Genomic DNA, 56,309 nt, shown 5'->3' with positions numbered 1-56,309 from the left:
CTCATCGGGACGGCCTGGTACCTGCGCCGGCGCAACAAGCCGTACCGGCTCTGACCCGGTACGGACGGCGGCCCGCTCCCCCGAAGCGCTCCGGGCGGGCGGGCTGCCGTCATGTCGTGTCCCGGGCGGCCGGGCAGGTCAGGTGGGTTCGCCGTCCGGGAGTTCGGCGACGTCCGTCAGGGCGCGCCTGAGCCACTGGGTCCAGAAGGTCTCCAGGTCGATGCCGGCCCGCAGCACGAGATGCCGCAGCCGGTCCTCGGTGCCGCCCCGGCCGGGCGGGAAGTCGCGCTTCTCGATCTCCTCGTACTCCGCCAGCTGCCGCTCGTGCAGCTCCAGATGGCGTCGCAGATCGGCCTCCAGGCCGGCCGTGCCGACCACGGCCGCCGCCCTGAGCCGCAGCAGCAGCGCGTCGCGGTGCGGCTTGGGGCCCTGGGAGGCGGAGGTCCAGCGGGCCAGTTCGGCGCGGCCCGCCGGCAGGACCTCGTAGCTCTTCTTCTGCCCGCGGGCCGGCTGCTCGGACGGCAGGGCCCTGATGAGGCCGTCGGCCTCCAGTTTCCCGAGCTCGCGATAGATCTGCTGGTGCGTCGCCGACCAGAAGTAGCCGATCGACCGGTCGAAGCGGCGGGTCAGCTCCAGGCCCGACGACGGCTTCTCGAGCAGGGCGGTCAGGATCGCGTGCGGGAGTGACATGGCCTCATCCTAGGGACGCGTATCCGCACTACAGGGCGGCTGCCAGCTCCGTGCCCTGCTTGATGGCGCGCTTGGCGTCCAGCTCGGCGGCCACGTCGGCACCGCCGATGAGGTGCGTGCTGCGCCCGGCGGCGAGCAGTTCCTCGTACAGGCCGCGGCGCGGCTCCTGGCCGGTGCACAGCACGATCGTGTCGACCTCCAGGACCGTGCTCTCCTCGCCGACGGTGATGTGCAGTCCGGCGTCGTCGATCCGGTCGTAGCGCACGCCCGGGACCATGGTGACGCCGCGGTGCTTGAGCTCGGTGCGGTGGATCCAGCCGGTGGTCTTGCCGAGGCCGGCGCCGACCTTGGAGGTCTTGCGCTGGAGCAGGTGGACGGTGCGCGGCGGGGCGGGCCGCTCGGGCGCCGCGAGGCCGCCGGGGCCGCGGTAGTCCATGTCGACGCCCCACTGCCGGAAGTATGTCGCCGGGTCCTCGTGGGCCTTGTCGCCGCCGTCGGTGAGGAACTCGGCGACGTCGAAGCCGATGCCGCCCGCGCCGAGGATCGCGACCCGGTCGCCGACCGGGGCCCCGTCGCGCAGGACGTCGAGGTAGCCGACGACGCTCGGGTGGTCGAGGCCGGGGATCTCCGGGGTACGCGGGGTGACGCCGGTGGCGACGACGACCTCGTCGAAGCCGTCGAGGTCCGCGACCGTGACCAGGGTGTTCAGGCGGACGTCGACGCCGTGCCAGTCGAGCTGGGTGCGGAAGTAGCGGAGCGTCTCGTCGAACTCCTGCTTGCCCGGGACCTTGCGGGCGACGTTGAGCTGGCCGCCGATCTCGCTCGCCGCGTCGAACAGCGTCACCTCGTGCCCGCGCTCGGCGGCGGAGACCGCGCAGGCCAGACCCGCCGGGCCGGCGCCGACGACCGCGACGCGCTTGCGCAGCCGGGTCGGGGAGAGCACCAGCTCGGTCTCGTGGCAGGCGCGCGGGTTGACCAGGCAGGACGTGATCAGGCCGCTGAAGGTGTGGTCGAGGCAGGCCTGGTTGCAGCCGATGCAGGTGTTGATCGCCTCGGGGCGGCCGGCGGCGGCCTTGGTGACGAAGTCGGGGTCGGCGAGCATCGGGCGGGCCATCGACACCATGTCGGCGGCGCCCTCGGCGAGCAGTTCCTCGGCGAGTTCGGGGGTGTTGATGCGGTTGGTGGTGACGAGCGGGACGGACACCTCGCCCATGAGCCGCTTGGTCACCCAGGTGTACGCGCCGCGCGGCACGGAGGTCGCGATGGTGGGGATCCGGGCCTCGTGCCAGCCGATGCCGGTGTTGATGATCGTCGCCCCGGCGGCCTCGACGGCCTTGGCGAGGGTGATGACCTCGTCCAGCGTCGAGCCGCCCGGGACGAGGTCGAGCATCGACAGCCGGTAGATGACGATGAAGTCCTCGCCGACGGCCTCGCGCACCCGGCGCACGATCTCCAGCGGGAACCGCGTGCGGTTCTCGTACGAGCCGCCCCAGCGGTCGGCGCGCTGGTTGGTCTGCCGCGCGATGAACTCGTTGATGAGGTAGCCCTCGGAGCCCATGATCTCGACGCCGTCGTAGCCGGCCTGCCGGGCGAGGCGGGCGGCGCGGGCGTAGTCGTCGATGGTCCGCTCGATGTCGGCGTCGGTGAGCTCACGGGGCGGGAAGGGGCTGATCGGTGCCTGGAGAGGGCTCGGGGCGACGAGGTCCTGGTGGTAGGCGTACCGGCCGAAGTGCAGGATCTGCATCGCGATCCGCCCGCCCTCGCGGTGCACGGCGTCCGTGATGACCCGGTGCTGCTCGGCCTCCTCCTCGGTGGTGAGCTTGGCGCCGCCCTCGTAGGGCCGTCCCTCGTCGTTGGGGGCGATGCCGCCGGTGACGATCAGGCCCACTCCCCCGCGGGCGCGGGCGGCGTAGAAGGCGGCCATGCGCGCGAAGCCGCCCTCGGCCTCCTCCAGGCCGACGTGCATGGAGCCCATGAGGACCCGGTTGGGCAGTGTCGTGAAGCCCAGGTCGAGGGGGGTCAGCAGGTGCGGGTAACGGCTCATCGGGCCCTCCGTGCGCGGTGTCGTGCCTGTAGTTGTAGAGGACTACCGACCGTTTATGCAACTAGTTGCACAAGGTGATGGAGGGCACAGTAGGGCCATGAACAGGGGCCCACGCCGACCGCCGCGCTGGTGGAGATCGCCGGGCCGGCCCGGCCCCTGGTGGACGCTGGACGCCTGCGCGGACACCGCACCGTACGGCGACGAGACGGCGTGATCCTTCCCACCGGCCGCCGGGGACGTCGTCGGCGGCCGGCTCCGGGGGGTAGGGGCGCCGCCGACTCCAACCTCGCCGCCGCGCTGCTCCGCACCCTCGCGGCCGAGCTGCACGGCCGGGCGGGCGAGCTGCGCGGCGGGCTCGCGGTGCTGCTCGACGCCGACGAGCACACCGTTGACTTCGGGGGCGCAGGCCGCACCTCACCGGCCCGGACGCGGCCCGCCCGGCCGCTTCGGCCTGCCCCACCAGGGGCTGCACGGCGTGGACGAACTGGTGCACCTGGCGGACCTGCCCGTGGTGCACGCCGTCTACCGGCAGGCGGTCCTCGGCCTGCTCACGGGGTGAGGAGTCAGGGGGCGGTCAGCGGCTCTGCAGACGCACGTGCAGTTCCTTCTCCTGGTCGCCGGAGACCGTGGCGAGATCGTGCACGTCGAACAGCGAGTCGAGGGTCGTGCGGAACCGTTCGATCGCCCAGTAGCCGCCGTGCAGGTCGGCGTCCACGGAGGACGACAGGTGAACCGGCCGCGAGCCCTCGTGCTCGTCGGCGACGTCGAAGGTGCCGAGCCACACGGTCGGGCGGGTCTCGTGCAGTTCCTCGGGTACGTCGTCGGCACACCGGTCGGACTCGAAGCAGGAGCACAGTGCGTCGAACACGATCCGGGCGTCGTGCTTGCTGCACCCGCTGATCTCCACCGAGACGGAGTGGGGGTGCGGTCGCTCGTGGTTCATCGCCATCGTGATCGCTCCTCTCGAGGCCACCGGCTGCCGTATCCGCCCCTACCCCAGCAAAGCACCACCTTCCGGCGAGCACTACCGGCGGTGCCGTTCCCGGTGACGGTTTTGCGGGGCGGTCCGCGCCGTGTTGGGAGATGGTGGAAGGTGACGAAGGGGCCTTCGGGACGCGGCTCCGCGCGGTAGAACATGGGGTGTCGGCACACGACGGCGTGCCGCGAGGACGGCGAAGGCGGGGCGTGGGATGAGTGCAGCCGGGTCTCCCGAATCCGCAGGCGACGGTCCGGTGCGCGGATCCGCGCGCCCGAGCGGGCTGCTGGACGTGCTGCGTGTGGCCTCGGTGGTCCTGGACGCCGAGGGCCGCATCGTGCTGTGGAGCCCGCAGGCCGAGGAGCTGTTCGGGTACGACGCCCAGGAGGCGCTCGGGCAGTACGCCGCCCGGATCATGGTCCACGAGGAGCACGTCGACCTCGTGGTCAAGTTGTTCGCCGACGTCATGGGCACCGGTCAGAGCTGGGCGGGAGCCTTCCCGATCCGCCGCAAGGACGGCGGCACCCGGCTCGTGGAGTTCCGCAACATGCGGCTGCTGGACGACCGGGGCGACGTCTACGCGCTGGGGTTGTGCGCCGACCAGAGGACCGTGCGCCGGCTGGAGCGCGAGGTGGCGCTTTCGACGCGGATGATCGCGCAGTCCCCGATCGGGCTGGCCGTGCTGGACACCGAGCTGCGGTACGTCTCGGTCAACAAGGCGCTGGAGGAGATCAACGGCGTACCGGCAGAGGAGCACCTGGGCCGCACCCCCCGAGAGGTGGTGCCCCGGATGGACGTGGAGGCCCTGGAGACCGCGACGCGCCGGGTGCTGGAGACGGGAACGCCGGTCGTGGACCAGTCCACGACCGGCCGCACCCCGGCCGATCCGTACCAGGACCACGCCTGGTCGATCTCGCTGTACCGGCTGGAGAACGCCTTCGGGACCGTGCTGGGCGTGGCCGTCTCGATCGTCGACGTCACCGAGCAGTACCGGGCCGGCATCGAGGCCGAGGCGGCGCGCCGGCGCCTGGCCCTGATCGCCGACGCCTCGGGGCGGATCGGCACCACGCTGGACCTGGACCGCACGGCCCGCGAGCTGGCCGACGTGGCCGTGCCGGAACTCGCCGACATCGCGGCCGTCGATCTGCTGGACGCGGTGGTGCAGGGGCGGCGCACCAGCCTGGGCCCCGCCCAGTCGGCCGTGATCCGCGCGCTGGCGGTCCAGGGATACGACTCCGCGGAGGCACTGGAGGCGGCCGACTCCCCCGGGCAGGTCGCCCGCTACGCGCCCGACCGGCTCGTCACCCGGTGCGTGCGCACGGCGAGCCCGGTGATGCTGCCGGAGGTCAAGGACGAGGACCTGGTGCACATCGCCCGTTCCCCGGAGGCGGCCGAGCTGCTGCGCCGGGCCGGGGTGCACTCGTACCTGGCGGTTCCGCTGATCGCGCGCGGCGAGGTGCTGGGAGCGCTGGACCTCAAGCGCACCCGCAATCCGCTGCCGTTCAGCGAGGACGATCTGCTGCTGGCCCGTGAGCTGGCCGCCCGGGCCGCGGTGCAGATCGACAACGCCCGCTGGTACCAGGGCGCCCGCGAGACCGCCCTCACCCTGCAGCGCAGCCTGCTCCCCAGCCATCCGCCGGTGACGGGCGGCCTGGAGGTCGCCTCCCGCTACCAGCCGGCCGGGACCACCAGCGAGGTCGGCGGCGACTGGTTCGACGTGATCCCGCTGGACGGCGGCCGGACGGCGCTCGTCGTGGGCGATGTGATGGGCAGTGGCATCCCCGCGGCGGCGGCTATGGGGCGGCTGCGCACCGCGACCCACACCCTCGCCTCCCTGGGCCTCGACCCGGACGTGCTCCTGGAACACCTCGACAAGATCACCGCGGGACTCGAACAGGCCATCGCCACCTGTGTCTACGCCGTCCACGAGCCGCATCTTCGGCAGTGCCGGATCGCCAACGCCGGGCATCTGCCGCCGGTGCGGGTCCGGGCCGGGCGGCCGCCGGAGCTGCTCGACCTGCCGACCGGGGTGCCGCTCGGGGTGGGCGGTGTCGCCTTCTCCACGACCACCGTCGAACTCGAGCCCGGCGACCGGCTGGTGTTCTACACCGACGGTCTCGTCGAGACCCGGCGCGACCCGATCGACGAACGGCTCGACACACTGCTGTCCCTGCTCGACGGACCCGGCCTGCCGCTGGAGGACGTCTGCGACCTGCTGCTGCGCACGCTGCACGAGCCGGACAACTTCGACGACGTGGCCCTGCTCATCGCGCGGGTGACCGCACCGGACTGAGCGGCCCTACGGCCGGACACCGATCACCACATGGGCGTACAGCTCCTCCGACACGGCCAGGTGGGTCGTGAGGCCGCTGCGCTCGAAGGCCTCGACGGCGGCCGGTGCCTGGTGCCGGCTCGTCTCCACCAGGACGCAGCCGCCGGGGGCGAGCCAGCGGGGCGCGTCCGCGGCGACCCGGCGCAGGACGTCGAGGCCGTCGGTGCCGCCGTCGAGGGCGACCAACGGCTCGTGGTCCCGGGCCTCCAGAGGCAGCAGCCCGATCTCGTCGCTCGGCACGTACGGCACGTTGGCCGCGAGGATGCCGACGCGGCCCCGCAGCGCGCGGGGCAGCGCCTCGAACAGATCGCCCTCGTGGACATGGCCGCCGGCGGCGGCGATGTTGCCGCGGGCGCATCGCACGGCAGCCGGGTCGATGTCGGCGGCGTGCAGTTCGACGCGGCCGAGAGCGGCGGCCAGCGCCGCTCCCACGGCGCCCGAGCCGCAGCACAGGTCCACGACGACGGTGGCACCGCACGCCCGTTGCAAGGCCTGGTCCACCAGGAACTCGGTGCGCCGGCGCGGTACGAAGACGCCCGGGGCCACGGCGATGCGCAGGCCCCGGAACTCGGCCCAGCCGAGGACGAGTTCGAGCGGCAGGCCCGCGACGCGGCGCTCGACCATGGTGGCGGCCTCGGCCGGGGTGCGCGCGGCGGCGAGGATCAGATCGGCCTCGTCCTCGGCGAAGACACAGCCCGCGGCGCGCAGGGTGACGACGACGCCGTCACGGGAGGACGGTGCGGAAGGGGGGACGGCGGACACGGACGGCATGGAAGCCCAGAGCCTTTCGGGAGCCGAAGGGCGCTCCGGCGATCGCCTACGACCGGCGATCCGCGCGACGTCGAGAGGAGAGCACCCGAGCTGACACAGCGGTAATGGGTCTCACCTCCTCGGCTTCCGGCGGCCGGGTCCTGACCGGCCGGACGGCAACCCTACCCGACGGGCCCGCGGCCCTGTGCGGCCCTCGTGAGGGCACCCGGTCGGGTGGTTGGATTGTGCAACCATGGAGGGAGCCGAGCAGCACCGTGGTGAGGGAGGGCCCGTGCACACCGCAGACGCCGTGGAGACCATCCAGCGGGAGATGACGGTCTTCGCCCGCCGGGCCAGGGCCGCGGCGGGCCGGATGCACCCCGAGCTGTCTCTGGTGTCGTACACGCTGCTCGGGCATCTGGAGGAGAGCGGCGGGTGCCGGGCCACCGACCTGGCCGTCCATTACGCCCTCGACAAATCCACCGTCAGCCGCCAAGTGGCGGGGCTGGAGCGCGCCGGGCTCGTCGAGCGCCGCCCCGATCCCGCTGATCAGCGGGTCCAGGTGCTGCACCTGACCGGGGCCGGGCGGCACATCCTGGCCCAGGTCACCGAGAGCCGCCGGTCGGCCTTCCGGGAGCGTCTGGCCGACTGGCCGGCGGAGGACCTGAGCCGGTTCGCGGACTACCTCGTGCGGTACAACGCCTCGCCCGGGCCGGGCCGGCAGGACTAGTGCCGCGGCAGGCAACGTTCGCCCCGTCGCGGCACCGGGACCCCCTGCACGTACGGTTGAAGGCGGAAACACTGAGCACACCGGGTCCGGCGGGCGCCGCCGGACCGCCCCGGAGGCACCACCGCATGCACATCACCCGCGGCTTCACCGGACGCCCACGCGTCGCCGACCCCGGCCTGCCGCCCGGCCAGTACGACGCCGGCGACGACTGGCCCGTCCTGTCGGCCGAGGTCACTCCCGAGCTGGCGGCCGCCGACTGGACCTTCCGCGTCGACGGGCTGGTGGCGGAGCCCCGCACCTGGGACTGGGAGGCGGCGCACCGGCTGCCGCCGTCGGCGTACGAGGGTGCCATCCACTGCGTGACCAGCTGGTCGAAGTTCGGGGTGCGCTTCGGGGGCGTGTCCCTGGACGCGTTCCTGGAGGTGGTCCGGCCCCATGAGTCGGCCACCCATGCCGTCGCCTACTCGCACACCGGCTACACCTCGAACCTCCCGCTCGCCGACCTGACCGGCGGGCGCGCCTGGATCGCCTGGGAGTACGACGGCCGGCCGCTCGCCCCCGAGCACGGCGGCCCGGCACGGCTGCTGGTGCCGCACCTGTACTTCTGGAAGAGCGCCAAATGGATCGCGGGCCTGCGGATCCTCGACCACGACGAGCCGGGCTTCTGGGAGCGCAACGGCTACCACGAGCGGGGCAACCCCTGGGAGGAGCAGAGGTACTCTGGTGACTGAGACCTTCGTGCCGCCCACGCGGTTCGCCGTACCCGGGCGCATCGCCGTGAACGAGCAGGCCGCGTCCGAGTGGCAGAACGCCACCATCACCGAGATCCGCCGCGAGACCCCGCGCGTGTCCACTTTCCGGCTCGCCGTGCCCGCCTGGCCGGGGCACCTGCCCGGCCAGCACCTGATGGTGCGGCTGACCGCCGAGGACGGCTACGCCGCCCAGCGGCACTACTCGATCGCGTCCGCGCCGGACGACTCCGGGCAGGTCGAACTGACCCTGGATCACGTCGAGGGCGGCGAGGTCTCGGGCTGGTTCCACACCGTCGCCCGGCCCGGCGACCGGGTCGAGGTGCGAGGGCCGGTGAGCGGCTTCTTCGCCTGGCCCGGCGACCGGCCCGCACTGCTGGTCGGCGCGGGCTCCGGCGTCGTGCCGCTGATGTCGATGATCCGGCACCACCGGGCACGGAACCTGACCGTGCCGCTGCGGCTGGTGGTGTCCGCGCGCAGTCCCGAGGATCTGGTCTACGCCCGGGAGTTGGGTGCGGAGACCACCACCGTTTTCACCCGGAGCGCGCCGGAGGGTGTGGCGGTAGGACGTATGGCGGCAGCACATGTGGCGCCGCTCCTGGCCGAGCAGCCTTCCGGCGGGTGGGAGGCCTATGTGTGCGGCTCCAACTCCTTCGCCGAACACGCCTCGCGCCTGCTGGTGACGGCAGGTCAGCCGGTGGACCGGATCCGCATCGAGCGCTTCGGCTGACCCGGGTGTTTCGCCCCGCTCGCGCCGGGCACCCAGCCGAAGGGTCGCGGCGGGCCGCTCCTGCGCTGCGAAGCGCCGTCGAGCGATCGATGGATGTCAGAGGGGGTATCCCCTCCGTGAGGGCACGCGTACGCGTGACGTGATGCGCAGGAGCGGCGGCGCACCGCTCGGCCGGTCCGGCCCTCCCTGTGGTGACGGCGAGGAGGTGGGCATGCGCACCCCGATGCACGTCTGGCGCCGGCGGCGCAGTCCGCTGCGGCGCCGGTCGGATGTCGTCGAGGCGTGGACGGTGCTGGTGGTCACCGTCCTCGTCCTCGTGGGCGCGCCCCTGGCCGGGGCGGCCGCCGCGTGGTGGGCCCATGGTGAGGCGCGGTCGCTGTCGGTGGAGCAGCGGGCCGAGCGGCACCGGGTCCGGGCCGAGGTGGTCGGCGGGAACGACTCGCTGCCGTCGGTGCGGGCCGGCGGGCAGCACGCGTACCGGGCCACCGTGCGCTGGACGGAGCCGGGCGGAGCCACGCGCACCGCGTCGGCGCGGGTCCCCGCGGACAGCCGGCGCGGCGAGAAGGTCGACGTCTGGTTCGACCGCCAGGGGCGCAGTGTGCTGCCGCCGGTGGACGAGACGGCGGTCTGGCAGCACACCCTGACCATCGGCGCCTGCGCCACCGGCGGTGCGGTGGCCGTGGTGCTCTTCGGTCACGTCCTCGTGCGCCGGGTGGCACTGCGCCGCCGGATGGCCGAGTGGGACCGGGCCTGGGCCCGTATCGAGCCGGAGTGGACGCATCGCAACGCGTGACGGCGCGGGGCCCCGGGATGTCGGAACAAACGCCTGGCCAGTCCTCCGGCCCCGCACGTAGTGTGATCATCCGCACTGCCCCTGTAGCTGCTTCTCACCCAAGGCGGTCCTGCATGGCCCTGTTCGACCTTCCGCTCGACGAGCTCCGCGAGTACCGCAGCGCGGCCACCGAGCCCGAGGACTTCGACGCCTTCTGGTCCAAGACCCTCGAGGAGGCTCGCCTGCACGACCTGGACGCCCGCTTCGAACCGGTCGACACGGGCCTGTCCACCGTCCAGGTCTTCGATGTGACCTTCGCCGGTTTCGGTGGTCACCCGGTCAAGGGGTGGCTGACGATCCCGGCCGGCGCGGACGGCCCGCTGCCGCTGGTGGTGGAGTTCATCGGCTACGGCGGCGGGCGCGGGCTCCCGCACGAGCACCTGTTGTGGGCGTCCTCGGGCCGGGCGCACTTCGTGATGGACACCCGCGGGCAGGGCAGCGGCTGGGGCGGGGGCGGCGGCACGGCCGACCCGGTGGGCGGCGCGCCCGCGTACCCCGGTTTCATGACGCGCGGCATCGACGCCCCGGAGAACTACTACTACCGCCGGGTCTACACGGACGCGGTGCGTGCCGTGGAGGCGGCCCGCTCCCACCCCCTCACGGACCCGGCGCGCACGGTGGCCGTGGGTTCCAGCCAGGGCGGCGGCATCACGATCGCGGTCGGCGGACTGGTCCCGGACCTGGCGGGCATCGCGCCGGACGTGCCGTTCCTGTGCGACTTCCCGCGCGCGGCGACGATCACGGACCGGCACCCGTACCGGGAGATCGGCCTCTACCTCAAGACCCACCGTGGCCGCACCGAGGACGCCCTGCGCACGGTGGCCTACTTCGACGGCGTCCACTTCGCCGCCCGCGGCCGGGCCCCGGCGCTCTTCTCGGCCGCCCTGGAGGACCAGACCTGCCCGCCCTCGACCGTCTTCGCGGCCTTCAACGCCTGGAGCCACGAGGACAAGACGATCGAGGTCTACGACTTCAACGACCACGAGGGCGGCGGCCCCTTCCAGCAGGCGGCCAAGCTGCGCTGGCTGCGCTCCTACATCTGATCCGGCCGTTCACCTCCGCCGGGCTTCCGCTCGGTCCGACCAGTCGGTACGTTCATCGCGCCCGGGCCGCGACCGGCGGTCCGGGCCCGATGCGGTCGGCGGAGGGGTTCATGTCCGAGATCGGGACACAGGTGCACGGTCACTGCGACGCGGCGTTCACTTCGGTGCGCGGGGCGTTCGAGGAGAACTTCCGGGAGCGCGGGGAACTGGGCGCCGCGGTGGCCGTCACCGTCGGCGGCCGGACCGTGGTGGACCTGTGGGGCGGCTGGGCCGACGCGGCGCGCTCCCGGCCGTGGGAACGGGACACCCTGGTCAACGTGTGGTCCACCTCCAAGGGGCCGGTGGCACTGTGCGCGCACATCCTGGCCGATCGCGGACTGCTCGACCTGGACGCACCGGTGGCCCGGTACTGGCCCGAGTTCGCCGCCGCGGGCAAGGAGAAGGTCCTCGTCCGGCATCTGCTGTCGCACCGCGCCGGTCTGGCCGGTCTGCGGGAGCCGCACGCACTGGAACAGCTCTACGACTGGGAGCTCACCACGCAGCGGCTCGCGGCCACCGAGCCCTGGTGGGAACCGGGCACCCGGTCCGGTTATCACGCGCTGACCTACGGCCATCTGGTCGGCGAGGTCGTACGCCGGGTGTCGGGGCTGCGGCCGGGGGCCTTCCTGGCGCGGGAGGTGACCGGCCCGCTCGGCATCGACTTCCGCATCGGTCTGCCGGAGCGGGACTCGGGCCGGGCAGCCGAGCTGGTTCAGGCACCGACCACGGCGGACAGTGAACAGGCGGCGGTCTTCGCCCGGTTGGCGCCGGCGGCCATCGCCGCGCTGACCAACCCGGCGGTGTCCGCGGCCACGGCGAACACCCCGGGGTGGCGGGCCGCCGAGATACCCGCGGCGAACGGCCACGGCACCGCGCGTGCCGTCGCCGGTCTGTACGGCGTCTTCGCGGGCCGCGGCTCGATCGGGGACCACCGCGTGCTGTCTCCCGAGGCGGCCGAGCGGGTGCGCGAGGGGCAGGGCAGCTGCCGGGACCTGGTGCTCGGCGCCGGCTTCGAGCACGAGACGGAGGTCGGCCTCGGACTCTGGCTCAGCGGCCCGCACGGCTCGTACGGCCCCAACCCGCGCGCTTTCGGACACGACGGGGCCGGCGGCTCCTGCGGGCTCGCCGACCCGGAAGCGGGAGTGTCCCTGGGCTATGTGATGAACCGGATGGGGTCCCGTATCGCCGACGACCCGCGAAAGACGGCCCTGGTCGACGCCCTGTACGGCGCCCTGTGAGAGCGGGGCACGGCCGGGCGGTTTCGGCCGAACCGCCCGGCCGCCCTTCCCTGCTGGTTTAGACCAATGCTAGATCTGGTGGCGCACCGAGCCCGTACGGCTACCGAACGTCATCCACAGGAGGGGCGGCATGGCCCGCACCACCCCGCACGACCACCCGCCGGCCGAGGGCGAGCCCCTGTACCGGCGGATCGCGACCGCGCTGCTCGGCGAACTGCGCGACGGCACCGTCCCACCCGGTGAGCGCCTGCCGGGGGAACGGCATCTGGCCGGCCACTTCGGGGTCAGCCGGGAGACCGTGCGGCAGGCTCTGGAGCTGCTGCGCCGCGACGGGCTCGTCGCCACCGACCGGCGCGGCAGCCACGCCACCCTGCCGGGCCTGCCGGTCGAGACCCCCGCGTCGCTCGCCTTCCCGCTGGGAGCCCGCACGCAGACCCCGGGCAGCGTCGCCCGTGCCACGGTCACCTGGGAGGCGCCCCGGCCGGACCACGCCGAGGCCCTGGGGCTGGCCCCCGGCCGCCCCACCCTGATCCACCGCTACCGGTGCGCGACCGCCGACGGGCAGGGCCTGCGGACCGCCGTGACGTCGTTCTCCGCCGTGGCGCTGGCGGAGGTCGAGGAACTGGCCCGGTACCGGGACCGTGCCGACGGCACCACCACCGCACAGCTGCGGCGGGCCTACGACTGGATGCGCCAGGCCGGTCTGACCCTGCACCACCGCGATGCCATCACCCCGCTCGCGAGCACGCCGTCGGTCCGTGTCACCCGACAGGTGCACGACCAGTACGCGCGCCCGCTGGAGATCACCGACCTCGTGGTGGACGCCCGGCAGGACGCACTCGTCTACGAGTTCACCCTGCCGGGCCGGGCGGCCCCGCCCTAGGTCGTGCTGCCGCCGCTCATGCTGCGCACGGAGGCGAATCCGCAGGGCACGCCGACAGAGGGCTTCGACGGGATCCGCGCCGGGGGCACGGCGCGGACCGCTCGCAGTTCTACCTAGAGCTGAGCGAAAAGCTTCTACAACTTCGACCGCCCGGCGCGGCCGTGTCGGAGGGCATGCGCCGAGCAGGCGCCCCGCACGGCCTGGTCGGCTGACCCTCACTTCGGCATGGGGGCCTCGTCAGACAGCCGGGCCACGACGAGACGCACCCGGGGGCTGCCGTCGGGTCGCCGGCCGAACTCCGGCAGCGGGCGCAGCTCCACCCGGAAGCCGGCCCGCGCGAGTTCGCGCTGTACGTCCGCCAGGCGGAACGCGCGGTAGTACATGACGAACGGAGGCCGCCAAAGCGCGTTGCGCACCCGCATCACGGTGTCGAAGCCGAGCAGCGCCCAGTAGCCGGGCGAGCCCGGGCGGGGCGGGGCGACCAGCGGGAAGGCGAAACAGCCGCCCGGTCGCAGGACGGAACGGACCTGCGCGAACAGCCCGGGCAGTTCCCGGGGCAGGAAGTGCCCGAAGGCCCCGAAGCTCACCACCAGGTCGAAGGCCGGCGCGAAGGGCAGCGCGCGGGCGTCGGCCCGGACCCAGGAGACCTCCGGCCCCGTGGGCCCGACCCGCTCGCGTGCGACGTCGAGCATGCCCGCGCTGAAGTCGACGCCGGTGACCCTCTCCCGGCACACCCGTGCCAGCACACCGACGCCCGCTCCCGTACCGCAGCACAGGTCGAGTCCGGCGTCGAACGGCCCGGTCTGCCGCAGCGCCGAGCCCACGGCGTCGAGGATCGCGTCGGGTGTCCGGAAGGGCGTGCGGTCGAACTTGGGCGCGAGGAGGTCGTAGCCGCGCTCGACGGACGACAGGGCCTGGACGGCGAGTTCGCGCACAGTGGGGCCTTCGGGACTGAACATCGGCTCAGCCTAGGGGAGCACGCTGCTGCAGGACGGTGCGTACGCGCTCGCACCAGCGGATGTTCTCCTCCTCGCTGCGGCCGGCCAGGAGGCGCTCGCGCACGCGCCGGTAGCGGGCGAGCTTGCCGCGGGTCCACACCGTCCATGGCCTGGATCTTGATGAGGAGTTCGTCGCGGATGGCGGTGGGCCGCCGGGGCGGCGTGGCGGCGAACGTGCCCAGGTCCCGGCGGCCCGCTTCGGTCAGCGTGAACATGCGCTTGTCGGGCCGCCGTTCCTGGCGCACCACCCTGGCCTCGATCAGTCCGTCCTGCGCGAGACGCTCCAGTTCCCGGTAGAGCTGCTGCGGCGTCGACGCCCAGAAGTTGGCCAGCGACACGTCGAACACCTTGGACAGCTCGTACTCCGACGCCTCGCCCTCCAGGAGGGCCGCCAGAACGGCGTACTTGAGAGACATGTGGACACCGTATCAACGGGTGATTATTCTACTCCGCACCTACTCAACAAATTGACCAAGGCGGGTACGCCGGCAAGGCGATCACGGCGGCGATCCTGCGTGCCGTCTCCGGGGTCTTCCAGGATTTCCGCTACGTGCGCGAGATCAACGACGTGAACGGCCGCGACCACGCCCTGGTCTTCGCCGCGCGCGTGGGTGACCGGGAGATCAGCGGCTGCGACTTCATCCATGTCGACGAGGACGGCCTCATCGACGAATTCACGGTCATGGTGCGGCCGTTGTCGGCGGCCCAGGCGCTCGCGGCGGCCATGGGCGAGCAGTTCGAGCGCATCGCCGAGGAGGCACGGAGCCGCTCGGTCTGAGCGGCACGTCCCGCGTTCCGTTCCGGCGTTCTCCCGGCGCCCGCGGCCGGTTCGCGGTTTCATGTCCTCATGACGTCCGTCGAGCACGACCGGCTGATGAGGGCCAACCAGGCGAACTGGGACGCCCGCACCCCCGTCCATCTCGCCAGCCGCTTCTACGGTCTCGACCAGGACCTCGACCCCGAGCGCTGGTTCGCCCCGTTCGAGTGGGAGGACCTCGGCGAGCTCGCCGGGCGTGACGTGCTGCATCTCCAATGCCACCTCGGCACGGAGACGATCGCCTTCGCGCGGCGCGGCGCCCGGGCCGTCGGCCTCGACTTCTCCGAGGCGTCGGTGGCGGCCGCGCAGGACATCGCGGCGAAGGCCGGCACGGACGTGACGTACGTCCGTGCGAACGTGTACGACGCCGTCGCGGCCTTAGACGGGCGGCGGTTCGACGTCGTCTACACCGGCAAGGGCGCGCTGTGCTACCTCCCCGACCTGGACCGGTGGGCGGGCGTCATCGCCCGGCTCCTGCGTCCCGGCGGCCTGTTGTACGTCGTCGAGTTCCACCCCCTGCTCAACTCCCTCGGGCCGAAGCCCGCTCCGGGAGAGGGGCCCGAGCTGCTGCTGCGTCACGACTACCTGGGCGGCGGCGGCCCGGTGCACCGCGACGGGACCCACACCTACACGGACGGCCCGGCCGTCGAAGGCGCCACGGACAGTTACGAGTGGATGCACGGAATGGGCGAGGTCGTGAACGCGTTGACGCAGGCGGGACTCGCCGTGCGGCGGCTGCGGGAGGGCGACGAGCTTCCCTGGCCGCGCTGGCCGCAGATGGTCCGCACGGAGTCCGGCTGGTGGCGGCTGCCCGAGCCGCGGATCCCGTTGCTGTACGGGCTACTGGCCACGCGTTGAGGTAACTGCTTACCCTCCACCGCTGCCGGTGGTACAGTGCGAGCAGCACTCGTGCACGCCCCACTTTGCGGGCGCCGGTGCCGTTTCTTCACTCTCACCTTCCTTCCAGCGCCGCGACGTGTTCGTCGTATCCGAGGCGCTGTTCCCCCGCCGCCCGGAGGCGTGCCATCGGCCCTCCCTTCGCGGCTCTCTCCCCCTTCCCTCGGCACGTGCCACGCCTGCCGTCCGTGAAAGGACACACACCACCATGACCACCACACTCGACAACCCGCCCGTCCGGCAGCAGTCCCCGGCCCGGACCGTGTCCGGTGTCCTCGACATCGACACGAACGGGAAGGGGCACCTGCGCGCCGGGCACTGCCTGCCCTCGCCCGCCGACGCCGCGGTCTCCCCCGCGCTGATCCGCCGTCACGGCCTGCGCAAGGGTGACCTCGTCGAGGGCGTGACCGGAGACCGCAGCGCCCTCACCGATGTCGCACGCGTCGCCGGCCGTGCGCCCGGGGACCTGAGCGGCCGGCGCCACTTCCGGGACCTGACGCCGTTGCACCCGCACGAGCGGCTGCGGCTCGAACACCCGGGCGCCGGCCTCGCCGGCCGCGTCGTCGACCTGATCGCACCGGTCGGCAAGGGCCAGCGCGGGCTCATCGTGGCCCCGCCCAAGACGGGCAAGACCGTCCTCCTCCAGCAGCTCGCCGCCGCCGTCACCGGCAACCATCCCGAGTGCCGGCTGATGATGCTCCTGCTCGACGAGCGGCCCGAGGAGGTCACCGACATGCGGCGCTGCGTACAGGGCGAGGTGTATGCCTCGACCTTCGACCGCAGCGCCCGGCAGCACATCGCGCTCGCCGACCTGGTGATCGAGCGCGCCAAGCGGCTCGTGGAGGCCGGCGAGGACGTCGTCCTCCTGCTCGACTCGCTGACCCGGCTGTGCCGGGCGCACAACAACGCGGCCGCTTCCGGTGGCCGCATCCTCACCGGGGGCGTTGACGCGTCCGCGCTGACCGGGCCCAAGCGGTTCTTCGGCGCCGCCCGCTCGGCCGAGGAGGGCGGGTCCCTCACGATCCTCGCGACCGCCCTGGTGGAGACCGGTTCCCGGGCCGACGACTTCTACTTCGAGGAGTTGAAGAGCACCGGCAACATGGAATTCCGCCTGAGCCGGGATCCGGCCTCCCGCCGGGTGTTCCCGGCCGTCGACATCACGCTCTCGGGCACCCGCCGCGAGGAACTCCTGCTCAGTCGGCCGGAGTCGGCGGCCGTCCACGGTCTGCGGCGCGTCCTGCGGGACCGGGACGGGCTGGGCGGCCTGGACACCCTCCTGGAGCGCATGCGCCGGACACCGGACAACGCGACGTTCCTGCGGCTCATCCAGCCGACCCTGCCCTCGGGCTGACCCGGGGAGATCATCCATCCGGGTGCTAGCGCGCGGAATGCGGCCCCGCCGTCGCCGAGCGGAGCAGGTCCGTTCCTACGTTGATCGTATGATCATCGGATTCTCTTCCCGGGTGGCCGCGTCGGCCGGTGCGCTCTGTGTGGCGGGGCTCCTGGCGCTGACGCCCGCGGTGGCGGCCGTCCCCGGCGGCCCGGAGACCACGCCACCGGGCGGGCCGAGGGCCGCGGCCCCGCACCCCTCGCTGCTGTACCGTCCCGGCACCCAGGTCCGGCCGCGCGCCGGGGCGTCTCGTGTCCCGGCGGTCTCCGCGCTGTCCTGGCTGGTGGCCGACGCCCGTACCGGCGAGGTGCTCGCCGCCCACAACGCGCACCGCAAGCTGCCCCCGGCCAGCACCCTGAAGACCCTGTTCGCCCTCACCGTGCTGCCCGCGCTGCCGGCGGGCGTCCGGCACACGGTCAGCGAGCGGGAGCTGCGGGGCATCGGCGCCGGCAGCAGCCTGGTCGGGGTCACCGAAGGCCGCTCGTACCGGATCGCCGACCTGTGGCGCGGTGTCTTCCTCAACTCGGGCAACGACGCCGTGCACGTCCTGGCCGAGCTCAACGGCGGCTGGCGGCTCACGGCCGAGCGGATGCAGGCCAAGGCCCGCTCCCTCGGCGCTCTCGACACCCACGTGGTGTCGCCCGACGGCTACGACGCGCCCGGCCAGGTGTCGTCGGCGTACGACCTGGCCGTGTTCGGCCGGGTGGGGCTGCGCAACCCCGACTTCGCCCGGTACTGCGCCACCGTCGAGGCCACGTTCCCCGGCGACGGCACGTCGTCGTACCCGATCCTCAACACCAACCGGCTGCTGAGCGGTGCCCGGGGCGTGAAGCCGTATCGCGGGCTGATCGGCATCAAGAACGGCTACACCAGCAAGGCCGGCAGCACCCTCGTCGCGGCGGCGCGCCGGGACGGACGCACCCTGGTCGTGACGGTGATGAACCCTCAGGACGGCGGTGGGTCCGCCGTGTACGAGGAGGCCCGCTCGCTGCTCGACTGGGGCTTCAGATCGGCCGGGAGGGTCGAGGCGGTGGGCTCGCTCGGCGCGCCGCCCACGTCCACGCAGCCGACGACGACGGCGCCCGCGGTCGCGGCGGCCGTACCGCAGGAGCACGGCTCCGCCTGGACGGAGGCGGGGCTGATCGCGGGTGCCGCCGGTACGGGCGCGGCGGTCGTGGTGCTGGTGCTGCGGCTCCCGGTCCGCAGGCCGGGCCGGAGCTGACCGACCGGCAGCCACAGCAGCAGCCCCAGGGTGATCCAGGCGTAGGTGTTGCCGCCCAGGAAGCCGTCGACGCCGGAGGCGTCGTCGAACCACAGCCACACCACGCTGGTGCACAGCACCGCGTACAGGGCGCCCGCGATCCGCGGGCGCCCCGCCCGGACCAGCACGGCGAAGGAGGGGAGCAGCCACACGAGATGGTGCACCCACGTGACCGGACTGACGAGACAGGCGGCGAGGCCCGTCAGGGCGAACGCCGCCGTCCAGTCCCCCACGGCGACCGCCCGGCGCGTCCGCAGCACCCACACGCCGAGGACCGGCAGGACCGCCACCGCCCACACGGTGCGGTCCGTCTCACCGAGCCGGGCAAGGATGCCCTGCACCGACTGGTTCGAGACGTAGTCGAGGCGCCCCACCCGGCCGGTGTCCCACAGTGCCCGGGTCCAGTAGAAGCGCGAGGCGTCCGGGTCCACCAGGGCCGCGAGCGCCGTGGCCCCGAGGGCGGTGGCCGCCGCGACGGCCGCCGCGTGCCACCGCCTGGCCACCAGCAGCAGACCGATGAACAGCGCGGGCGTCAGTTTGACCGCCGCCGCGAATCCGATGCCGACACCCGCCAGGCGTCCGCGTCCGGTGGCGAGCAGCGTCGCGTCGGCGAGGACGAGTGCCAGCAGCAGCAGGTTGACCTGACCGAAGCTGAAGGTGTCGCGCAGTGGCTCGAAGAGGGCGAGCAGGCAGGCGATCAGGGCCCAGCCGAACCAGCCGGGGCGCCACCGGTCCGGCCCGGCGAGCAGGCGCAGCACCAAGGCGAGGGCGGCCAGGTTGAGCAGCAGGGCGGCGACGACGCTGGTGCGCAGGTCGAGCAGGGCCATCGGCAGCATGGCGACCGCCGCGAACGGCGGGTAGGTGAAGCCGTACGGCGTCCCGGGCACCCGGTAGTCGTACACCCGGCCGTGGTGGTGGACCCAACTGTCGATGCTGCCGTGGTAGACACGCAGGTCGAACCAGTCGCGCAGCAGCGGCACGGTCGCGGTGAAAACCGTCACCAGTGCGGCGACGACCAGCACCAGCACCAGCCTGCCCCGGTCGGTGCGAGGCAAGGGCGGGGTCATGCCGCCCGTCCCTGTGCCGGGGCGAGTTCGGCCTGGCGGGCCTGCCACAGCACGACGAGGGCGAGCGCCCCGCCGCAGACGGCCAGGACGAGTTGCCCCGAGTCCGCCGGGCCGCCGCTGGGCAGTACGGACAGCGCGAGCACGCCGGTCACCGCCGCCGTGCGGTGGCGTACGGAGGTGCTGGGCGCGGCGGCGGCGATGACGAACAGGCCCCACAGGGCGTACCAGGGGCGGATCGCCGGGCCCAGCGCGGCCACCGCCGCCAGGGACAGGCCGAGCGCGTACACCGGCCGCAGGCGCAGCCGCCACCAGAGGAGCACGATCGCGACCATGGCGGTCACGACGCCCAGCGCGTGCCAGGCGGGGACGGCGAGGGGCGCGAGATCGCTGCCGAGGTGCGTGAGCAGGGTCCGGGTGGCGCGGCCGAGGAGGGTGGTCAGGGCCCAGTTCTGCGAGGAGGCGGGGGTGTTCAGGGCGCGGACCCAGCCGTATCCGGTGCCGGCCACGGCCGTCGCGGCGACGGTGGTCCCCGCGGCCGCGGCGGCCGTCGTCACGACGGCCCGCGACGGACCGCGGCCCGCGCGGACCTGGAGGAGCACGACGGCGGCGAGACCGAGCACGGCGGGTGCCTTGACCAGGGCCGCGAGGGTGACGAGGACGGCACCGAGGACCGGTCGGCGGCCGCGTGCGGCCACCAGGCCGACACCGAGCAGACCGAGCATGACGGCGTCGTTGTGGGCGCCCGCGACCAGGTGCAGCAGGACGAGCGGGTTGAGGGCGCCCAGCCACAGCGCGGCGGACGGGTCGGCGTCGTGGTGGCGGGCGAGGCGGGGCAGCGCGGCCGCCATCAGGGCCACGCCGGTGAGGGCGACGAGCCGCATCCCGAGCAGTCCGGCGGGCAGTTCGCCGCGGGTCAGACCCGACAGGGCCGCCGCGACGGCCATGAACACCGGGCCGTACGGGGCGCCGGTGTGCCGCCAGAGCGGGGCGACCTCGCCGGCGAGCGGACCGCCGAGCCGGGACGGCCCGTGCGCGTAGACGTCCAGGTGTGCCTCGACCATCGCCCCCTGGGCGAGGTAGCTGTAGACGTCACGGCTGAACAGCGGCGGGGCGAGCAGCAGCGGGGCCGCCCAGGTCGCGAGCACGAGCAGCAGTGCGCGCGGCGCGGGTGGTCTCGGCCCACGCACCACCCGGCCCAGCAGCGCCCAGGCCGCGATCAGCAGGACGACGCCGAAGTACGCGCCGACCAGGCCGAGTGCGGCTCGAGCGGACGCCGGGTGGAGAAAGTCCTCCACGGGCAGGGCACCGGCCGTCTCACCGCCCAGGGCGAGGCAGACGGTACCGGCCAGACCGAGCGTCTGGCAGCGGCGGAGATCGGCGGGGAATGCCATGGCCAACACTCGGGCAGCGTGGCAACGGCGGATGGCCGCAAGGGGACGCGCCGCTCTCCTCAGGGCGGCCCGGCGGTGACCGGCCGGTGATGTTCCCGCCGGGGGACTACGCCGTGCGGCAGCACCGGGGGCCGCTCCCCGCTGTCGGTGGGTGCAGCTCGTACTCCCCCGCCCTTCGGGGCCGTCCTGCCGGCTCGCGGCCGCGCGCCGCGTCGTGGCTTCCGAGTCGCGCCGGCACGGACGCCATACCGCAGCGAAGCGGACCGAGACGGCCGGTCCCGGCGAAGTCGACGAGATCGTTCGTCGTGGTCACGACGGTGACTTCGGCATCTTCTCGGGCAAGCCCACACCTGGATAATGCTCAAGCGTCCTCAGCACGGCTCATCAGGTCGACCGAGCCGCGTGGGCAACTCCTCCGTGTGAGGCGCGGGTTACGTGACGTTAACGCCGGTGACTCGGCCGTGAGACCCCTCGGTCCCACCATCGCAATACCTGTCAGCCGATAGGTATCTCCCGATGGAGGTGCGCTGATGAACCGCTCGGACACCCCTGCCCCACCCCCCGCCGACGGCGTCAGAACCGGTCCCGCTCCCGCCGACTACCACCAGGAACTACGCCGCGACATGGGCACCTTCGCGTCCTTCGCCGCCGGCTTCTCCTTCGTCTCGATCCTCACCACCGTCTTCCAGCTCTTCGGCCTCGGGTTCGGCCTCGGCGGGGCGGCGTTTTTCTGGACCTGGCCCCTGGTCTTCGCGGGCCAACTGCTGGTCGCGCTCTGCTTCGCCGAACTGGCGGCGCGCTGGCCCATCTCCGGCGCGATCTACCAGTGGTCGAGCCGGCTGGCCGGCACCACGGTCGGCTGGTTCACCGGCTGGATCATGATCATCGGGCAGATCCTCACCGTGGCCGCGGCCGCGATCGCCGCGCAGGCGGTGCTGCCGGGCATCTGGACCGGCTTCCAGCTCGTCGGCGGACCTGGTGCCGATCCCTCGGTCGCCTCCTCGACGGGCGCCCAGAACGCCGTCCTGCTGGGTTGCTTCCTGCTGGTGATCACCACGGTGGTGAACATCCTCGGCATCCGCCAGATGGCCGCTGCCACCAGCGTCGGCGTCATCGTCGAGATCGTCGGTGTGATCGCGCTGGTGCTGCTGCTCTTCTCCCTGCCCGAGCGGGGGCCGCAGGTGGTGGCGCACCACACGGGCTGGGCGGGCGAAGGCGGCTACATCGGCGCCTTCCTGGCGTCCTCGCTCATGGCGGCGTACGTCATGGTCGGATTCGACTCGGCGGGCGAGTTGGCGGAGGAGACGCACAGCCCACGCCGGACCACTCCCCGGACCATCCTGCGGGCCCTGGTCATCTCGGGGGTCGGCGGTGCGCTGCTGATCCTCGCGGGGTTGCTCGCGGCACGGAGCCTCACCGACGGCAACCTCGCCGCCGGCGGCCTTTCCTGGGTGCTCACGGACCGGCTCGGAGACGTGCTGGGACGGCTGTTGCTGTGCTGCGTAGCGGTCGCGGTGTTCGCCTGCACGCTCGCCGTGCAGACCTCCGGCGCACGCATGGTCTACTCCATGGCACGGGAGGGAGCCCTGCCCTTCCACCGGCACCTGGCAAAGGTCTCGGCCCGCACCGGAACACCGATCATCACCTCGATCGTGGTGGGCGTCGGCGCCGCGATCGCGCTCCTGGTGAACGTGCGTCAGTCGGCGATCTTCACCGCGCTGTCCAGCCTCTGCATCGCCATGCTCTACCTGGCCTACCTGGGCGTGACAGTGCCGCTGCTGATCGTCCGGATCCGGCACCGGGGCGCCGACCGGCTCCCGGGCGGCGTCGACGAGAGGGGCAGGCCACTGTTCTCACTGGGCCGCTGGGGCACCGTCGTCAACGCGCTCGCAGTGCTGTTCCAGGCCGGGATGACGGTCAACCTGCTGTGGCCCCGCGCGGCGATCTACGACCTCACCGGCGGCACCTGGTGGTTGCGGTGGAGCGCGCTGCTCTTCATCGGGACGTGCCTCGCCCTCGGCGCCGGCTACTTCCTCGCCCGACGGCTGCACATGCGGATCGAGCTGCGGCACGTACCCCACACGCACGTCGAGCCGCCCGCCGAGGCCGTCGCCGAGCCCGTCTGACGGCTCGACGGCCCGACCGGCCACCGCACAGACCCCCGACGTGTCGAGGGACGCACTGACGAAGGGACGACGGCACACCCATGACCGCGACCGAAGAGCCGACAGCCATCGAGCCGCGCGGCCAGCACCCCACCGGAAACGCCCACCGGCAGCGGACCACCACCCAGCCCTCCACGAACATCCGCGAGCAGCACCTGACCGACAGCGTCCGCAGCGCCCGGGACGACGCCCGTGCCCGGGGCGGGGAGACAGGCGAATGGATGCCGTACCTTCCGGCGTCGAGCAGCCCGCACCGCCCACCGGACGTCGACCCGGCCGCCCTGGTATGGGCGGAGACCGTGGCGCCGGGCGGCTACACCCACAAGGTCCTCGCCCGCGGCAGCCGGCTGCGCTTCGACGACCCCACCGGTGACGCCTGCGCCCACCTGCTGCTCTTCAACGCCCTGGAACGGGTCGAACGGCTCAACGTCGCCGACACCCAGAAGATCCCCTGGCAGGCCTACCTGGGCGAGAACCATCCGCTGCTGTCGGGGGACGGCCGGGTCATGGCGGTGATCGCCGGCGACTCATCCGGCCGGCACGACGCCTTCTGCGGCACCACCACCGATGGCTGGAACGAACGCAAGTACGGTGACGCCCGTCCCGAGGGGCCGTCCCCGTCGGGCCGCGGGCTCTTCGTCAAAGCGGCTGCCAAGCACGGCTTGAGCCGTCGCGATCTGCCGCCCGGCGTCTCCTTCTTCCAGGGCGTACGCGTCGAGCCGGACGGTGCCCTCACCTGGCAGGGGGGTGCGGGGCCGGGCACCCACGTCGAACTCGTCGTGGAAATGCCCCTCTTGGTGCTGGTCGCCAATGTCGCCCATCCGCTGGATCCGCGCCCCGACTACGCCGTCGGCCCCCTGCGCGTGCACGCCTGGCGCGGCACCGCCACCGGCCCGGACGACCCGCGGTTCACCGCCACACCCGAACTGCACCGGGCGTACCTCAACACCGTCGACTACTGCGAAGCCCGGGGGCTGTGACATGGCGACCACACACACCGAGAACCTCACCGAACGCATGGACACGTACCCCACCGCGTCGGGCGGCACCGTCGCCTCCACCGTCCCGGTCGGCGCCGTGTACGCCGCGGGCTCCCGCCTGGACCGGGCAGCGAGCCTGGTCGAGGGAGCCGTGGTCCTGGACGAGGAGGTGGCACCCAACGCGCCCTGGTCGGCGGTGGTGAGCGCGGGGCACGTCCTGACGATCGTCGACGTCGGCGGCAACCAGTCCGCCGACTGCCTGCTCTACAACGCCGACGACCTCGAAGAGCGCTACAGCGTTCCCGACACCCTGACCTGGCAGGGCAACGCGTATGTGCGCACCGGCACCGTCCTGCGCAGCAACGAGGGCCGTCCGCTGATGACCGTCGTCGCCAACGAGATCGACCGGCAGGACACCATCGGCGGGGCGTGCGGCAAGGAGTCCAACACCCTGCGCTACGGCCACCATGTGATGTTCCATCACGGCTGCCGGGAGAACTTCCTCGCCGAGGCCTCCCGGCGTGGGCTCGGGGTGCGGGACCTCGTCTCCAACCTGAACTGGTTCATGAACGTGCCCGTCGAGCCGGACGGCGCGCTGGGCATCGTGGACGGCATGTCGGCGCCGGGGCGCCGGGTGGCGGTGCGCGCCGACATGGACGTCTTGGTGATGGTGTCCAACTGCCCCCAGATGAACAACCCTTGCAACGACTTCAATCCGACCCCGCTGCGGATGATCGTCGTGGATCCGCGGAGCCCCGGCAGCGCAGGCCCGCGGTCCGCGCAGGGCTCCGGCACCCGGGAGGGCGCCGCGTGACCGGCCCCACCACCGTTCTCGTCGCCAACCGCGGTGAGATCGCCCGCCGTGTCATCCGTACGGCCAGGCTGATGGGCCTGGCCACCGTCGCCGTCTTCTCCGACGCCGACCGGGCCGCCCCGCACGTGCGGGAGGCCGACCACGCCGTCCGCCTCGGTCCGGCGCCGGCCCGCGACTCGTATCTGCGCGGCGACGCGATCGTCGAGGCGGCACTCGGCCACGGCGCCGGAATCATCCACCCCGGCTACGGCTTCCTCTCCGAGAACGCCTCCTTCGCCCGCGCCGTCGAGCAAGCGGGCCTGCGTTTCGCGGGCCCGACCGCCGACCAGATCACCGCGTTCGGCGAGAAACACACCGCCCGCGCCCTGGCCAAGGCGGCCGGCGTGCCGCTGCTGGCCGGGACGGAACTGCTCGCGAGCACCGAGGAGGCCGTCACCGCCGCCGAGTCGATCGGGCTGCCGGTGATGGTCAAAGCCACCGGCGGGGGCGGCGGCATCGGCATGCAGGCCTGTGCCACCGCCGACGAGGTGCGCGATGCCTTCGCCCGCGTGGCCGCCCTCGCGGAGTCCAACTTCGGATCGGCCGGAGTGTTCCTGGAGCGTCTGGTGCGCCCGGCCCGCCACGTCGAGGTACAGGTCTTCGGCGACGGCACCGGCCGGATCGCCGTCATCGGTGACCGCGACTGCTCGCTCCAGCGCCGCAACCAGAAGGTGATCGAGGAGGCCCCGGCCCCGGCCCTGCCCGACCGTGTCCGCGTGCTCCTGCACGACTGCTCGCGCCGGCTGCTCGCATCGGTGGCCTACCGCGGCGCGGGGACCGTGGAGTTCGTCTACGACCCCGTGCGTGAGGAGGCCGCCTTCCTGGAGGTCAACACCCGGCTCCAGGTCGAGCACCCGGTGACCGAGGAGGTGTACGGCGTCGACCTCGTCGAGCTCATGCTCGCCCTGGCCCGCGATGGCCGGGCCGACGACGCGGTGTTCGAGCGGGACTGGACGCCCACCGGACACGCCGTCCAGGCCCGGGTCTACGCCGAGGACCCCGGCAAGGACTCCCTGCCCTCCTCGGGCCTGATCACCCGGGCGCTCTTCCCCGGGCAGGGCGCCGACGCCATGCCCGGCGTCCGGGTCGACGGCTTCGCCGAGACCGGCCTGGAGATCTCGCCGTACTACGACCCCATGCTCGCCAAGGTCATCGCGCATGGCGCCACCCGCGACACCGCGTTCGACGCACTCGGCGTGGCCCTCGGCGCGAGCCGGGTCGACGGCATCGTCACCAACCTCGGCCTGCTGCGCTCGCTGACCGTGCGCGGCGAGGTGCGCGAGGCCGTGCACAGCACCAGCACCCTCGCCACCACCGCCGACCCCGAGCCGCGCATCGACGTCCTGGTTGCCGGACCGATGACCACCGTCCAGGACCTTCCCGGCCGGCTCGGTCACTGGCACGTGGGCGTGCCGCCGAGCGGCCCCTTCGACCCCGTCTCCTTCACCGAGGCCAACCTGGCCGTCGGCAACCCGGCCGGCGCTCCCGCGCTCGAAGTCACCGCGGGCGGACTGACCCTGCGGTTCTCCGCCGCCGCCGTGGTCGCCGTCACCGGAGCCCCCGTCCCGGTCACCGTCGCCGGCACCCAGGTGGCGCTGTGGGAGCCGGTACCGGTCCCGGCCGGCGCCACGCTCGTCCTCGGCACCGCGCCGGGGCCCGGCCTGCGCGCCTATCTGGCCGTCCGGGGCGGCATCGACGTACCCGAATACCTGGGCAGCGCCTCGACGTTCACCCTCGGCGGCTTCGGCGGGCACGGCGGCCGGGCGCTGCTCGCCGGAGACGTGCTGCGACCCGCGGCCGCCTGCGCCGCCACCGGCGGCCCGACCCCGCCCGGGCGCCGCCCCGCGATCACCGCGTCCTGGCAGATCGGCGTCACCGAGGGGCCGCACGCGGCACCGGAGTTCTTCACCCGCGAGGACATCGACACCCTCTACGCCACCGACTACAAGGTGCACCACAACTCGGCCCGCACCGGCATCCGCCTGATCGGCCCGAAACCGCGGTGGGCCCGCCAGGACGGCGGCGAGGCCGGACTGCACCCTTCCAACATCCACGACACGCCGTACGCCGTGGGAGCTCTCGACTTCACCGGCGACACGCCGATCATCCTGGGCCCCGACGGGCCGTCCCTCGGCGGATTCGTCTGCCCCGCGGTCGTCGCCAGCGGTGAACTGTGGAAGCTCGGCCAGCTCCGCCCCGGCGACACCGTCCGGTTCGTACCCGTCAAGGAGGCCGAGGCGGCCGCTCTCGACGCCCGGCGCGCCTCACCCACGCTGATCAGCACGGGCGGGGACGGCGATGACGGCATACTCGGCCGTTCGGAGGCCACCGACACCCGCCCCGGGGTCACCTATCGCCGCGACGGCGACGACAACGTCCTCGTCGAGTACGGTCCCATGACGCTCGACCTCGGTCTGCGGATGCGGGTGCACGCCCTCCAGGAGACCCTGGCCGCGCACGCCCCCGACGGCATAGTCGACGTCACCCCGGGCATCCGGTCACTCCAGATCCACACCGACGCCCACCGCTTGAAGGCCCGGGACCTCACCGAGCTGCTGCGCGAGCTGGAGGACGAGGTTCCGCCCACCAACGAGTTGGTGGTGCCCTCCCGCACCGTGCGGCTGCCGCTCAGCTGGGACGACCCGGCGACCCGGCTCGCGATCGAGCGGTACATGGCCGGGGTGCGCGACGACGCCCCCTGGTGCCCGTGGAACATCGAGTTCATCCGCCGGGTCAACGGGCTGGAGACCGCCGACGACGTCTATCGCACCGTCTTCGACGCCTCCTACCTGGTGCTCGGCCTCGGGGACGTCTACCTCGGCGCTCCCGTCGCCACGCCGCTCGACCCGCGCCACCGCCTGGTGACCACCAAGTACAACCCGGCCCGCACCTGGACCGCGGAGAACTCCGTCGGCATCGGAGGGGCCTACCTGTGCGTCTACGGCATGGAAGGCCCCGGCGGCTACCAGTTCGTCGGGCGCACCGTGCAGATCTGGAACCGTTTCCGCAGAGGCGGCCTGTTCCAGGACTCCCCGTGGGCCCTGCGCTTCTTCGACCGCATCGAGTGGTATCCGGTCACCGCCGAGGAACTCCTGGAACTGCGCGCCGAGACCGACGCGGGCCGGGGCGCCTTCGACACGCAGGAGGGCACCTTCTCGATCGCCGAGTACGACTCCTTCCTGACCGCGAACGCCGACTCGATCGCCGCGTTCCGGCAGCGGCAGAGCGCCGCTTTCGAGGCCGAGAAGGAACGCTGGCGGGACGCCGGCGAGTTCGACCGGAACGACGATCCCGAACCCCCGGCCGCCGCCGCCGTCACCGTCCCTGAGGGCGCCGTGCCGGTCACCGCGCCGTTCACCGCCACCGTCTGGCACACCGTCGCGCAGCCGGGCACCACCGTCGCCCAGGGCGACCTGATCCTCTCGCTGGAGGCGATGAAAATGGAGTCCCAGGTGAGCGCTCCCGCCACCGGAACCCTCCTGGAGGTTTACGTCAAGCCCGGTGAACAGGTCGCCCCGGGGCAGATTCTCGCGGCGGTGCGGCCATGAGCGCCATGACACCGGCCGCCCGCGTCGAGGCGGCATACGACCGCGTCGAGTCCGCCGACCGGCCCGAGATCTGGATCCGTCTCAGGCCCCGTCACGACGTACTCGCCGAGGCCGCCGGAATCGATCCGACGCTGCCCCTGGCCGGCCTGGTCGTCGCGGTCAAGGACAACATCGACGTGGCCGGTCTGCCCACGACCGCCGGCGCGCCGTCCTACGCCTACCGGCCGGACGCCGACGCGCCGGCGGTGGCGCGTTTGCGCGCGGCCGGCGCGCTGGTGCTCGGGAAGACGAACCTGGACCAGTTCGCCACCGGCCTGGTCGGCACCCGCAGTCCCCACGGCGCGGTCCGCAACGCCTGGGACCCGGCCCGCATCTCCGGCGGTTCGTCCTCCGGCTCCGCCGTCGCGGTCGCGCTGGGCATCGCCGACATCGCGCTGGGCACCGACACCGCCGGCTCCGGAAGGGTGCCCGCCGCCCTCAACGGCATCGTCGGGGTCAAGCCCACCAAGGGCCTGGTGCCCGTGACCGGGGTGGTCCCCGCCTGCTACACCCTGGACTGCGTCACCGTCTTCGCCCGCGACCTGCGGCTCGCCCGCACAGCCGCGGAGATCGTCGAGGGCCCCGACCCGGCCGACCCGCTCTCCCGAACCGGCACCCAGCTTCCGCCACCGCCAGCGCGCCCCAAGGTCGCCGTCCCGGCCGATGCGCACCTGCGGGGCATGGCCGACGGCTGGCGCGAGGCCTTCTACGCCGCCGTCGCCCGCCTGGCGAGCACCGGAGTGGAGATCGTCGAGGTCGACGTCACCCCGCTGCTGACGGCCGCTCGACTGCTGTACGGCGGTGCGTTCGTGGCCGAGCGCTACGCCGCCGTGGGGGAACACCTGGAGAAGCACCGCGACCTCATCGGTACCGACCTCGATCCCACCGTCGCGGCCATCGTGCTGGCCGGCCGGGAGAAGACCGCCGCCGACTGGGCCGCCGACACCGCGCGGCTCGCCGCACTCGGCGCCGCCGCGCGTACGGCCCTCGACGGCTGTGCGGCGCTCCTCACCCCGACCACCACCTGGCACCCCACCCTCGACGAGGTCGCGGCCGACCCGGTCGGCGCCAACGCACGCATGGGCCGGTTCACCAACTTCGCCAACCTCCTGGATTACGCCTCACTCGCCGTCCCCGCCGGGTTCGTGGACGGCCTGCCGTTCGGCGTGATGTTCACCGGCCCGGCCTTCTCCGACCGCGCACTGGCCGCCCTGGCCGCGCGGCTCGCCGATCCCGGCATCGACCTGTTCGTGGTCGGAGCTCACCTCACGGGACAGCCGCTCAACGCCCAACTGGTGCAGGCGGGCGGCACCTTGACCGGCCCGGCGCGCACGGCCGCCACCTACCGGCTGTACGCCCTGGAGACCGAGCCTCCCAAGCCGGGCCTGGTCAGGGTTGCCCAGGACCTCCGGGACGCACAGGCCGGCCCGGGGGCCGTAGGCCACGCGGGCATCGAGGGCGAGATCTGGCGACTGCCGGCCACGGGGTTCGGCGCGCTGACCGCCGCCGTTCCCGCGCCGATGACCATCGGCACCGTCGAACTGGCCGACGGACGCGAGATCAGCGGCTTCCTGGTGGAGCCGTACGCCGTCGAGGACGCCCCCGACATCACCCGCTTCGGCGGCTGGCGCGCCTATCTGGCGGCTTCCTGACCCGAGTCGGAACCGGCGGGCGCACCGGGATCTGCCTGGGCCGGGTCGCCCGCCACCGAGGTGGCAGGATGGGATCATGAAGACGACGCGGCCCCGCCAAGGCAGACCCCGGCACACGCCGCCGTCCGATCCCCACACCTCCGCCCGCGACCAGATCCTCGACGCCGCCGGTGCGCTCTTCGTCGAACACGGGATCGCCGCCACCAGCACGCGCATGATCGCCGAGCGGGTCGGCATCAGACAGGCCTCGCTGTACTACCACTTCGCCACCAAGGACGAGATCCTCGCCGAGCTCTTGGCCACCTCGGTCCGGCCGAGCCTTGAGATGGTGGAGCGGATCCACGGCTGGGTGCCCGAGCGGGCGAGCGCGGCCGCGGCACTGTACGCGGTGGCCGCGACGGACGTACGCACGCTGTCCCGCACCCCCTACAACATCGGCACGCTCTACCTTCTGCCGGAAGTGCTGGCGGCCGGACGGTTCGACGCCTTCCGCGCCGACCGGGAACGACTGCAGGAGGGCTACGGGAGGATCGGCACTCTGGCGGCGACTCAGGACGTCGTACGCGGCCTGCCGCCCGAGCGGATCGGCGAACTGCTGATCCAGCTGGTGGAGGTCGTCATCCAGATCCGGCGTTCCCGCGAGCCGGACGCGGCCGACACCGATGCCATCGCCTCGTCGTGTGTCAGGCTGTGCGGACTCGACGAAGCGGCGCTGGCCGCGGCCAGGGACGAGGCCCACTCCTTGCTGAAGCGCCTGCGTCGGCCCTGACGAGATCACGACGCCGCCGCCGGCCGCTCGGCCGTCTCCGGGTTCCGACCGCCACCCGGGGCGGCCGGGCCGCCCCGGCCGGGGTCTGTTTCGGAAGCCCGATCCGAGTGGGCCGTCCGAGAGGTCCCGGGCGGACGGCCCCGGCGGTCAGAACACCGACAGACCGGTCAGGGTGGTGAAACGGTCGAGCGCGGCCACGCCCGTCACCGAGTTGCCCCGCTCGTCCAGGCCCGGGCTCCACACGCACAGGGTGCAGCGGCCGGGCACGACCGCGATGATGCCGCCGCCCACTCCGCTCTTGCCGGGCAGGCCCACGCGGTAGGCGAAGTCGCCGGCCGCGTCGTACGTGCCGCAGGTCAGCATGATGGCGTTGATCTGCTTGGCCTGGCTGCGGGTGAGCAGGCGGGTGCCATCCGCGCGGATGCCGTGGCGGGCGAGGAAGCCCGTGGCGAGGGCCAGGTCGGCGCATGACGCGGCGATCGAGCACTGCCGGAAGTACTGCTCCAGGAGGGTCGGCACGGGGTTGTCGATGTTGCCGTAGGACGCCATGAAGTGGCCGAGCGCGGCGTTGCGGTCGCCGTGGGCGGTCTCGGACGCGGCGACCTCCTGGTCGAAGGTGAGGTCGGGGTTGCCGCTCTCCGCCCGCAGGAACGCCAGCAGTTCGCCCGACGCGTCGCCGGTGCGGGTGTGCAGCCGGTCGGTGACGACGAGGGCGCCCGCGTTGATGAACGGGTTGCGCGGGATGCCGTTCTCGTACTCCAACTGGACGAGGGAGTTGAAAGGGTTGCCGGAGGGCTCGCGGCCGACGTGCTCCCACAGGGCGTCGCCCTCGCGGGCCAGGTCGAGGGCGAGGGTGAAGACCTTGGTGAGGGACTGTGCGGAGAACGGCTGCCGCCAGTCCCCCACCCCGTACGCGGTGCCGTCCTGCTCGGCGACGGCCATGCCGAAGCTGCGCGGGTCGCGGGCGGCGAGTGCCGGGATGTAGTCGGCGGGCCGGCCGCGGCCCGGGGTCCGCTCGATCTCCTCGGCGATGCGCTCCAGGACCGGCTGGAAGGTCGACGACGTCATGATCACCATTCTCCCTCTGCCGGTCCCGGTGCGCTCCGGCAGGTCAGGCCGGGGTCGGGCCGGTGCCGGCGAGGACCTCGGGGCGCAGCAGGCCGGCGAGTGTCTCGGCGGGTAGCAGGCCTTTCTCCAGGACGAGTTCGGCCACGCCCCGGCCGGTGGCGAGGGCCTCCTTGGCGATGTCGGTGGCGGCCGTGTAGCCGATGTGCGGGTTGAGGGCGGTGACCAGGCCGATGGAGTTCTCCACGCTCGCCCGCAGTGCCTCGGTGTTGGCGGTGATCCCGGACACGCACCGCTCCGCCAGGGTCAGGCACGCCGCACGTAGATGCGTGATCGACTCCGACAGGGAGTGCAGGATGATCGGCTCGAAGGCGTTGAGCTGGAGCTGTCCGGCCTCGGCGGCCATCGTGATGGTGACGTCGTTGCCGATGACCTCGAAGGCGACCTGGTTGACGACCTCGGGTATGACCGGGTTGACCTTGCCCGGCATGATCGACGAACCCGCCTGCACCGGCGGCAGGTTGATCTCACCCAGACCCGCGCGGGGCCCGGAGGACAGCAGCCGCAGGTCGTTGCAGCTCTTCGAGAGCTTCACCGCGATGCGCTTGAGCACCCCGGACATCTGCACGAACGCCCCGCAGTCCTGGGTCGCCTCGACCAGGTTGGCCGCCGTCACCAGGGGCAGCCCGGTGATCCCGGCGAGGTGACGGCGGGCCGCTTCGGCGTATCCGGCGGGGGCGTTGAGGCCGGTACCGATCGCGGTCGCGCCGAGGTTGATCTCGTGGATCAGCTGGACGGCCTCGGCGAGCCGGGCCCGGTCCTCGTCCAGCATGACGGCGAACGCGGAGAACTCCTGCCCCAGCGTCATGGGCACCGCGTCCTGCAACTGGGTGCGGCCCATCTTGAGCACGTCGCGGAACTCGACGGCCTTGCGGGCGAACGCGTCCTGCAGGACGGACATGGCTGCGAGCAGACCGCGCACCGCGAACACCGTCGCGATCTTGACGGCGGTCGGGTAGACGTCGTTGGTCGACTGGCCGAGGTTGACGTCCTCGTTGGGGTGCAGGAACCCGTACTCGCCCTTGGCGTGGCCCAGCAGCTCCAAAGCCCGGTTGGCGACGACCTCGTTGGCGTTCATGTTGGTGGAGGTGCCGGCGCCGCCCTGGACGACGTCCACGACGAACTGGTCGTGCAGCTTGCCGTCGCGGATCTCCCGGCAGGCCTCCACGATGGCGGCGGCCTTCTTCGGCTCCAGCAGCCCGAGTTCCTCGTTGGCCAGGGCAGCGGCCTCCTTGACCGCGGCGAGGGCGTCGATCAGATGCGGGTAGGCGGAGATGGTCATGCCCGTGATGGGGAAGTTCTCCGTGGCCCGCAGGGTGTGCACACCCCAGTACGCCTCGGCGGGAACATCACGGTCACCGAGCAGATCATGCTCGGAGCGGGTGGCGGCGGTCATGAGAGGGAGAGTCCTCTTTCGGGAAGTGAGGGTGGGTGCGCGCCCTTCAGGGGCGCGGGGAATTGCGCGATCAGCCCCATGGGCGCTGCAGCCGCCGGACGGGAGAACGCGGCAGGCTGTCAGGCGCGAGCAGCACCGGCGACCGGCTGCAGCGAGCGAACGGGCCGCACACGCCCGACCTCCCGCCCACCACCGAGCAGCGGCTCACCCGCGAATTCGGTGAGCGGCTCCGGGTCGACTCCCGCCCGGGCCAGCGCGGCGGCGGTCACCGGCACACGCGCCCGGTTAGCGCCGTCCGCGATCTTCACCGCGACGGCCCGCCCATCGGCCAGAGCGGCGACCTGGACGCCCTCGAAGCCGTCCTTGGACAACAGCCCCGGTACGGCCCGCATCAGCGCGGCGACGTCCCGGCCGGAGCCGGAGGCCATCTCGGCGTGCTCGCGCATCGCGTCGGCGACCCGGGCCTCGGGTGTGCCCGGCGCGGCGGTGGTGATCCGGGCGGCGGCCCGGGCCAGGCCGTGCAGGGAGAGGGAGAACAGGGGCGCTCCGCAGCCGTCGACGGTGACCCCGGCGATGCGCTGCCCGGTGAGGTCCTCGACGATCTCGGCGATGGCCTGCTGGAGCGGGTGGCCGGGGTCGAGGTAGTTCTCCAGGGGCCAGCCGTTGAGGGCGCAGGTGTAGAGCATGGCCGCGTGCTTGCCGGAGCAGTTCTGGGCGAGCCGTGAGGGCAGCCGCCCCTCCCGCACCCAGGCGTCCCGGACGACCGGGTCGAACGGCAGGTCGGGGACGTTGCGCAGGTGGTCCTCGGTGAGCCCGGCGAGTTCGAGGATGCGCCGGGTCCCGGCGAGGTGGCGTTCCTCGCCGGAGTGGCTGGCGGCCGTCAGCGACAGCAGTTCGCCGTCGAGCGGCAGCCCGGCGCGGACCATGGCCACGGCCTGCAGGGGCTTGATCGCCGAGCGGGGGTAGAAGGCGGCCTCGATGTCTCCGATCTGGAGCCGGACCTCTCCGTCGGCGTCGAGGACGACGACGGAGCCGTAGTGGATGCCTTCGACGATTCCGCCGCGTACGAGGTGGGCGACGGGGGCGTGGAGGGGTTCACGGACAAGGGGTGCGTCCGCGAGAGAACTGCTGAACATCACTGCCTGCTTCTCGGGGAGCGACGCGTTGCTCACGCGTCGGCTCCGGTGGTGGGTTTGCGTGCGGTTCGGCCGCGGATGGCGAACCATCCGGCGACCAGGGCCCCGACGATCAGCGGAAGGCACAGCACGGTGGTGCGGCCCGCGCCGCCGTCGGCGTACATGAGGACCAGGACGGAGGCGAGGAACGCCAGCGTCACGATCTCGGTCCAGGGGGAGCCCGGGAGCCGGTAGCCCGGGCGGGTCAGCTCGCCCCTCTGGGTCTTCTGCCAGAAGAGGAGGTGACAGATCATGATCATGCCCCAGGTGGCGAGGATGCCGATCGCGGCGAAGTTCAGCACGATCTCGAACGCCTCGGCGGGCACGACGAAGTTGAGACCGACGCCCAGCACACAGATGCCGCTGGTGAGCAGGATGCCGCCGTAGGGGACCTGGCTGCGGCTCATCACGGAGGTGAACCTGGGCGCGGATCCGGACATGGCCATGGAGCGCAGGATGCGGCCGGTGGAGTACAGGCCGGAGTTGAGGGAGGACATGGCGGCGGTGAGGACGACGAGGTTCATCACGCCGCCGGCCGCCGGGATGCCGATGTTGGACAGCACCGTCACGAAGGGGCTCTCGCCTGCGGTGTACTTGTTCCACGGCAGCAGCATCGACAGCAGCACGACCGAGCCGACGTAGAAGACGCCGACGCGCCACATGATCGAGTTGATCGCCTTCGGCATGATCTTCTCGGGGTTCTCGGTCTCACCGGCGGCGACGCCGACCAGTTCGACGGAGGCGTAGGCGAAGACGACGCCCTGGATGATCAGCAGCATGGGCAGCAGGCCCTGCGGGAAGACGCCGCCGTTGTCGCCGATGAGGGACGGGCCTGGGGTGTGGCCGTCTACGGGGTGCTGGGTGACCAGCAGGAAGATGCCGATGCACATGAAGACGACGAGCGCGCCGACCTTGACGATCGCGAACCAGAACTCCAGCTCGCCGAAGATCTTCACCGAGATCAGGTTCACGGTGAGTACCACGGCCAGCGCGATCAGCGCGATGACCCACTGCGGGATGTCGGAGAACATGCCCCAGTAGTGGGTGTAGGTGGCGACGGCGGTGATGTCGGCGATGCCGGTGGTCGCCCAGTTGAGGAAGTACATCCAGCCCGCGGTGTAGGCGCCCTTCTCCCCCATGAACTCCCGGGCGTAGGAGACGAAGGCGCCCGAGGAGGGCCGGTACAGCACGAGTTCGCCGAGGGCGCGCACGACGAGGAAGGCGAAGAGGCCGCAGACCGCGTAGGCGATGAAGAGCGACGGGCCGGCGTCGGCGAGGCGGCCGCCGGCGCCGAGGAACAGGCCGGTGCCGATGGCTCCGCCGATGGCGATCATGTTGACGTGCCGGGACTTCAGGGACTTGCTGTAGCCCGCGTCTCCGGCATCGACATGGATGGAACGTTTCTGCACATCGTCGTGCAGGGACTGCTCGCTCACGCCTCGGTTCCGCCTTCCGTGGGGATGTCCGTGCGCGAGGAGCGCACGATGTCGGTGAGGGTGGTCTCGACGCGGTCGAGATGGTGGGCCATGGCCTCCACCGCGTCGGTCTCGGACCCGTCGGTCAGGGCCTCGACGATCGCCCGGTGCTCGCGGTTGGACTGCTCGCGGCGGCCGCCCAGCTCGTTGAGGAAGGCGGACTGGCGGGCCAGGGCGTCCCGGATCTCCTCGATGACCCGGCGGAAGACCGGGTTCTGGGCGGCCTCGGCGACGGCGAGATGGAACAGCGTGTCCATGGCGACCCACGCAGTGGTGTCCGTCTCCCGCTCCATCCGGTCCAGGAGGTGGGCCAGGTGGTCGAGGTTCTCCGGGGTGCGGCGCCGGGCCGCGTACCCGGCGACCGGGATCTCGACGTGGCGGCGCACCTCCAGCAGGTCGCTCGCGGAGTAGTCGCCGAAGGTGGGGTCCTCGACGGTACTGGCGACCACGAAGGTGCCCTTGCCGGTCCGGGAGACGGTCAGGCCCATGGTCTGCAGCGCCCGCAGCGCCTCGCGCAGCACGGGCCGGGAGACCTCCAGGGTGCGGCACAGCTCCGCCTCGGAGGGGAGCTTGTCGCCGATGGCGTACTCGCCCCGCTCGATGGCGCCGCGCAGGTACGCCAGCACCGCTTCCATGGCACTGACGCGACGCACAGGCTGTCCGGCTGTCCGGCTGTCTGACAGGTTCACGGGAGAGATACTCCGACCGACGGCCCAACCTGTCAAGGGCCGCCCCGAAAGGGGGGCGGGGAACCGCGTGACAAGCCACGATGGCGCCGCAGACGAACGACGGCGCCTCCCGGCAGAACACTCAACTGTGCAGCACACCTGCTCCGAGCAGCCCGAACAGCAGCAGGCCGACCACGATCCGGTAGATCACGAACGCGTTGAACGAGTGCTTGGCGACGAACTTCAGCAGCCAGGCGATGGAGGCGTAGGCCACGACGAACGAGACAACCGTGCCCACGGCGAGCGGGGCCGCGCCCACCCCCGTGCCCAGGGCGTCCTTGAGCTCGTAGAGGCCGGCGCCGGTCAGGGCGGGGATGCCGAGGAAGAAGGAGAGGCGGGTGGCGGCGACGCGGTCCAGGTCGAGGATGAGCGCCGTGGACATGGTGGCGCCGGAGCGGGAGAAGCCGGGGAAGAGCAGGGCGAGGATCTGGGAGCTGCCGACCAGCATCGCGTCCTTGAGGGAGGTGTCGTCCTCCCCGCGCTTGTGCCGGCCCATCTGGTCCGCCGCCCACATCACACCGCTGCCGACGATCAGGGAGCCGGCGACCACCCACAGCGAGGCCAGGGGGCCCTCGATGAGGGGCTTGGCGGCGAGTCCGACGGCGACGATCGGGATCGTCGCGTAGATCACCCACCAGGCGAACTTGTAGTCGTGGTGGTACCGCTCCTCGCGGTCGCGCAGGCCCCTCCCCCAGGCCGAGACGATCCGCACGATGTCCTTGAAGAAGTACACGAGCACCGCGGCGATCGCGCCGACCTGGATGACGGCCGAGAACCCGACCACGGCGTCGTCGTCGACCGGGATGCCCATGAGTCCCTCGACGATCTTCAGATGGCCGGTGGAGGAGACGGGCAGGAACTCGGTCACCCCCTCGACGGCTCCGAGGACGACGGCCTGACCGACGCTGATGACGCTCATGGGATCCAGTTCTGCTCGGGGGCGGGCGCGGAGGGGACCGTCTTACTACACCCGGACGAGAACGGAGCTCATGGACGCGCCTCACATACGCGCCAGTGCCGCCCCCGCGAAGGCCGCGGCAAGGCCGGCCGCCACGGTGACTCCGACGTTGAGGGCGGCCTGGAGACGTGCACCGGTCTCCGCCAGCCGCAGCGTCTCGTAGGAGAACGTCGAGTAGGTCGTCAGGGCCCCGCACAGGCCGGTCCCGAGCAGCAGCTGGAGGTGGGTGGCGGCTCCGGTGAGCAGGCCGAGGATCAGGGAGCCGGTGACGTTGACCGTGAAGGTGCCCCAGGGGAAGACCGAGTCGTGGCGCGCCTGGACCGCCCGGTCGGTGAGGTAGCGCAGCGGGGCGCCCACCATCGCGCCGCAGACGACCAGCAGCCAGTTCACAACGAGTTCTTACCCTTCTCGTCCGCTGCGCCGGGACCTTCCCCGCGTCCGGCGTACCGGATCACCTCGCAGTCGTCGAGGGTCACGAGTCCCTCGGTGACGATGTCGTCGAGTTGCGGGAGGAAGGCCCGCACGCGCGGCTCGGTGTCGACGATCACCACGGCGACCGGCAGGTCCTCGCTCAAGGAGAGCAGCCGCGAGGTGTGGATCAGGGAGGAGGCGCCGAAGCCCTCGATGCCGCGGAAGACGCTGGCGCCCGCGAGGCCCGCCGCGTGGGCCCGGTGGACGATCTCCGAGTAGAGGGGCTTGTGATGCCAGGTGTCGCGCTCGCCGACGAAGACGGTCAGACGCAGGGCCCTGCCGGTCAGCCTCGTCATCGTTGCCTCCCTTTCAGGACGCGGCGGGTCGCCCCGGCCGCGAGCCACACCGCCGCGAGGGCCGCGAGCGGGGTCGCGACGAGGTAGGCCAGTCCGGGCCCGGCCTGACCGGCGTCGAGGAGCCGTCGGATGTCGACGGCGTACGTCGAGAAGGTGGTGAAGCCCCCGAGGACGCCGGTGCCGAAGAAGGGGCGGACGAGGGGGTGGGCGGTGCGGACCTCGGTGATGATCACCATGAACACGCCGATCACGGCGCAGCCGGCGATGTTGACCCCGAGGGTCGTCCAGGGGAAGCCGCCCGCGGGCGTGGGCCACCAGAGGGAGGCGGCGTAGCGGGCGGTCGCCCCCGCTCCCCCGCCGAGTGCCACGACCGCGACGACGGGCGCCTGGGCGCGCCAGGAGGGGTGACGCGGGGTGGAGGCCCGTACGCGGAGGCTCTCGGGGGATGTCATGGGGATGTGTCTCCTACTCGCCGGGAGCCCGGGTTGTGCGGGCGCGTGCCGTCGCAAGTAGGGACCGTTGGCGGCGTCCTTGCCGCGGTTCGGGTACGGCGGGCCCCACCGCCGCGCCGCGACAGGGCCGCGGCCGGAGTTCAGATTAACCCCGGGGCGGGGTGGGGGCACTCCGAGGCGGGCGGGGCAGGTTTTTCGGGACGGGCCGCGGGGACCACCCGGGGGCAGACGCGCCGGTCACGTCGGGGCGGGCCGCGGGCACCCCCTCGGGACAGACGGGTGCCGGTCACATCGGGGCGGGCCGCAGGCACCCCCTCGGGACAGACGGGTGCCGGTCACATCGGGGCGGGCCGCAGGCACCTCCCCGGGACAGACGGGTGCCGGTCACATCGGGGCGGGCCGCAGGCACCTCCCCGGGACAGACGGGTGCCGGTCACATCGGGGCGGCCGCGGGCACCTCCCCGGGACAGACGGGTGCCGGTCACATCGGGGCGGCCGCGGGCACCTCCCCGGGACAGACGGTGCGGGTCACTTCGCCGCGGGCCGCGGGCGGCTTCCCGAGGCCGACGGTGCGGGTCACTTCGCGGCGGGCGGCTCGCAGACCGCCACGCCCCGTTCCCAGATGCTGCCGAGGACCAGATGCCCGCCCGCTTCGCAGACGCTGGTGGGCATGCGGTAGCCGGAGTGGCGGCGGGTGAGGTGATGGACGACGCGGCCCTCGTCGTCGAACGCCTGGAGGGCGATCGTGCCGGTGGGGCGGAACGGGGCGCGTACGGCGATGCGCGCGGCGGCGGCCCGGAGACCGGGCGCGCTGCGGTGGAGCAGGTCGAGGGGCGGGACGCGGGGCCCGGCGAGCGCGACCCAGATCGGTCCGTCGGGCGCGCCGCGCCAGAGGTTGTCGGGCATGCCCGGGAGGTTCTCGGCGAACGGTTCGCTCCGCCCGGCCCGCGGCCCGGTGAGCCAGTGGCGCAGGAGCCGGCGGGCGCCGGTCTCGGCGACGACGAGGAAGGACTCGTCCGCCCCGGCGGCGAGCCCGTTGGCGAACTGCAGGCCGTCCAGCACCACCTCGGGTGCGCCGGCGCCGGGGGCGAGCCGCAGCAGCCGTCCCGTCCCGGTGTGTTCGACGATGTCGCCGATCCAGTGCTCCAGGGGGTACCGGCGGCTGGAGACGGTGAAGTAGACGCTCCCGTCGGAGAGGGACACGACGTTGCTGCAGAACCGCAGCGGCTCGCCCGCCACCGAGTCGGCGAGGGTCCGGACCGTGCCGTCGCCGGTGCCGACGCGCAGCAGTCCGCGTTCGGCGTCGCACACCAACAGGTCGCCGTCGGGGAGGAGTTCGAGCCCGAGCGGCCGGCCACCGGTCTCGGCGAGCACCTCGACGCGGGCCGCGACCGGGTCGGCGAGGGCGTCGAGCCGCAGGATGCGGCCGTCCGCGACGCCGGTGAGGACGCGGCCGCGCGGGTCGGCGACCACGTCCTCGGGGCCGGGGCCCACTGCGATGTAGTGGCGGGGGACGAGTGCTGCAGGACGGTCCATTGGGCGCGTGTCCTTCATCATCGGGGGCGATGCCGCGGTACCGGGTCGCCTACCAGCCCTTCTCAAACATCCGGGCGACCTCGGCGATCCGCATGTCGTCGCGGTGGTAGCGCACACGGCCGGCGGACCTGCTGGTGCGCAGCATGCCAGTGGCCTCCAGCAGCCGGAGATGGGTGACGGCGACCGGGCGCGGTATCGAGAACCGCTCGGCGACGGCGTCCGCGGTGACACCGTCCGCCGCGGGGCCGGGTTCCTTCAGCCAGGCCAGGATGCGCAGCCGCGTCTCGTCCGTGGGAGTCCTCAGCATGTCGTGCCCCTGCCTCGCGGCTTCGCCCTTCCACCGAGCCTTCCCCACTGTCTCGCAGCCGATGCCGCCCTGTCCGGCACTCGGCATCGTTGACCGATACCGAACGCCCGTCTCGCAGGGCGGAGTTCGGATGGGTCGCTGAAGGGAGGGGAGAGCGGCCCGGAGGACGGGCCCCGTGGGCTCGGCGGTGCCGGAACCAGGACCTCGACGAAGCGCAGTCCGGACCTGCTCTCCGGAGCCGTAAAGTCATGACCATGAACGCTGCGGGAGGCAGGCGCAGGCCGCCCACGATCCACGACGTGGCGCGCGAGGCGGGAGTCTCACGCGGCACCGTCTCTCGCGTCCTCAACGGCGGCCATTACGTCAGCCCGGCCGCCCAGGAGGCGGTCAACGCGGCCATCCGCAAGACGGGTTACGTCGTCAACCGGCACGCTCGCTCCCTGATCACCGGGCGGTCCGATTCGATCGGCTTCCTGCTCACCGAGCCGCAGGAGCGGTTCTTCGAGGACCCCAACTTCAATGTCCTGCTGCGCGGCTGCACCCAGGCGCTCGCGGCGCACGACATCCCGCTGCTGCTGATGCTGGCGGGCACCGAGGACGAACGGCGGCGCATCACGCGGTACATCACCGCCGGGCACGTCGACGGGGTGCTGCTGGTCTCCAGCCGCTCCGGTGCCCCTGTGGCGGAGCGACTGCGCGAGGCGGGGGTGCCGCTGGTCGCGTGCGGAAAGCCGGTCGGGCTGGCCTCCAAGGTCAGTTACGTGGCCGCCGACGACCGCGACGGGGCCCGCGACATGGTGCGCCACCTGCTGTCGCTCGGGCGGCGCAGGGTGGGCACGGTGACCGGGCCGCTGGACACGCCCGGCGGTGTCGAGCGCCTCGCCGGCTACAAGGAGGTGCTGGCGGAGGCGGGCCTGGAATTCGACGAGCGGCTGGTCGTCTCCGGTGACTACAGCAGGGCGAGCGGCCAGGCGGGCGCCGAGCGACTGCTGGCACAGGCCCCGGACATCGACGCGGTGTTCGTGGCCTCCGACCTCATGGCGCAGGGGGCGCTCACCGCATTGCAACGGGCCGGGCGGCGGGTGCCGCAGGAGGTGGCGCTCGGCGGCTTCGACGATTCACCGGCCGCCGTGGCCTCCAGTCCCGGGCTGACGACCATCCGGCAGCCCTGGGACCGCATCAGCAACGAGATGGTGCGGGTGCTGCTCGCGCAGATCGGGGGCGAGGATCCGGCGGCGGTGATCCTTCCCACGGAGCTGGTGAAACGGGAGTCCGCGTAGGGGCCGCCGGAGGGGAACCATGCACGGTCATTGAACCCTGCACCGGTGTTACCGTTCCCGTATGGCGGCGAGAACGGCTGGTGGACAGCTCGAGGAACGGTGGCGGGACATCTTGTCCGCCCACGCGCGCACGATGTGCGAGATCGACCGGGCGCTGCATCCGCACGGTCTCGGCGCGTCCGACTTCGAGGTCCTGGACATGCTCGCGACCGCGGCGCCCGAGGAGGGTGAGCAGTGCCGGGTGCAGAACCTCGTGGGGCGGGTCCATCTCAGCCAGAGCGCGCTGTCCCGGCTGATCGCCCGGCTGGAGAAGGACGGTCTGGTGACGCGTTCGGTGTGCATGGAGGACCGGCGCGGCGTGTGGGTCGCCCTGACCGCCAAGGGGCGTGACCTGCACGCCGAGGTGCTGCCCCTGCAGCGGGCCGCGCTGGCCCGGACGCTGGGCGCATAGGCCCGGAGCGTCACGCCCCCACGGGGTCGCTCTCCCGCAGCAGGTCCCGTACGGCCTCGAACGGGCCGCCTGTCCGGCGGAGTCGACTCCGCCGTCGCCGCCGCTCGCGCGGCACCGCGACGGTCGCAGGGGCCGCCCCGGAGCGGGCGAGTGCGCATCGGTATGCGCGTGACCGGCGGCGGCCCCACGCGGGCGGTGCGCCCGTCGGGCCGAACCCACCGCCGCGAGCAGGGCCACCCCTTGGCCGGTGTGGGCGACAGGGGCACCGGAAGTCGAGGCGGCGGCCGAGGCGTCGTACGCGATCACCCGGGCCGGCGTGGAGCCCGCGCCGGCGGAACTGGTCGACGGGCCGGTGCTGGGCCGTCGACCCGGCGCTGCGGGAGCTGGGGGCCGCGCTGCTGGTGGTGCAGTGCGACGGTGCGGGCGCGGCGGGCGACGGCGGTCGCCCGGCTGCTGGAGCCTCTCGCGACGACGGTGGAGCGGACGGAGGACCCGGCCCGGGCGGAGGCGCTGCTGGCGGCGCGCAGGCCAGCGCCGCCGTCGCTGGAGCGGCTCGGCCGCCCGCTGATCGAGGACATCGCGTTCCCGGCTCGCGGAGCGGTCCGGGCGATCTCGGCGCGTCACGACGTACCGGTGTTCACCGTCGCGCACGCCGCGAACGGCAATCCGCATCCCATCCCGGCCCTCGGCGGGGCTGCCGGACGCGGTGTGGGAGGTGGCGGGCGCGATCTTCGCGCTGGCGCTGCGGCTGGGCGGCACGCTCACCGGGGAGCACGGTGGGTGTGCTCAAGCGGCAGTGGATGGCCGACGAGCTGGGGCCGGCGGCCCACGCGGTGCAGCGGCGGATCAAGGAGGCTCTCGACTCCCGGGCCGTTCTGAACCCGGGGAAGACGCTCTGATCTGCCGCGCCCGCGTGGGCGCCGACGCGCGTGCTGCTAACGGACCAGCAGGGTGCGGACTCCCTCCGAGGTCAGCGTCAGCCGGTGCTCGGAGCTGCCGTCGATGGTGAGCGACAGGTCGTCGGCCGGCCACTGGGCGGCGAGGGCGCCGAGCGGCACCATGCGGTAGCGGGAGACGAACGGCAGCAGCCCGGCCATCTCCACCTCGGAGGTGAACACGGGCACCACCGGTTCGCCGCCCGGCTGCTCCAGCACGGGCAGCGCCACCGTCGAGGGGTTGGCGGCGTCGGCGTCGCCCGCGTCGTCGGGCACGGGGATGAGCACGTCGCTGTTGGCGAGCGCGTCCAGAGCCGCCGCGTCCTCGGTGTTCTCGGCGAGGACGTCCAGTGCCCGCTGGGCGGGCGTGGGCGTGGGGTCGTTTGCGGGTGTCTCCATGGCACATTCCCTGGTAGCGGCGGTCGTGCGGCCTGTCCGGGGCAAGATCCGCCCCGGGTACGGTCCTGCTCGCGTACCCGAACGGGGACGGGGCAATCCTGGTGGATCTTCAGGGTTCGTGGGAGCGCGGAGGAGATCCCGTGACGGGGCCCGGGCGAGCTCCCGGGCACGCCGGGTAGGTTGACGGGCTCGATGTTACCGGTAACATCACTCCTCTGACCCAGTACGCGACCGTGCCCTCCACCCACCCTCGGGTGGCCCGTCCCTCGGAGTCCGCGTGATCGAAGAGCGCGTTGCCCGTCTCTCCCCCGCACCGCCCGGCCCGCTCTTCAGCAAGGCCGCCGTCCTGGCCTCGTGCGCCGGCTTCGTGCTCATCGGCGCGTTGCAGGCGCTGTACGGGCCGGCGATCCCGGCTCTCCGTGCGGAGTTCGGGCTGTCGCCGTCCGCCGCCGGGCTCGGGCTCAGTGCGCACTTCGTCGGTGGTGTCGCCGGGGTGCTGCTGTTCGACCGGCTCTACGGGCGGGTCGGGAACCGGCGGATCCTCGGCAGTTCGTATCTGCTGATGGCCGTCGGCGCGGCCGGCTTCGCACTGGCGCCCGACTGGCCGACCGCGCTGGTGGCGGCCCTGCTCGCCGGGCTCGGCTTCGGCGGCATCGACTACGGCCTCAACCAGCTGTTCGCCGTGGGCTTCGGCCACCGCTCGACCGCGATGCTGAACATCCTCAACGCGCACTTCGGCATCGGCGCCATCCTCGGCCCCGCCGTGATCGGCGCGGTCGGCTCCGAGCACTACCCGGCCGTCTTCCTCGTCTTCGCCCTGGCCAACCTGCCGCTGTTGCTGTGCCTGAGGGGAGTGCGGAGCAAGGCGCCCGTCCCGGCCGGGGAACGGGCCGACGGCACAGCCGTCCTCGGACGGAGCCTCGGCTCCGTGCTCGCGGCCTTCGTCGTCCTGTACGTACTGCACGTCGGCATCGAAGCCGGGGTCGGCGGCTGGGAACCCACCCATCTGGAGACCGTCGGCTACGGCGCGGGGATCGCCGCCACCGCCACCTCCGTGTACTGGCTCATGTTGACCGTCGGCCGCTTCCTGGTCGCCCCGCTCGCGCTGCGCTTCTCCGCCCAGGCCATCATCACCGTCTCCTGCGCGGGCATGACGGTGTGTCTGCTGGCCGCGGCCGTCCCGGCACTGGCGCCCTACGCGTACGCCGGTGTCGGCCTGTTCATCGCGCCGATCTTCCCCACCGGGCTGCCGTGGCTGAACCGGGCCGCCCCGCGGGCCCGGCGGGCCGGTGCGCTGGTCATCGCGGCGTCCATGGCCGGAGGCGTGGCCGCGGGGCCGGCTCTGGGCAAGGCCATCGAGTGGTCCGGGGTCCGCGCCGTGCCGCTCCTGCTCTGCGGCGTGTCGGCACTGTGCCTGGCCGCCACGCTCTGGCTGATCCGCGCCACCCGCTCCCGCTGACCGCACTCCCCCGTCTCCAGACCGGCTGACCGCACTCCCGCTCCTCCAGAAGGGAAGCTTCCGCATGCCCGCCCTGACGACGACGTCCGACGGATTCCTGCTGCACGGCGAGCCGTTCCGGATCATCTCCGGCGCGCTGCACTACTTCCGCGTCCACCCCGAGCTGTGGCCCGACCGGCTGCGCAAGGCACGGCTGATGGGGCTCAACACGGTGGAGACGTACCTCCCATGGAACCACCACCAGCCCGATCCCGAGGGCCCTCTCGTCCTCGACGGCTTCCTCGACCTGCCCCGGTTCCTCCGGCTCGCGCAGGACGAGGGGCTGCGGGTGCTGCTGCGTCCGGGGCCGTTCATCTGCGCCGAGTGGGACGGCGGCGGCCTGCCCGACTGGCTGACCTCCGACCCGGACATCCGGCTGCGCACCAGCGACCCCCGCTTCACCGGGGCCGTCGACCGCTACCTCGACCTGCTGCTGCCGGCGCTCCGCCCGCACCTGGCGGCGGCGGGGGGTCCCGTCATCGCCGTACAGGTCGAGAACGAGTACGGGGCCTACGGCGACGACGGCGCCTATCTGAAGCACCTCGCCGACGCCTTCCGCTCCCGCGGCGTCGAGGAGTTGCTGTTCACCTGCGACCAGGCCGACCCCGAGCACCTGGCAGCGGGAAGTGTGCCGGGCGTGCTGACCGCCAGTACCTTCGGCAGCCGCGTCGAGCGGTCCCTGGCCCGGCTGCGCGAGCACCGGCCCGAAGGCCCCCTGTTCTGCGCCGAGTTCTGGATCGGCTGGTTCGACCACTGGGGCGGCCCCCATCACGTGCGGGACGCGTCCGACGCCGCCGCGGACCTGGACCGGCTGCTGTCCGCCGGGGCGTCGGTGAACATCTACATGTTCCACGGCGGCACCAACTTCGGCTTCGCCAACGGCGCCAACCACAAGCACGCCTACACACCCACCGTCACGTCCTACGACTACGACGCCGCGCTCACCGAGTGCGGCGACCCGGGCCCGAAGTACCACGCCTTCCGCGAGGTCATCGCCCGCCACGCCGGCGTTCCCGACGAGCCCGCCCCGGCCCCGAGTGCCAAACTCCCACCCACCCTGATCGAGTTGAGCAGCCGGGCACCGCTCCTGCCCCTCGCCGCCTCGCTCGCGGCGGCCGTACGCGCCGACACTCCCGTGACCATGGACGAGCTCGGGCAGCGCACCGGCTACGCGCTTTACCGCACCACTCTCCCGGCCGGCGGTGACGGTCTGCTGCACTTCGCCGGCGGGGTCGGCGACCGCGCCCAGGTCTTCGTCGACGGCGCGCCCGTCGGCGTCCTGGAGAGTGAACGCCACGACGAGTCGCTGCCCGTGCGGGTGCCGCGCCCCGGGGCGACGCTGGAGGTGCTCGTCGAGAACATGGGCGGCGTCAACTACGGCCCCCGCATCGGGGCACCCAAGGGCCTGCTCGGGCCGGTCTCCCTCAACGGCGGGGACCTGACGGGCTGGGAGTGCCGTCCGCTGCCGCTGGACGACCTGGACGCGGTGCCGTTCGCCCCCGCCGATCAGGCTCCGGTCACCGTGCCGGCCTTCCACCGAGGCAGCTTCGACGTCGGCACCCCCGCCGACGCGTTCCTCTCCCTGCCCGGCTGGTCGAAGGGCCAGGCCTGGGTCAACGGCTTCCACCTGGGCCGCTATTGGAACCGCGGCCCGCAGCGCACGCTTTACGTTCCCGCGCCGGTGCTGCGCCCGGACACCAACGAACTCGTCCTGCTGGAGCTGCAGGGCACCACAACCACCCGCGCCCGCCTCACCGACACCCCCGACCTGGGCCCGGAGAACACCTGGTGAGGCATGCCGTGCGGTCCCCCGCCCACCGCCGGACGGTTCGGCCCGGGCGAGGGCCTCACGGGCACCGCCCGGCCTATGCTGTGCTCCTGCCGGGCGGGTTCAGGACCGCCGTACCGACCTCGAGGAATCATCCGCCATGACACCGAGCGCCCCCGACGGCCCCGTTCCCAAGGGCCGCAGCAGGCGCAACTTCGCGGGGGCACGGCCGGTGATGGCCGACGTGGCCCGGATGGCCGGGGTGTCCAAGCAGACCGTCTCGCGGGTGCTCAACGACCATCCGGCCGTCCGGACGCAGACCCGCGAGGCGGTCCTGGACGCCATGCGCACCCTCGGCTACCGGCCCAGCCGCAGCGCGCGGTCCCTGGCCAGCGGCAGGACCCGGATGCTCGGCGTCATCTCCTTCGACGCCGCGCGGTACGGGCCCGCCTCGATCCTCACCGCGATCAACACGGCTGCCCAGGAGGCCGGTTACCTCGTCAGCTCCATCGCCCTCGACACAGCCGACCACGACACCGTCGTCGAGGCGGTGAACCGGCTGTCGGCCGAGGGCGCGGACGGCGTGATCGCGATCGCCCCCCAGCTGTGGGTGGGCCGGGCCTTGGCGGAGGCGACCGATCTGGGCACTCCTCTGGTGGTGCTGGAGACCGCGCTCGACGACGAGACGTCCCTGGTCACCGGCGACTCCCGCACCGGCGCCCGCAAGGCCACCGAGCATCTCCTCGGCCTCGGTCACGCCACCGTGTGGCACATCGCGGGCCCCGCCGGCTGGACCTCCGCCGACCACCGGATGACGAGCTGGCAGGCGACGCTCCGGGCGGCCGGTGCCGCCGTTCCGGACCCCCTCGTCGGGGACTGGAGCGCCGGCTCCGGCTACGACCTGGGCCGTCGGCTGGCCCGGCGCCCGGAGGTGACGGCGGTGTTCGCCTCCAACGACCAGATGGCGCTCGGCCTGCTGCACGCCCTGCACGAGTCCGGGCGGTCCGTCCCCGGGGACGTCAGCGTCGTCGGTTACGACGACATCCCCGAGGCCGCGCACTTCCTGCCGCCGCTGACCACCGTCCGCACCGACTTCGCGGAGATCGGCACCCGTTCGCTGCGGCTCCTCGTCGACCGCATCGACGGCCCGGACGAGCGGCCCCGCGTCGGCACCGTGGTGCCCGTGGACCTCGTGGTGCGGGCGAGCAGCGCTCCCCCACCGGTGCGCTGACCGGCGTTCGTCAGTCGTCCGCACCGGCGGCGGCCCGCCGCCAGGCGCCCTCCCTCAACAGCCGCAGCCCGTTCAGGCCGACCAGGACGGTCGAGCCCTCGTGGCCCGCGACGCCCAGCGGCAGCGGCAGGTCACCGGCCAGGTCCCAGACGACCAGGCCGGTGATGAACACCCCGGCGATCACGAGGTTCTGCACGACCAGGCGGCGGGCGCGGCGGGACAAGGCCACCGTGGCGGGAACCGCGGCGAGTTCGTCGCGCACGATGACGGCGTCCGCGGTCTCCAGGGCCAGGTCGGAGCCCGCCCGGCCCATGGCGACACCGGTGTGCGCGGCGGCCAGCGCGGGAGCGTCGTTGACGCCGTCGCCGACGACCAGGACCTTGCGACCCGCGTTCTCCATCTCCGTGACGGCCGCCAGCTTGTCCTGCGGCAGCAGCCCGGCGCGCACGTCGTCGATGCCGGCTTCGGCGGCGAGGTGCGCGGCGGCGCGGGGGTTGTCGCCGGTCAGGAGCACCGGGGCGGTGCCGGTGAGCCGGGCGAGGGAGGCGACGGTGGCGGCGGCGTCCGGGCGCAGCCGGTCGGCGATGCCGAGCAGCCCGGCGGGAGTGCCGTCGACGACGACCAGGACGGCCGTACGGCCGGACTCCTCCAGTTCCGCGGCCGCGGCGACGGCGTCGTCCGCCAGCCGGGCCGGTGCGCCGACCTCGACCGTACGGCCGCCGACGACGGCGGTGACTCCCACGCCGGGCGCGGAGGTGAAGTCCTGTGCGCCGGGCAGGTCGAGACCGCGCTCGCGGGCCGCGTCCACGACCGCCCGGGCCAGCGGATGCTCGCTGGGCCGCTCGGCGGCCGCCGCCAGCGTCAGCACCTCCGCCTCGTCCAGGCCGGATCCGGGCAGCGGCCGGACGTCGGTGACGCGGGGGCTGCCCTCGGTGAGCGTGCCGGTCTTGTCCAGGGCGACCGCGTCCACCTGGCCGAGCCGCTCCATCACGACCGCCGACTTCACCAGCACGCCGTGGCGTCCGGCGTTGGCGATGGCCGACAGCAGGGGTGGCATGGTGGCCAGCACCACCGCGCACGGGGACGCCACGATCATGAAGGTCATGGCGCGCAGCAGTGCGTCGGTCAGCTGTGCCCCGAAGGCGAGCGGCACCAGGAAGACGGCCAGGGTCGCGGCCACCATGCCCAGCGAGTAGCGCTGTTCGACCTTCTCGATAAACAGCTGCGTGGGCGCCTTGGTCTCGGACGCCTCCTGCACCATGCGGACGATCCGGGCGATCACCGAGTCGGAGGCGTCGCGCTCGACCCGGATCCGCAGCGCGCCGGTGCCGTTGAGGGTGCCCGCGAAGACCTCGTCGCCGGGCTCCTTCGCCACCGGGAGCGGCTCGCCGGTGATGGTCGCCTGATCCACCTCGCTCGCCCCCTCCAGCACCCGGCCGTCGGCGCCGACCCGCTCCCCGGGGCGTACGAGGACGGTGTCGCCGACCTCCAGCTCCTCGACGGGGACGGCCTGTTCGGCGCCGTCCGGGCCCAGCCGGGTGGCGGTGGCGGGGGCCAGGTCGAGCAGGCCGCGCACGGAGTCGGCGGTACGGGCCGTGGCCAGGGCCTCCAGCGCACCCGAGGTGGCGAAGATGACGATGAGCAGGGCGCCGTCCATGACCTGCCCGATCGCGGCCGCGCCCAGTGCGGCGACGACCATCAGCAGGTCGACGTCGAGGGTGCGCTCCTTCAGCGCCTTGAGCCCTTCCCAGCCCGGATCCCAGCCACCCGCCACGTAGGACAGGGCGTACAGGGTTCCCCAGGTCCAGGCGGGGGCTCCGGTCAGCTGCAAGGGCAGCGCGAGCAGGAAGAGGGCGGTGGCCGCGGCGGCCCAGCGCGCCTCGGGGAGCGCGAGGACACGGGTACGCCGCCGGGCCGTCGCTCCGGTGTGTGCGGGCTTCGCCCGTTCGACCGGCTGGGGCGCGAGCGTGGAGGTCATCAGGGGTCCTTCTGGCGGGGTCGCGTGGCCACCTCACCATACAGGAACACATGAAGACTCATTCATGCCTTCATGCGACGGCCTCGTCGCCGTGCTCACCCCGCCCTCATCGCACGGGCACCGCCAGGTACTGGTACTCCAGGAACTCGTCGATCCCGACGCGGCCGCCCTCACGCCCGAGCCCGGACTGCTTGACGCCGCCGAAGGGTGCGGCGGGGTTGGAGACGAGGCCGGTGTTCAGGCCCACCATCCCCACCTCCAGGCCTTCGCTGACGCGCAGCCCGCGGTCCAGCCCCTGGGTGAACACGTACCCGACGAGGCCCCAGGGCGTGTCGTTGGCGCGGCGCAGCACCTCGTCCTCGTCGTCGAAGGTGAGGATCGCGGCGACCGGGCCGAAGATCTCCGTGTCCATCAGACGGCTGCCGGGATCGACGTCGGCCAGCACGGTCGGGGGGTAGAAGTGGCCGGGCCCTTCCGGCGTGCGGCCGCCGACGAGCACCCGGGCGCCGCGCTCCACCGCGTCGGCGACGAGGTCCGCGACCTTGGTGCGTCCGGCGGCGTCGATCAGCGGGCCGACGTCGACGCCGTTGCGGGTCCCGGGCCCCACCACGAGGGCGCCCATCCGCTCGGCGAGCCGCCGCCCGAACTCGTCGGCCACCGACCGGTGCACGAAGAACCGGTTCGCCGCCGTGCAGGCCTCGCCCATGTTCCGCATCTTGGCGACCATCGCCCCGTCCACGGCCACGTCGAGGTCGGCGTCGTCGAAGACGATGAAGGGCGCGTTCCCGCCCAGCTCCATCGAGGTGCGGACGACCGTGTCGGCGCACTGCGCGAGCAGCAGCCGGCCTACGGCGGTGGAGCCGGTGAAGGACAGCTTGCGGATCCGGCCGCCGCGCAGCAACGGCTCGCACACCTCGCCGGCCCGGGAGGTGGTGACGACGTTCAGCACCCCGTCCGGCAGGCCGGCCTCCTTCAGGATTCCGGCCAGCGCGAGGCTGGTCAGCGGGGTCTGCGGGGCTGGCTTGAGGATCATCGTGCAGCCCGCCGCGATCGCCGGGCCGATCTTGCGGGTGCCCATGGCCAGCGGGAAGTTCCACGGCGTGATCAGCAGGCAGGGTCCGACCGGGCGGCGGGAGAGCAGCATGCGGTTGCGGCCGTCGGGCAGGGTGCCGCAGCCGCCGTCGATACGGACGGCCTCCTCGGAGAACCAGCGGAAGAACTCGGCGGCGTACGCCACCTCTCCCCGGGCCTCGGCGAGCGGCTTGCCCATCTCGGACGTCATCAGGTGGGCGAGTTCGTCGGTGCGCTCCAGGACGATCTCGTAGGCGCGGCGCAGGATCTCGCTGCGCGCCCGGGGGGCCGTGCGGGCCCAGTCCCGCTGGGCTCGGACGGCCGCTTCCTCCGCGAGCCGGGCGTCCTTGGGGCCGGCGTCGGCGATGTGGCAGAGGATCTCGCCGGTCGCGGGGTCGTCGACGGGCAGGGTGGCGCCGTCCGCGGCGTCCACCCAGGCACCGCCGATGAACAATTGAGTGGGAACCTCGGTCATGTCGTCTCTCCTGGCTGGTCGGCGGCGGGGTCGAGGAGTTCGGCGAGGTGCAGGGCTCGGATGTCCCTGTCGCCCGCGAGGTGGTCGATCTGGGTGGCGCAGCTGAAGCCGTCGGCGATGACGGGCCGTCCGTCGAGGTGGTCGAGGCGGGGCTTCAGCGCGAGGTCGGCGACGGCCATGGAGGTGTCGTAGTGCTGGGCCTCGAAACCGAAGTTTCCGGCGAGTCCGCAGCAGCCCTCGGCCTCGTCGACTCCGCGTACGCCCCAGCGGCGCAGCAGATCGGCGGGGCGGCGGCCCTTGAAGGTGGCGTACTCGTGGCAGTGGGTCTGGAGTACGACGTTCTCGGGGAGCGGCGGCGGTACCCAGCCCGGTTCGGCGAGGTCGGTCAGGGCCCCGGTAAAGGTCTGCACCCGGTCGGCGACCCGCCGGGCGGCCTCGGTGCCGAGGAGTTCGGGCACGTCGCGTTTGAGGGCGGCGGCGCAGCTCGGTTCGGCCACGACGACGGGCCGGTCGTCGCCGTCGTCGAGGGCGGCGACGGTACGGGCCATGACCTTGCGGGCCGTGTCCAGTTGGCCGGTACTGACCCAGGTCAGCCCGCAGCACAGGCCCTCCCGTGGCGTGCAGGGGACTCCGGCGTCGGCGAGCACCCGGCTCGCCGCTCCCACGACCCCGGGGCGGAAGGCGCGGGTGAAACTGTCGACGAAGAGGACTGCCTTGGCGGGTCCTGCGGGCTGTGCCGCGCGCAGGGTCCTGCGCAGAGCGCGGCGGGAGGCGAAGGCGGGGATCCTGCGTTCGGTGGTGACGCCGCCCAGGCGGGCCAGGAGCCTGCCGAGCGGGCCGCGCAGCAAGGCGTTGACCGGCCGGGCGGCGTATCCCGCGAGCGCCGAGGACCTCGGCAGCCAGCCCAGGGAGTAGTGGGACCGGGGGCGCAGCCGGCCCTTGTAGTGCTGGTGGAGGAACTCGGCCTTGTAGGTGGCCATGTCGACGCCCACCGGGCAGTCGCTGGAGCAGGCCTTGCAGGACAGGCACAGGTCGAGGGCGTCCTTGACCTCGGTCGAGCGCCAGCCGTCCCGGACGGTCTCGCCGCGGACCATTTCCTGGAGCATGCGTGCCCGGCCTCTGGTGGAGGCGTTCTCCTCGCCGGTGGCCCGGTAGCTGGGGCACATCACCCCGCCCGCGTCACTGCGGCAGCGGCCGACACCGACGCAGCGGCGCACGGCTCCGGCGAAGCCGTCCGCGTCGTGCGGGAAGCCGAACGTCGTGTCCACGAGGGGGAGTTCGCGCAGCGCGAGATCGGCGTCCAGCGGGGCCGGGTCGACGATCACACCGGGGTTGAGCAGCCCGTCGGGGTCGAAGACCCGCTTGAAGGCGGCGAACGCGGCGATCATGCGGTGGCTGTACATCACCTCCAGCAGCTCGCCGCGGGCCCGCCCGTCACCGTGCTCACCCGACAGCGTGCCGCCGTGCTCCACGACCAGGGCGGCGGCCTCGGCGAGGAAGCGACGCATGACCTCCCGGCCGGTGCCGGTGGTCATGTCGAAGTCGATCCGTACGTGCACACACCCTGCGCCGAAGTGCCCGTACAGCACCCCCGACAGCTGGTGGGATGCGAGCAGCTTGCGGAAACCGCGCAGGTAGGCCGCCAGCTCCTCGGGGGCGACGGCAGCGTCCTCCCAGCCCGGCCAGGACTCCCCGCCGTCGACGAGCCGGGCGGCGAGCCCGGCCCCGTCCTCCCGCACCCGCCACAGCGACCGCCGCTCCGCCGGGCTCTGCACGACCCGGCCCCCGGTCAGCCGCCCCAGGTCCTTCAGCACGCCGAGCAACTCGGCGGCGCGGGCGTCCACGTCGGCCTGGCCGTCGCCTTCGAGCTCGACGTACAGCCACGCACGGCCCGCGGGCAGGCCGGTGACGGAATCGGGGCCGCGGCGGGCGCGCATGGTGGCGACGAGCGCCTCGTCCATGCCCTCCACCGCGCTCGGCGAGAAGCGCAGGATCTCCGGCACGTCCTCGGCCGCGTCGACCACGTCGTCGTAGCCGAGCGTGAGGAGCGTGGATGCCTGTGCGGTCGCCACCAGGCGGACCGTCGCGGCGGTGACGACCGCACAGGTGCCCTCGGTGCCCACCAGGGCCCGGGCCAGGTCGAAGCCGTTCTCCGGCAGGAGGTGGTGGAGCTGGTAGCCGGAGACCTGGCGCGGGATGCGGCCCAGCTCGGTCCGGATCGGCGCCAGGTTCTGCTCGACCAGGCGCCTGAGGCCGGCTTCGAGCCGGGCCACGGCGCCGGCGTCACCCGGGTCGACCGGACGCAGCCCGCGGTGATCGGCGACGGCCCGCACGCCGTCGGCCGTCACGATCTCCAGCGCCTCGACATGCCCGCTGGTCCGCCCGTCGCGCACCGACCGGTTCCCGCACGCGTCGTTGCCGATCATCCCGCCCAGCGTGCACCGGCTGTGCGAGGACGGGTCCGGGCCGAAGTCCAGCCCGTGCAGCGCGGTCGCGCTGCGCAGCGCGTCCAGCACGACACCCGCCTCGACTCGCGCGGTGCGCGCCTCGACGTCGATGTCCAGGATCCGGTTCATGTGCCGGGAGAAGTCCAGGACCACGCCCGGGCCGACGGCGTTGCCGGCCATGCTGGTCCCGCCACCCCGGGCCGTGACCGGCACGCCGGCCTCCCGGCAGGCCCGCACCACCGCGACCACGTCGTCGGCGGTGCGCGGGAAGACCACCGCCCTCGGCGGCACACGGTAGTTGGATGCGTCGTAGGCGTAAGGGCCGGTGGCCCCCGGGCCGGTCTCCACCCGCAGGCCGGGCGCGAACTCGGCGATACGGGCCGTGAGACCCGCCAGGTCGCGGGTGGCGGTGGTCATCGCTCCGACGCTCCCGAGGTACCGGCCTCGACGGCCTTCGCCCAGGCCCGGAGGCCCTCGTCGACGCCGGTCTCGTCGATCACGAGCGCCGGGATCATGCGGACGACCTGGTTCCAGGCGCCGCACAGCAGCAGGAGCAGGCCCTCGTCGATGGCGGCCCGCTGGACGCGGGCAGCGGTCTCCGGGTCGGGGCCGCCGTCCTCGGTGACGAACTCGGTGGCGAGCATGAGGCCGAGACCGCGGACGTCGCCGATGCCGGGGGTCCGGTCCGCCACGGCCTCCAGGCCCTGGCGGAGCCGCTTGCCCATCGCCTCGGCGTTCTCGACGAGCTTCTCGTTCCGTACGACGTCGAGCGTCGCGCAGGCGGCGGCGCAGGCGACGGCGTTGGCGCCGTACGTGCCGCCCTGCGAGCCGGGCCAGGCCTTCGTCATCAGTTCCTCGGATGCGGCGATGCCGGAGAGGGGGAAGCCGCTGGCGAGGCCCTTGGCGGTGACCAGGATGTCGGGGGTGACGCCGAAGTGGTCGTGGCCCCAGAAGCGGCCGGTGCGGCCGACGCCGGTCTGCACCTCGTCGAGGATCAGCAGGAAGCCGTGCCGGTCCGCCCGCTCCCGCAGCCCTTCGAGGAAGGCGCGGTTGGCGGGGACGTAGCCGCCTTCGCCGAGGACCGGCTCGACGATGATCGCCGCCGTGTCGGCGGGCGACGAGATCGTCTGGAGGGTGTAATCGAGTTCCTTCAGCGCGAAGCGGGTGGCGGTCTCCTCGTCCCAGCCGTACCGGAAGGCCGTCGGGAACGGAGTGACGACCACGCCGCTCATCAGCGGCGAGAACCCGGACCGGAAGCGGGTGCCGGAGGTGGTCATGGAGGCGGCGGCGACCGTACGGCCGTGGAAGCCGCCGTGGCAGACCAGGACGTTGGGCCGGCCGGTGGCCTGGCGGGCCAGCCGAAGCGCCGCCTCGACGGCCTCGCTGCCGGAGTTGGTGAAGAACAGGCTGTCCAGCCCGGTCGGCAGGACCTCGCCCAGCTTGTCGACGAGGCGGCGCAGCGGCTGGTGCATGACGGTCGTGTACTGGCCGTGGATCAGCGTGCCCACCTGCTCCTGCGCCGCCGCCACGACCTCGGGGTGGCAGTGCCCGGTGCTGGTGACGCCGATGCCGGCGGTGAAGTCGAGGTAACGGCGGCCGTCCTCACCGTAGAGGTGGACGCCCTCGCCCCGGGCGGCCACGACGGGCGTGGCCTGGCGAAGGTGCGGCGACAGTGCGGTCATGGTGTCTCCCGGCCGTACGACGAGGTCTGGTGGCGTGGCTCAGCTCCGGTACCCGAGCATCCGAGCCGTCGCGAAACGGGACAACGCGTGATCTGTCCAGCCGGGACCCGTTGTCCGGACGATGTGTCAACCGCCGAACCCCCCGGGCACCTCCCGCCCCTCCTGTGGCCAGCTCTTGCGCAGGTCAGCGCCGCTTGTCAGAGTGACCGGGCATGCAGGGAGGCACCGTGAACGCTCACCCCCCGACGGCCGGCCCGGACCCCGCCCCGGCGGGCCGTGCGCCGACCCTCGCCGACGTCCTCGCCCTGCCGG

Annotated in this window: 48 protein-coding genes and 4 pseudogenes (2 of these 52 cut by a window edge); 28 read left to right on the top strand and 24 right to left on the bottom strand. The window is 72.9% G+C overall.

Annotation, left to right across the window (positions count from 1 at the left end):
* Positions 1-54, top strand: the 3' end of a protein-coding gene (locus tag ABTX60_RS29065; protein ID WP_352099972.1) for a hypothetical protein. 486 nt of this gene lie to the left of the window's left edge; 54 of the gene's 540 nt are visible here — the last part of the coding sequence; the start codon falls outside the window, past its left edge; its stop codon occupies positions 52-54.
* 84 nt (positions 55-138) lie between these two features.
* On the opposite strand, the gene ABTX60_RS29060 is transcribed toward ABTX60_RS29065, so the two are convergent.
* Positions 139-690, bottom strand: coding sequence for a PadR family transcriptional regulator (locus ABTX60_RS29060; RefSeq protein WP_352099971.1), 552 nt, complete (start codon positions 688-690; stop codon positions 139-141).
* Positions 691-718: 28 nt separating this feature from the next.
* Positions 719-2,734: an FAD-dependent oxidoreductase gene (locus ABTX60_RS29055; protein WP_352099970.1), complete on the bottom strand. Its 2,016-nt coding sequence runs from the start codon at positions 2,732-2,734 to the stop codon at positions 719-721.
* A gap of 388 nt (positions 2,735-3,122) precedes the next feature.
* Between ABTX60_RS29055 and ABTX60_RS29050 the strand changes: the two genes are divergently transcribed.
* The gene (locus tag ABTX60_RS29050; RefSeq protein ID WP_352099969.1) at positions 3,123-3,293 is read left to right on the top strand and encodes a hypothetical protein; all 171 of its coding nucleotides are present in this window, start codon (positions 3,123-3,125) and stop codon (positions 3,291-3,293) included.
* A 15-nt stretch (positions 3,294-3,308) separates the two neighbouring features.
* Here the strand turns inward: ABTX60_RS29050 and ABTX60_RS29045 are convergent, their stop codons facing one another.
* Positions 3,309-3,677, bottom strand: coding sequence for a hypothetical protein (locus ABTX60_RS29045; protein ID WP_352100021.1), 369 nt, complete (start codon positions 3,675-3,677; stop codon positions 3,309-3,311).
* A gap of 247 nt (positions 3,678-3,924) precedes the next feature.
* Between ABTX60_RS29045 and ABTX60_RS29040 the strand changes: the two genes are divergently transcribed.
* Positions 3,925-6,003 carry a SpoIIE family protein phosphatase gene (locus ABTX60_RS29040; protein ID WP_352099968.1) on the top strand — a complete coding sequence of 693 codons (2,079 nt, stop codon included), beginning with the start codon at positions 3,925-3,927 and terminating at the stop codon, positions 6,001-6,003.
* A 6-nt stretch (positions 6,004-6,009) separates the two neighbouring features.
* Here the strand turns inward: ABTX60_RS29040 and ABTX60_RS29035 are convergent, their stop codons facing one another.
* A complete protein-coding gene (locus ABTX60_RS29035; protein WP_352099967.1) occupies positions 6,010-6,813 on the bottom strand; it encodes a putative protein N(5)-glutamine methyltransferase in 804 nt (267 codons plus the stop codon).
* Between the two features lie 232 nt (positions 6,814-7,045).
* On the opposite strand from ABTX60_RS29035, the gene ABTX60_RS29030 reads away from it, so the two are divergent.
* The 7 genes from ABTX60_RS29030 to ABTX60_RS29000 all read left to right on the top strand — a co-directional run bounded on the left by ABTX60_RS29030 (position 7,046) and on the right by ABTX60_RS29000 (position 13,036).
* A complete protein-coding gene (locus ABTX60_RS29030; protein WP_502992417.1) occupies positions 7,046-7,522 on the top strand; it encodes a MarR family winged helix-turn-helix transcriptional regulator in 477 nt (158 codons plus the stop codon).
* Between the two features lie 125 nt (positions 7,523-7,647).
* Positions 7,648-8,253 (top strand): sulfite oxidase-like oxidoreductase, encoded by a 606-nt coding sequence (locus tag ABTX60_RS29025; RefSeq protein WP_352099965.1) that lies wholly within the window; start codon positions 7,648-7,650, stop codon positions 8,251-8,253.
* Positions 8,246-9,001 (top strand): ferredoxin reductase, encoded by a 756-nt coding sequence (locus ABTX60_RS29020; RefSeq protein ID WP_352099964.1) that lies wholly within the window; start codon positions 8,246-8,248, stop codon positions 8,999-9,001. Before ABTX60_RS29025 ends, ABTX60_RS29020 begins: the two co-directional genes overlap by 8 nt.
* Before the next feature lie 211 nt (positions 9,002-9,212).
* On the top strand, positions 9,213-9,794 hold the full coding sequence (locus ABTX60_RS29015) for an Rv1733c family protein (protein WP_352099962.1): 582 nt from the start codon (positions 9,213-9,215) through the stop codon (positions 9,792-9,794).
* 113 nt (positions 9,795-9,907) lie between these two features.
* On the top strand, positions 9,908-10,876 hold the full coding sequence (locus tag ABTX60_RS29010) for an acetylxylan esterase (protein WP_352099961.1): 969 nt from the start codon (positions 9,908-9,910) through the stop codon (positions 10,874-10,876).
* 110 nt (positions 10,877-10,986) lie between these two features.
* Complete coding sequence (locus tag ABTX60_RS29005; protein WP_352099960.1) at positions 10,987-12,153, top strand: serine hydrolase domain-containing protein; 1,167 nt, start codon at positions 10,987-10,989, stop codon at positions 12,151-12,153.
* 130 nt (positions 12,154-12,283) lie between these two features.
* Positions 12,284-13,036, top strand: a complete 753-nt coding sequence (locus ABTX60_RS29000; protein ID WP_352099959.1) for a GntR family transcriptional regulator — start codon at positions 12,284-12,286, stop codon at positions 13,034-13,036.
* Positions 13,037-13,251: 215 nt separating this feature from the next.
* Here ABTX60_RS29000 and ABTX60_RS28995 read toward each other — a convergent pair whose 3' ends face one another.
* Together ABTX60_RS28995 and ABTX60_RS28990 are read right to left on the bottom strand one after the other, a co-directional pair.
* Positions 13,252-13,995 carry a class I SAM-dependent methyltransferase gene (locus tag ABTX60_RS28995; RefSeq protein ID WP_352099958.1) on the bottom strand — a complete coding sequence of 248 codons (744 nt, stop codon included), beginning with the start codon at positions 13,993-13,995 and terminating at the stop codon, positions 13,252-13,254.
* 4 nt (positions 13,996-13,999) lie between these two features.
* Positions 14,000-14,450, bottom strand: a pseudogene (locus ABTX60_RS28990) (helix-turn-helix transcriptional regulator).
* 65 nt (positions 14,451-14,515) lie between these two features.
* Between ABTX60_RS28990 and ABTX60_RS28985 the strand changes: the two are divergent.
* The 4 genes and pseudogenes from ABTX60_RS28985 to ABTX60_RS28970 all read left to right on the top strand — a co-directional run.
* Positions 14,516-14,812, top strand: a pseudogene (locus ABTX60_RS28985) (nuclear transport factor 2 family protein); the annotation flags it as partial.
* A gap of 69 nt (positions 14,813-14,881) precedes the next feature.
* On the top strand, positions 14,882-15,709 hold the full coding sequence (locus ABTX60_RS28980) for a class I SAM-dependent methyltransferase (protein ID WP_352099957.1): 828 nt from the start codon (positions 14,882-14,884) through the stop codon (positions 15,707-15,709).
* Between the two features lie 247 nt (positions 15,710-15,956).
* Complete coding sequence (rho, locus tag ABTX60_RS28975) at positions 15,957-17,099, top strand: transcription termination factor Rho (protein WP_352099956.1); 1,143 nt, start codon at positions 15,957-15,959, stop codon at positions 17,097-17,099.
* 37 nt (positions 17,100-17,136) lie between these two features.
* Positions 17,137-18,024: pseudogene (locus ABTX60_RS28970) on the top strand (D-alanyl-D-alanine carboxypeptidase family protein); the annotation flags it as partial.
* Positions 18,025-18,083: 59 nt separating this feature from the next.
* On the opposite strand, the gene ABTX60_RS28965 reads toward ABTX60_RS28970, so the two are convergent.
* Both ABTX60_RS28965 and mptB read right to left on the bottom strand, forming a co-directional pair.
* Positions 18,084-19,466: a glycosyltransferase 87 family protein gene (locus ABTX60_RS28965; RefSeq protein WP_352099955.1), complete on the bottom strand. Its 1,383-nt coding sequence runs from the start codon at positions 19,464-19,466 to the stop codon at positions 18,084-18,086.
* Positions 19,463-20,857, bottom strand: coding sequence for a polyprenol phosphomannose-dependent alpha 1,6 mannosyltransferase MptB (mptB, locus tag ABTX60_RS28960; protein WP_352099954.1), 1,395 nt, complete (start codon positions 20,855-20,857; stop codon positions 19,463-19,465). Before mptB ends, ABTX60_RS28965 begins: the two co-directional genes overlap by 4 nt.
* A 530-nt stretch (positions 20,858-21,387) precedes the next feature.
* On the opposite strand from mptB, the gene ABTX60_RS28955 reads away from it, so the two are divergent.
* From ABTX60_RS28955 to ABTX60_RS28930, 6 genes are all read left to right on the top strand, one after another.
* Positions 21,388-22,983 carry an amino acid permease gene (locus tag ABTX60_RS28955; protein WP_352099953.1) on the top strand — a complete coding sequence of 532 codons (1,596 nt, stop codon included), beginning with the start codon at positions 21,388-21,390 and terminating at the stop codon, positions 22,981-22,983.
* Positions 22,984-23,063: 80 nt separating this feature from the next.
* Complete coding sequence (locus ABTX60_RS28950; protein WP_352099952.1) at positions 23,064-24,002, top strand: urea amidolyase associated protein UAAP1; 939 nt, start codon at positions 23,064-23,066, stop codon at positions 24,000-24,002.
* Between the two features lies 1 nt (position 24,003).
* A complete protein-coding gene (locus ABTX60_RS28945; protein ID WP_352099951.1) occupies positions 24,004-24,816 on the top strand; it encodes an urea amidolyase associated protein UAAP2 in 813 nt (270 codons plus the stop codon).
* Complete coding sequence (uca, locus tag ABTX60_RS28940) at positions 24,813-28,403, top strand: urea carboxylase (protein ID WP_352099950.1); 3,591 nt, start codon at positions 24,813-24,815, stop codon at positions 28,401-28,403. The genes ABTX60_RS28945 and uca overlap by 4 nt, the downstream gene beginning before the upstream one ends.
* A 5-nt stretch (positions 28,404-28,408) precedes the next feature.
* Complete coding sequence (locus tag ABTX60_RS28935; RefSeq protein ID WP_352100020.1) at positions 28,409-30,094, top strand: allophanate hydrolase; 1,686 nt, start codon at positions 28,409-28,411, stop codon at positions 30,092-30,094.
* Positions 30,095-30,170: 76 nt separating this feature from the next.
* Positions 30,171-30,863: a TetR/AcrR family transcriptional regulator gene (locus ABTX60_RS28930; protein WP_352099949.1), complete on the top strand. Its 693-nt coding sequence runs from the start codon at positions 30,171-30,173 to the stop codon at positions 30,861-30,863.
* A 147-nt stretch (positions 30,864-31,010) separates the two neighbouring features.
* Here the strand turns inward: ABTX60_RS28930 and ABTX60_RS28925 are convergent, their stop codons facing one another.
* From ABTX60_RS28925 to ABTX60_RS28875, 11 genes are all read right to left on the bottom strand, one after another.
* Positions 31,011-31,940 (bottom strand): glutaminase, encoded by a 930-nt coding sequence (locus ABTX60_RS28925; protein WP_352099948.1) that lies wholly within the window; start codon positions 31,938-31,940, stop codon positions 31,011-31,013.
* Between the two features lie 34 nt (positions 31,941-31,974).
* Complete coding sequence (aspA, locus tag ABTX60_RS28920) at positions 31,975-33,384, bottom strand: aspartate ammonia-lyase (RefSeq protein ID WP_352099947.1); 1,410 nt, start codon at positions 33,382-33,384, stop codon at positions 31,975-31,977.
* 119 nt (positions 33,385-33,503) lie between these two features.
* Positions 33,504-34,520 (bottom strand): asparaginase, encoded by a 1,017-nt coding sequence (locus tag ABTX60_RS28915; RefSeq protein ID WP_352100019.1) that lies wholly within the window; start codon positions 34,518-34,520, stop codon positions 33,504-33,506.
* Positions 34,521-34,552: 32 nt separating this feature from the next.
* Positions 34,553-35,995: an amino acid permease gene (locus ABTX60_RS28910; protein WP_352099946.1), complete on the bottom strand. Its 1,443-nt coding sequence runs from the start codon at positions 35,993-35,995 to the stop codon at positions 34,553-34,555.
* Positions 35,992-36,669: a FadR/GntR family transcriptional regulator gene (locus tag ABTX60_RS28905; protein ID WP_352099945.1), complete on the bottom strand. Its 678-nt coding sequence runs from the start codon at positions 36,667-36,669 to the stop codon at positions 35,992-35,994. Before ABTX60_RS28905 ends, ABTX60_RS28910 begins: the two co-directional genes overlap by 4 nt.
* A gap of 175 nt (positions 36,670-36,844) precedes the next feature.
* Positions 36,845-37,681: an undecaprenyl-diphosphate phosphatase gene (locus ABTX60_RS28900; protein WP_352099944.1), complete on the bottom strand. Its 837-nt coding sequence runs from the start codon at positions 37,679-37,681 to the stop codon at positions 36,845-36,847.
* Positions 37,682-37,762: 81 nt separating this feature from the next.
* On the bottom strand, positions 37,763-38,110 hold the full coding sequence (gene crcB / locus ABTX60_RS28895) for a fluoride efflux transporter CrcB (protein ID WP_352099943.1): 348 nt from the start codon (positions 38,108-38,110) through the stop codon (positions 37,763-37,765).
* A complete protein-coding gene (locus tag ABTX60_RS28890; RefSeq protein WP_352099942.1) occupies positions 38,107-38,487 on the bottom strand; it encodes a DUF190 domain-containing protein in 381 nt (126 codons plus the stop codon). Before ABTX60_RS28890 ends, crcB (ABTX60_RS28895) begins: the two co-directional genes overlap by 4 nt.
* Positions 38,484-38,939: a fluoride efflux transporter CrcB gene (gene crcB / locus ABTX60_RS28885; RefSeq protein ID WP_352099941.1), complete on the bottom strand. Its 456-nt coding sequence runs from the start codon at positions 38,937-38,939 to the stop codon at positions 38,484-38,486. Before crcB (ABTX60_RS28885) ends, ABTX60_RS28890 begins: the two co-directional genes overlap by 4 nt.
* Before the next feature lie 576 nt (positions 38,940-39,515).
* Positions 39,516-40,475 carry an SMP-30/gluconolactonase/LRE family protein gene (locus tag ABTX60_RS28880; RefSeq protein ID WP_352099940.1) on the bottom strand — a complete coding sequence of 320 codons (960 nt, stop codon included), beginning with the start codon at positions 40,473-40,475 and terminating at the stop codon, positions 39,516-39,518.
* Positions 40,476-40,524: 49 nt separating this feature from the next.
* Complete coding sequence (locus ABTX60_RS28875) at positions 40,525-40,782, bottom strand: ArsR/SmtB family transcription factor (RefSeq protein WP_104782202.1); 258 nt, start codon at positions 40,780-40,782, stop codon at positions 40,525-40,527.
* A gap of 248 nt (positions 40,783-41,030) precedes the next feature.
* Between ABTX60_RS28875 and ABTX60_RS28870 the strand changes: the two genes are divergently transcribed.
* The 4 genes and pseudogenes from ABTX60_RS28870 to ABTX60_RS28855 all read left to right on the top strand — a co-directional run bounded on the left by ABTX60_RS28870 (position 41,031) and on the right by ABTX60_RS28855 (position 43,412).
* Positions 41,031-42,062 carry a LacI family DNA-binding transcriptional regulator gene (locus ABTX60_RS28870; RefSeq protein ID WP_352099939.1) on the top strand — a complete coding sequence of 344 codons (1,032 nt, stop codon included), beginning with the start codon at positions 41,031-41,033 and terminating at the stop codon, positions 42,060-42,062.
* Positions 42,063-42,123: 61 nt separating this feature from the next.
* On the top strand, positions 42,124-42,513 hold the full coding sequence (locus ABTX60_RS28865) for a MarR family winged helix-turn-helix transcriptional regulator (protein WP_352099938.1): 390 nt from the start codon (positions 42,124-42,126) through the stop codon (positions 42,511-42,513).
* A 162-nt stretch (positions 42,514-42,675) separates the two neighbouring features.
* Positions 42,676-43,140 (top strand): annotated as a pseudogene (locus tag ABTX60_RS28860) (hypothetical protein); the annotation flags it as partial.
* 149 nt (positions 43,141-43,289) lie between these two features.
* Positions 43,290-43,412, top strand: a complete 123-nt coding sequence (locus ABTX60_RS28855; RefSeq protein WP_352099937.1) for an FAD-linked oxidase C-terminal domain-containing protein — start codon at positions 43,290-43,292, stop codon at positions 43,410-43,412.
* 36 nt (positions 43,413-43,448) lie between these two features.
* Here the strand turns inward: ABTX60_RS28855 and ABTX60_RS28850 are convergent, their stop codons facing one another.
* Positions 43,449-43,847: an SseB family protein gene (locus tag ABTX60_RS28850; RefSeq protein WP_344455083.1), complete on the bottom strand. Its 399-nt coding sequence runs from the start codon at positions 43,845-43,847 to the stop codon at positions 43,449-43,451.
* A 277-nt stretch (positions 43,848-44,124) separates the two neighbouring features.
* On the opposite strand from ABTX60_RS28850, the gene ABTX60_RS28845 reads away from it, so the two are divergent.
* From ABTX60_RS28845 to ABTX60_RS28835, 3 genes are all read left to right on the top strand, one after another.
* Complete coding sequence (locus ABTX60_RS28845; protein WP_352099936.1) at positions 44,125-45,306, top strand: MFS transporter; 1,182 nt, start codon at positions 44,125-44,127, stop codon at positions 45,304-45,306.
* Positions 45,307-45,370: 64 nt separating this feature from the next.
* Positions 45,371-47,137 (top strand): glycoside hydrolase family 35 protein, encoded by a 1,767-nt coding sequence (locus ABTX60_RS28840; protein ID WP_352099935.1) that lies wholly within the window; start codon positions 45,371-45,373, stop codon positions 47,135-47,137.
* A 136-nt stretch (positions 47,138-47,273) separates the two neighbouring features.
* Complete coding sequence (locus ABTX60_RS28835) at positions 47,274-48,344, top strand: LacI family DNA-binding transcriptional regulator (protein ID WP_352099934.1); 1,071 nt, start codon at positions 47,274-47,276, stop codon at positions 48,342-48,344.
* Between the two features lie 10 nt (positions 48,345-48,354).
* Here the strand turns inward: ABTX60_RS28835 and ABTX60_RS28830 are convergent, their stop codons facing one another.
* From ABTX60_RS28830 to ABTX60_RS28815, 4 genes are all read right to left on the bottom strand, one after another.
* A complete protein-coding gene (locus ABTX60_RS28830) occupies positions 48,355-50,322 on the bottom strand; it encodes a heavy metal translocating P-type ATPase (RefSeq protein WP_352099933.1) in 1,968 nt (655 codons plus the stop codon).
* Between the two features lie 106 nt (positions 50,323-50,428).
* On the bottom strand, positions 50,429-51,868 hold the full coding sequence (locus tag ABTX60_RS28825) for an NAD-dependent succinate-semialdehyde dehydrogenase (protein ID WP_352099932.1): 1,440 nt from the start codon (positions 51,866-51,868) through the stop codon (positions 50,429-50,431).
* Positions 51,865-54,732, bottom strand: coding sequence for an FAD-binding and (Fe-S)-binding domain-containing protein (locus ABTX60_RS28820; protein ID WP_352099931.1), 2,868 nt, complete (start codon positions 54,730-54,732; stop codon positions 51,865-51,867). Before ABTX60_RS28820 ends, ABTX60_RS28825 begins: the two co-directional genes overlap by 4 nt.
* Complete coding sequence (locus ABTX60_RS28815) at positions 54,729-55,997, bottom strand: aspartate aminotransferase family protein (protein ID WP_352099930.1); 1,269 nt, start codon at positions 55,995-55,997, stop codon at positions 54,729-54,731. Before ABTX60_RS28815 ends, ABTX60_RS28820 begins: the two co-directional genes overlap by 4 nt.
* A gap of 212 nt (positions 55,998-56,209) precedes the next feature.
* Between ABTX60_RS28815 and ABTX60_RS28810 the strand changes: the two genes are divergently transcribed.
* Positions 56,210-56,309: the start of a PucR family transcriptional regulator gene (locus ABTX60_RS28810; RefSeq protein ID WP_352099929.1), read on the top strand. Its footprint extends 1,565 nt past the window's final position; 100 of the gene's 1,665 nt are visible here — the first part of the coding sequence; its start codon is at positions 56,210-56,212; its stop codon lies beyond the right edge, outside the window.

The sequence above is a fragment of the Streptomyces sp. NPDC126510 genome, from assembly GCF_040302345.1.
In the GTDB taxonomy this organism is placed as follows: domain Bacteria; phylum Actinomycetota; class Actinomycetes; order Streptomycetales; family Streptomycetaceae; genus Streptomyces.
Note: the sequence above shows the minus strand (reverse complement) of the source record. Positions and strands in the feature narration are given on the sequence as shown.

Bases quoted from the DNA above. Each gene is read 5' to 3' on its own strand.
- ABTX60_RS28835 (WP_352099934.1), top strand. From the start codon at position 47,274: ATGACACCGAGCGCCCCCGACGGCCCCGTTCCCAAGGGCCGCAGCAGG.
- ABTX60_RS28820 (WP_352099931.1), bottom strand. From the start codon at position 54,732: ATGACCACCGCCACCCGCGACCTGGCGGGTCTCACGGCCCGTATCGCC.
- ABTX60_RS28945 (WP_352099951.1), top strand. From the start codon at position 24,004: ATGGCGACCACACACACCGAGAACCTCACCGAACGCATGGACACGTAC.
- mptB (WP_352099954.1), bottom strand. From the start codon at position 20,857: ATGGCATTCCCCGCCGATCTCCGCCGCTGCCAGACGCTCGGTCTGGCC.
- ABTX60_RS29000 (WP_352099959.1), top strand. From the start codon at position 12,284: ATGGCCCGCACCACCCCGCACGACCACCCGCCGGCCGAGGGCGAGCCC.
- ABTX60_RS28865 (WP_352099938.1), top strand. From the start codon at position 42,124: ATGGCGGCGAGAACGGCTGGTGGACAGCTCGAGGAACGGTGGCGGGAC.
- ABTX60_RS28890 (WP_352099942.1), bottom strand. From the start codon at position 38,487: ATGACGAGGCTGACCGGCAGGGCCCTGCGTCTGACCGTCTTCGTCGGC.
- aspA (WP_352099947.1), bottom strand. From the start codon at position 33,384: ATGACCGCCGCCACCCGCTCCGAGCATGATCTGCTCGGTGACCGTGAT.
- ABTX60_RS29025 (WP_352099965.1), top strand. From the start codon at position 7,648: ATGCACATCACCCGCGGCTTCACCGGACGCCCACGCGTCGCCGACCCC.
- ABTX60_RS28840 (WP_352099935.1), top strand. From the start codon at position 45,371: ATGCCCGCCCTGACGACGACGTCCGACGGATTCCTGCTGCACGGCGAG.
- ABTX60_RS28900 (WP_352099944.1), bottom strand. From the start codon at position 37,681: ATGAGCGTCATCAGCGTCGGTCAGGCCGTCGTCCTCGGAGCCGTCGAG.
- ABTX60_RS29005 (WP_352099960.1), top strand. From the start codon at position 10,987: ATGTCCGAGATCGGGACACAGGTGCACGGTCACTGCGACGCGGCGTTC.
- ABTX60_RS28950 (WP_352099952.1), top strand. From the start codon at position 23,064: ATGACCGCGACCGAAGAGCCGACAGCCATCGAGCCGCGCGGCCAGCAC.
- rho (WP_352099956.1), top strand. From the start codon at position 15,957: ATGACCACCACACTCGACAACCCGCCCGTCCGGCAGCAGTCCCCGGCC.
- ABTX60_RS28965 (WP_352099955.1), bottom strand. From the start codon at position 19,466: ATGACCCCGCCCTTGCCTCGCACCGACCGGGGCAGGCTGGTGCTGGTG.
- ABTX60_RS29060 (WP_352099971.1), bottom strand. From the start codon at position 690: ATGTCACTCCCGCACGCGATCCTGACCGCCCTGCTCGAGAAGCCGTCG.
- ABTX60_RS28905 (WP_352099945.1), bottom strand. From the start codon at position 36,669: ATGGAAGCGGTGCTGGCGTACCTGCGCGGCGCCATCGAGCGGGGCGAG.
- ABTX60_RS29055 (WP_352099970.1), bottom strand. From the start codon at position 2,734: ATGAGCCGTTACCCGCACCTGCTGACCCCCCTCGACCTGGGCTTCACG.
- ABTX60_RS29030 (WP_502992417.1), top strand. From the start codon at position 7,046: ATGGAGGGAGCCGAGCAGCACCGTGGTGAGGGAGGGCCCGTGCACACC.
- ABTX60_RS28935 (WP_352100020.1), top strand. From the start codon at position 28,409: ATGACACCGGCCGCCCGCGTCGAGGCGGCATACGACCGCGTCGAGTCC.
- ABTX60_RS29040 (WP_352099968.1), top strand. From the start codon at position 3,925: ATGAGTGCAGCCGGGTCTCCCGAATCCGCAGGCGACGGTCCGGTGCGC.
- ABTX60_RS29035 (WP_352099967.1), bottom strand. From the start codon at position 6,813: ATGCCGTCCGTGTCCGCCGTCCCCCCTTCCGCACCGTCCTCCCGTGAC.
- ABTX60_RS28875 (WP_104782202.1), bottom strand. From the start codon at position 40,782: ATGCTGAGGACTCCCACGGACGAGACGCGGCTGCGCATCCTGGCCTGG.
- ABTX60_RS29045 (WP_352100021.1), bottom strand. From the start codon at position 3,677: ATGAACCACGAGCGACCGCACCCCCACTCCGTCTCGGTGGAGATCAGC.
- ABTX60_RS28995 (WP_352099958.1), bottom strand. From the start codon at position 13,995: ATGTTCAGTCCCGAAGGCCCCACTGTGCGCGAACTCGCCGTCCAGGCC.
- ABTX60_RS28880 (WP_352099940.1), bottom strand. From the start codon at position 40,475: ATGGACCGTCCTGCAGCACTCGTCCCCCGCCACTACATCGCAGTGGGC.
- ABTX60_RS28825 (WP_352099932.1), bottom strand. From the start codon at position 51,868: ATGACCGAGGTTCCCACTCAATTGTTCATCGGCGGTGCCTGGGTGGAC.
- ABTX60_RS29015 (WP_352099962.1), top strand. From the start codon at position 9,213: ATGCGCACCCCGATGCACGTCTGGCGCCGGCGGCGCAGTCCGCTGCGG.
- ABTX60_RS28930 (WP_352099949.1), top strand. From the start codon at position 30,171: ATGAAGACGACGCGGCCCCGCCAAGGCAGACCCCGGCACACGCCGCCG.
- ABTX60_RS28955 (WP_352099953.1), top strand. From the start codon at position 21,388: ATGAACCGCTCGGACACCCCTGCCCCACCCCCCGCCGACGGCGTCAGA.
- ABTX60_RS28915 (WP_352100019.1), bottom strand. From the start codon at position 34,520: ATGTTCAGCAGTTCTCTCGCGGACGCACCCCTTGTCCGTGAACCCCTC.
- crcB (WP_352099941.1), bottom strand. From the start codon at position 38,939: ATGACATCCCCCGAGAGCCTCCGCGTACGGGCCTCCACCCCGCGTCAC.
- ABTX60_RS28850 (WP_344455083.1), bottom strand. From the start codon at position 43,847: ATGGAGACACCCGCAAACGACCCCACGCCCACGCCCGCCCAGCGGGCA.
- ABTX60_RS28980 (WP_352099957.1), top strand. From the start codon at position 14,882: ATGACGTCCGTCGAGCACGACCGGCTGATGAGGGCCAACCAGGCGAAC.
- ABTX60_RS28870 (WP_352099939.1), top strand. From the start codon at position 41,031: ATGACCATGAACGCTGCGGGAGGCAGGCGCAGGCCGCCCACGATCCAC.
- ABTX60_RS28830 (WP_352099933.1), bottom strand. From the start codon at position 50,322: ATGACCTCCACGCTCGCGCCCCAGCCGGTCGAACGGGCGAAGCCCGCA.
- ABTX60_RS29010 (WP_352099961.1), top strand. From the start codon at position 9,908: ATGGCCCTGTTCGACCTTCCGCTCGACGAGCTCCGCGAGTACCGCAGC.
- ABTX60_RS28925 (WP_352099948.1), bottom strand. From the start codon at position 31,940: ATGGTGATCATGACGTCGTCGACCTTCCAGCCGGTCCTGGAGCGCATC.
- ABTX60_RS28815 (WP_352099930.1), bottom strand. From the start codon at position 55,997: ATGACCGCACTGTCGCCGCACCTTCGCCAGGCCACGCCCGTCGTGGCC.